Origin of the sequence: Flavobacterium zhairuonense, from assembly GCF_004352915.1 — a bacterium.
Lineage (GTDB): Bacteria > Bacteroidota > Bacteroidia > Flavobacteriales > Flavobacteriaceae > Flavobacterium > Flavobacterium zhairuonense.
The window spans coordinates 1-57,671 of record NZ_SJSY01000059.1 but is presented as its reverse complement, the minus strand read 5'-3'; the positions used below and the strand labels follow the sequence as shown (position 1 = coordinate 57,671).

The window sequence follows — 57,671 nt, the reverse complement described above, 5'->3', positions numbered from 1 at the left end:
AGTTACGGCAGAGCAAGAAGAACCATTAGAAACTGAAATATTTCTTAGAGCTAAAATCAGCCGTTCTGAATTTATTCCCGGAAAACAGATATTTGTAGTGTTGTAAATTCTGTCAGTAGTATTTCCATTTATAAAAGAACCTTCAAATTGCAATAAACCTTTTTCTAGTTTATTCCTTAAGATCTCAATTTGCTCTTGATCATTTTTCATTTCACTTAAAGCAATTTCGCTCGCTTTTCCTAAACCAATAATTCCCGGAACATTTAGCGTTCCACTTCGCAGTTTTTGCTGATGATTACCTCCGTGCAATTGTGGCATCAATTTAATTTTGGCTTTTGCCGAAACATAAAGCGCGCCAATTCCTTTTGGTCCATAAAATTTATGAGCAGAAAAAGGCAAAAGATCAATTCCAAGTGCTTTAACATCAATCGGGGTTTTTCCAACGGCCTGTGTTGCATCACACAAAAAAAGCGCATTTTTAGAATGAGCAAGTTCTGCAATTGCTTTAATGTTTTGCTGAACTCCCGTTTCATTATTCGTCATCATAATGCAGACTAACAAGGTTTTGTCTGTTATAGCTTGTTTTAAATTGGCAAGATCTAAAATGCCATTTGAAGCAGTAGCCAAATAAGTAACTTCAAAACCAATCGATTCCATAAACTCACAAGTCTTTAAAACCGCTTTATGTTCTGTTGAAACCGTCACAATATGTTTTCGGTCTTGATTTGCCAAACCTTTAATAGCCAGATTAATTGATTCTGTTGCGCCCGAAGTAAAAATGATTTCATCTTCCTGCGCTCCGATAAGTTCTGCAGTTTGCCAAGCAGCATTTTCAACAGCTTCATTCACTGTCAATCCTGCAATATGACTGCTTGAAGCATTCGCATAAAAATCATAAAAATAAGGAAGCATTGCATCCAAAACTCGTTCATCAACTCGTGTTGTGGCATTATTATCGAGATAGATGGTTTGCTGTTGAGACATAATTTTGAGTTGATCTTGTAAAAATAAAAAAATAAACCTGCTGTATCTTTTTTTTAACCGCAAAGCACGCAAAGTTTTTTTGATCTTCGTTATGTTAAATAAACGCAAAGAACGCAAAGCTATATAAATTCCAGCTTTGCGTTCTTTGCGTATGCTATACGCAACGAGGATAAAAAAGACCTTGCGTGCTTTGCGGTTAAAAAAAATAACGAGATTGTAATTATTCTAAATAAAGCTAATGTTTGAATTTTATAATTTTTTGTTCTTTAAGATTGTTAAATTTGTTAGAATAACCAAGGTGTTTTTGCTAATTTAAAAAATAGACTGAATGGCTTCTAAAAAAACAAATCAGGATAAAGTATCGAATGGGGATGCAAATTCTCGTCGGGACTTTATAAAAAAATCAGGACTTTTTACCGCTCTTGCCTTTACACCGCCTTCATTGGTAATGGCGTCGGAGAATAAATGGGATGAAAAAATTGCTGAATATTTAGAGACAGTGCCACTTTCTATTGAAGTAAATGGCAAAATGCACAATCTCAACATCGAACCAAGAACCACGCTTCTGGATTTGCTTAGAGAGCAGTTACAGCTTACTGGAACTAAAAAAGGCTGTGATCACGGACAATGCGGTGCGTGTACAGTGCATGTAAACGGAACCCGAATTTTGTCCTGCCTTACGCTTGCAACCATGCAACAAAACGCGCAGGTAACTACTATTGAAGGCCTTTCGAAAGGAAAAAAACTGCACCCAATGCAAGAAGCTTTCATTAAAAATGATGGTTTCCAATGTGGATATTGTACGCCAGGCCAAATCATGTCGGGAATTGCGTGCATAAAAGAAGGTCATGCCAACAGTAGAGAAGAAATTAGAGAATACATGAGCGGCAATATCTGCCGTTGTGGTGCTTATCATAATATAGTTGACGCCATTACTGAAGTTAAGGAAGGAGGGAAGGAAATATGAAAAACTTTCAGATTATTAGAGCATTGTCATCGGGTTCAGCGGTAACGAACATCAGCAAAGAAAAAGAAGCGATGTTTATTGCCGGCGGAACCAATCTGGTGGATTTAATGAAAAAGAATGTCGTAGCTCCAGATAAATTGGTTGATATTAATGGTTTGGATTTAAAGAAAATAGAATTTCTGAAAGGAAAGGTTTCTATTGGCGCTTTAGCAAAAAACAGCCAAGTAGCCGAAGATGCTTCGATAAAAGAAAAACATCCTTTACTGGCATTGGCACTAGCGGCTGGAGCATCACAGCAAATCCGACATATGGCTACTGTTGGTGGAAATATGCTACAGAAAACGCGTTGTTCTTATTTTTATAATACAGATATGCCTTGCAACAAGCGAGCACCTAAAAGCGGTTGCGGGGCAATTGGCGGTTCAAACAGAATGGCCGCTATTTTTGGCGCTTCAGAAAGTTGTATTGCAGTTCACCCAAGTGATATGTGTGTTGCTCTTGCTGCACTAGACGCAACAATTTTAGTGGAAGGCCCAAAAGGGAAAAGACAAATTAAATTTACTGATTTTCATCGTCTGCCTGGAAATACGCCAGAAAAAGACAATACACTTTTGGACAAAGAACTGATAACTTCAGTTGAGATTCCAGATAATAATTTTATCAAAAATGTTCATTATTTAAAAGTTCGTGACCGAAGCAGTTATGCGTTTGCATTAGTTTCTGTTGCGGTGGCTTTGGATATTCAAAACAATACAATTGTAAATGCACGTCTAGCAATGGGCGGTGTAGCGCACAAACCTTGGAGACTGACGGAATCTGAAGAATTTTTGAAAGGAAAAACCATTTCTGAAACGACTTTTAGGGAAGCGGCGAATTTGGCTATGAAAGGCGCTAAAAGTTATGGCGATAATGATTTTAAATTGACGTTGGCGCCAAATGCCATTGTTGAAGCATTAACTATAGCATCATCTAAATAAATTGAATTATGAGCAAGACAAGTAATATTAATAGAGTAGATGGATTTGCTAAAGTAACAGGTTCAGCAACTTATTCTGCCGAATATAAAACACCGGGCGTTGTTTATGCTTGCTTGGTGGGAAGTACAATTGCAAAAGGAAAAATTAAAACAATTGACACTAAAAAAGCGGAATGGGCACCGGGAGTTCTGGCTGTAATTACGCATTTGAATGTAGATAAACCGGTTGGCTATCAAAAAGAAAAGGACAAACATAATTTTGGTCAGCCTTTGCAGATTTTTAAGGATGATTCGGTTTTGTATTATGACCAGCCTATTGCGATGGTTATTGCCGATACTTTTGAACGTATGCAGTATGCGGCGAGCTTAATTAAAGCAGATTATATAAAAGAAGAACATTCAACTGAACTTCATAAAGCGGCCGAGAAAGAAAAGAAAGTTGAAACCGATAAAGGAAATGACTATCATCGAGGTGAACAAGATGGTTATAAAAATGCTGAGGTTGTTTTAGAAGCAGAATACACGATTCCAACCGAGGTTCATAACCCAATGGAATTGGCTAACATTATTGCAAAATGGGAGGGAAATAAACCAATTTTATATACTAAAAGTCAAGGTGTGGAAGGAACACGCCGAAGTGTTGCCGGAGTTTTTGGCGTACCTGCGGAAGATGTTGAAGTAACTTCAGAATATCTGGGAGGTGCATTTGGAATGGGATTGCATACTTGGCCTTACGAGATTGCGGCATTAATCGGTGCTAAAAAATTAAATCGTCCGGTTAAATTGGTGTTGCATCGTGAACAAATGTTTACGAATGTTGGTTTTAGACCTTACACTATTCAAAAAATGGGTTTAGGCGCCACTAAAGCTGGAAAATTGACAGGTTTAACGCATGAAGCAGTGGCAATGACTTCGAGTTATGAAGATTTCATGGAAGGAACTGTAAATATGTCCCGATTTATATATGATTGTGCCAATGTTTCAACACGATATAGAATTGTGCCTTTAGACACTTGCACACCAATCTGGATGCGCGGTCCGGGGGAAGCTACAGGATCTTTTGCCTTAGAATCTGCAATGGATGAAATGGCGTATAAATTAAATATGGATCCAATCGAATTCCGTAAAATAAATTATGCCGAAAAAGATTTGGAACAAAATAAACCTTGGAGTAGTAAATTCCTTTTAGAATGCTACGAAGGAGGTATGGAACGAATTGGTTGGAAAAACCGTAAAAATGAACCGGGTTCAGTCAAAGAAGGAAACTGGCTTGTGGGTTACGGAATGGGAACTGGAACTTTTGGTTGTTACCGAAGCCCAACTACTGTTAAAGCGAAGTTTTTAGCCGATGGAAATTTGGTACTTCAATGTAGTGTAAATGATATGGGACCGGGAACGGCAACTATGATGACAGCAATTGGAGCCGAAATTACGGGTTTGCCAGCAGAAAATGTGATTGTTGAAATGGGGAAAAGCGGTCTTCCAAAAGGCCCTACACAAGGAGGATCGGCGACGACTTCATCTGTGGGTTCTGCAGTGCATGATTCTTGCAATTTGTTGGTAAGCAAAATTCTTGGTTTGGCTAACGAAACACAAACTTTTAAAGGTACACCAATTACAGATTTGACTTTTGCAAATGGTGTGATTTCTTCAAAAAACAATTCTAAAACAGTTTCTTTGGCTTCATTAATGACAGCAAATAAATTGGAAGATTTTGCTGTAGAAAATCAATCTAAAGGTAATGAAGATGCAAGGAAATATTCTATTTATTCGTTTTCAGTTCATTTTGTAAAAGTATTGGTGAATCCGAATTTAGGGAAAATCAGATTGGCGCATGTGGTTTCTTGCGCTGATATTGGAACGGTTATCAACCAAAAAACTTCTGCAGGACAAATGTTTGGCGGAGCAGTAGGAGGAATCGGAATGGGATTAATGGAAGCTTTAGAAATCGATCATCGTTTTGGACGTCCAATCAACAACAATTTTGCCGATTATCATGTTCCCGTAAATGCGGATATTGAAAAACAGGAAGTTTTCTTTGTCAATAAAAAAGACCCAATAAGCAACCCAATGGGGACAAAAGGTTTGGGAGAAACCGCTTTAGTTGGAATGGCACCTGCAATTGCAAATGCTGTTTTTAATGCAACAGGAAAGCGTGTACGAGATTTGCCAATTACGTTGGATAAGATTATTGAGACCGTTAAGGTTTAGAACGTAAAAGAGACATTGAAAAATGTCTCTTTTTTTTCTGTATTTTTTAATGTAATTGGTGATTTCAACAATGAGGATTATGGCATGAGAAAACGATTTGTTTTCCGTGGTTTCAACCACGGGAAACATATGAAATTCATAAAGAAATATGTATTCGAATTTATTAGAACGATTTACAGTCATTTAATTACAACCTTTCAATTTTACAAATAAAACAACAAGCTTCTGAATTTCTGGCATGGAGATATTCAATATCATTTTTATTTTCAAAGATTTCAGAAATCAGTTGCTCAACATCATTGTCACCAACTAATTTTGTGTAAATCATTTTTTGTTCTTTGTTGTAACCAATTAACGATAGAGGAAAATTTTCTTTATCGGCTTTAATTTCGGGTGGAAAATTATAAATATCGGAATATTCGTCAACTTCATTTTTATTAATAAATATGGGGCCGGATTGATTAAACGCATTGTTTTTAGAAAACGGACTATAAGCGAAGACCAATCTAATATCTTTGCCAATATCAAATGGTTTTAGCGAAACTCTGCAAGGACCTTTTCCAGATGCTATTTGCTCGTAAACTTGGTTGCCGAAATTATCAATGTTTGTGTCACGAATTGTAGCAGCGAATTCTTTTGTTAACGGAACAATCTTAAAATTTCTCATATATTTTTGTGTTTTAAATTTGATCAAATTTCGATTTTGTCCGCTTTGTTTAAAACCTGTTTCTTGCTAAATGTTTAATCACTTATACATTTAAACCATAAAAAAAGAGACATTGAAAAATGTCTCTTTTTTGTTATCTGTAAAACGATTTAAATTATTTAATCGTAATAGGCAATTCAACCGTAGTTTTATCCCATCCAATAACTAAATTAGCCACATTGTCTTTAGTTGTAAAAGCAATTGACAAAGCTTCGATAACATCAGAAACTGGTTTAACTGGAACTGAAACTCTAACTACATCTTTGTTTTCATCATAAGCATAACCTCCCCATAAATCCAATTCTTTATTGATGATGATAGTCCATTTGTCTTTTTCTGGAATAGCAAATAAACTATAGTATCCAGCAGGAATTTTTTTACCGCCGATCGTTACGTCTTTGTAGAATTTGATTTCTGTATTTTCGTTAGCACCAACTCTCCAGACTTCGCCAAATTTCACAATATCGCCAAAAATAGTTCTTCCTTTTACAGAAGGTCTTGAGTAAAGAACTTTGACAACTGGGTTTGGAGTATCTGTTTTTTTGAATTTAACAGATCTGTTTGGAAAATAAGAAATATCAACCGGACTTGCATCAAGCGGAGCAAATTTCACCACATCTTGAGCCTGAACTGTAAAAGCAGCAAACAAGGTAACTGCTAATAAATAAAATTTTTTCATAGGATTACAATTTTTAGAATAACTACAAAGTAAGTTAATAAAGAAGAAAAATCATATAATTACACTTTGTTTTTTGTTAATGAATTGGTAATGATTTTTCTTCTTTTTTATTTTGATAGAAAACCTTTGCGGTTATATTTAATTAACAGGAATCTTTAAATATTCTCCTTTAAAGCTTTGATTTAAAGCCGTCATTTCAATTGGAGTATTTGAACCGTCAGGAATTACTTCGATCGAAGCTTTTCCGTTGGCCATTTTAATAGATTCGCTTCCTGTTGGAGTTCCTTGATTTCTCAATGTTTTTCCGCCTTTGATGCATTGGAAATAAACACTTTCTTCATAATCCAAACAGCGTAAATTATTGTTGTCTATTGCAATTGCAGTTACCAAATAATTGCCATTTTTTAATTTCTCAAATGACAATTGAAGAGAAGTTGCAGCTTCATTTTTCTTAAAACGATAATTTACTTTTAAAGTATCAGAAACTGTTTTTCCTTCTTTAGTCTTTCCAACGGCAACTAAAATATTTTCTCCTTTTGTAAAATTGACATCCCAAGTCAAGCCATTTGCTGGATAAAGCGCAAGATTGCGTTGTTTTTCGCCTAATGATTTACCGTTATGGAAAAACGTCACTTTTTCACAATTACTGAAAACGCTGATTGTTCTTGGCGTATTTTCAGGACCTTGACGTTCTGTCCAAGTATGTGATTCTATGTATGCAAAAGGTTCTTTTGCCCAGTAACTTTTGAAAACATAATAGGCGTCTTTCGGAATTCCGTTTCGATCTGTTAATCCTTTTTGATTCATATACGGAATATCATCTTCCGGACGTAACGGCGTTGCAAAATCCTTGAATGCCCATTGAATATTTCCCACAAAAGTTGGGTCATTCTCGGATATATGCAAATGCCAGTCAAACAAATCAACGATGTAATTTTCGCTCCAGTCGCCAATTTGAGCAATATTGGCAACCTTAGTTTGTACTATTGCTTCTTCCCAACCTTCGGCTTTTATTACATTTTCGCCTGTAATTGGGTTTTCACTATGACGCCCTACATGGCTGTCTCCACCATATTCAGCATGAATGAAATGGCTATATTCTTTTTTGTAAACGTCAATTGCTTTTTGATAACTTTTATAGCTTCCCGAATACCAACCCGACCAGATAGAAGGCGAGAAGACATCAACAATATGTGAACCTTCGTAATATTTTCTGATTGCCGTTTTTCTAGTTGGATCAAGTTTGTGCGCAAGATCATTTAATTCGGTTAAAAACGTATTCGTTTTTTCAGGATTATCTCCATCAGGAAAATCTGGAAGCCAGTTTATTTCATTTCCTAAAGACCAAATTATAATGCTCGGATGATTGTAATTTTGATTGATAATTTCTGTCAACATGTTTTTGGCATTCGTTTTCCAAACCTCATTACCAATACCTCCGCGACACCAAGGCAATTCGTCCCAAACCAATAATCCTAATTCGTCGCATGCTTTGTAAACTTCGGGATCTTGAGGATAATGTGCTAAGCGAACAAAATTTGCACCCATTTCTTTGATCGATTTCATGTCTGCCCAGTGTTGCGCATTTGTCATTGCCGCGCCAACGCCTGCTTGTTCTTCATGACGATGCGTACCACGAATAAGAAGTCGTTTTCCATTCAAATAAAATGGCCCATGATCTTTAAACTCAAACCATCTGAATCCTACTTTTTCAGCAATACTGTCTTTTACTTGATTTTTTTCAGATAAAAAAGCTGTCAATTTATACAAGTTTGGATTATCTGTATCCCAAAGTTCTGGATTTTTGATGTTTTCAAAAGTGATTGTCGAAGTTTTATCTGAAACTGGAATCGTTTTGCTGGCTACTTTTTTCCCTTTTGGAGTTTTTAAAGTCACAGTTAATGACAAATCTTTTGAATTGTCTGGATTTGCAATTGAAGAAACAATTTGTACAGATGCCTTTTTAGCCGAAACTTCAGGAGTCGTAATTTTTAAATTTTCGATGTGATTTTTGTATTTCGAAACCAACCAAACATCGCGAGTAATTCCGCCATAAATAAAGAAATCGCTTTTTTGAGATGGAATGATTTCGATATCATAACTATTGTCAACACGAACAAAAATATCATTATTTCCTTCTTTAATAAGGTTCGTAATGTCAATTGTAAAACCAATATAACCACCAATATGCGATCCAGCTTCTTTACCGTTTACATATACTTTTGTAGTGATATTTGAACCTTCAAAGTATAAAGAATAACGTTGGTTTTTATCAATCTGTGGAATGTTCAATTTCTTTTGATACCAGCTTGCATCGCGTCTGTAGCCAGGATATAAGTCGGTTGCGTCTTCGGCGTTCCACGTATGTGGCAAATTTAGTGCAACCCAGTTTTGATTTTTTTGAGCTTCGCTGAGGCTTGAAGTATGATTTTCTGAATAAAGCCAGTTGTCATTAATATTCAGCTTCGTCTGAGCAAAACTGCTGCTCAGACAAATCTGAAAAAAAACAAAAAGCGTAAAAAGTAAAAATGTATTGTTGTATTGTTTCATAAATTAAGAGGTTCAAAGGGTCAAAGGAACAAAGGGTCAAAGTCTCAAAACCAAAGGATAAAACCTTTGTCGCTTTGTTTCTCTGTGCCTTTGTACCTTAAATTATTTACTTTCTTCTAAGCAAAGCTTCCAGAAAATAATAATCGGCATAGATTATAGGTTCGTCAATTTCGTCGTGTTTTGGCCAGTTTCCTGTACTGTGGTCGAGTAGGAAAGGAGCTTTGATATTGGCATTTAAAATATATTTATCGGATTGTACGGAAGTCATTACTTTATCGGCGAAAGCCAAATAACTTTTGTTTTTTGTGTAACTGTACAATTCGTATAATCCAGATGCCATAACCATTGCTGCAGAAACATCTCGTGCTGCGTTTGGAATACTCGGGTCTTTAAAATCCCAATACGGAATTCCATCTTCTGGCAGATTTTTATTGGTCATAAAAAATTCCGCTGTAGCTTGGGCTTGCTTTAAATAAGCAGGATCTTTTGTGTATCTATAGCACATCGTAAATCCGTAAACCGCCCAGCCTTGACCACGTGCCCAAACTGAATCGTCACTATAACCTTGAAGCGTGGTTTTCTTTCTAACAGCGCCCGTTTTTGGATCATAATCAATAACATGATAACAGGAATTGTCTTCTCTAAATTGATTTTTTAAAGTCGTATTTGCATGTTTTATTGCGATATCACGGTATTTTGGATTTCCTGATAATTTTGAAGCTTCAAAAAGCAATTCCAAATTCATCATATTATCAATGATTACTGGAAAATCCCAAATTTCTTTATTGAAATCCCATGAACGAATTGAACCTACTGTCGAGTCAAATCTCGTGCACAGCGTTTCGGCACCTTTAATAATTACATCTGCATATTCTTTTTTGTTTTCGACTTTAAGTGCTTCTCCAAAACTGCAATACACTTTAAAACCTACATCATGCGAATTGCGGTTGACACTTTCTTTCTTGCTGAAAGGTGTCCATTTTTGGGCTTGTTCTTTGTATTTAGAATCGCCTGTAAGTCGGTACAATTGCCAAAGGTTTCCAGCTAAAAAACCGCTTGTCCAGTCTCTTGATGGCACTTTGTGAATCTCATTGGTTTTAATGTTCATGCTTCGAGGCATCGACAAAGAATCTATCGGATAATCGAGCAGCATTTTGTAGCGTGTTTCCAGCAGTTTTTCTGTCGCTGGAGAAACAGTTATTTTTTGAGAATTAATTCCGGATTTGCACCCTATTGTCAGCGATGCAAACCCTAGAATTAAAGAAATGAAACTAACTTTATTCATACTACTAATTAATCTTTTTTAAAAAACCAAAACTGCTTGGCTCTAAATTTGGGTTTGGAATCATTTCTGTTTTTTTATTAAATATAAGTAAACTATCTAAGCTCTTGTGTTTCTTTGCGTCAAAAAAACACATATCAAAAACACATCATTTAAAAGGTTTTTTGACTTTTTTGTTGGTAAATATTCATTTTTTGGTTTTAAGGTTAGTGTTAGATAAAATAGAAAAGCAACAAACTCATCCCGATTATAATTGCGGCAAATAAAAGTTGTAGCAACAAATAGTTTGGTTTTTTGATTTTCATATCGCAAATGTAGAAGCCGAGAACGATATAGAAATACAAAAAAGGGTATCTAAAAATACAGATACCCTTTTTTAAGCCTTTAAAACACTAGGATTGTTAAATTACCACCGAAGATTTGTAAAATTTGTCAGCATATTGTGATGGCGTTTCTCCATACTTTTTCTGGAAGCATTTGCTGAAATATTTTGGATTGTTGAAGCCAACCTTATAACTGATTTCAGATATTGTCAACTTATCTTGTTCTAATAATTGTGCTGCACGTTTTAATCGTATTTCATGAATAAATTCATTTGGTGTGCAATTTGTCCATGCTTTAATTTTTAAAAACAGCATGGTTCTGCTGACACCTAATTCGGTACAGAAAAATGGAATATCGAATTGTTCGTTCGAAATATTTTCTTCGACAATTTTGAATGCTTTTTTCAAAAGTTCTTCATCCAAAGAAGAAACCGTAATTTCTGACGGAATAAAACTGTCTTCGCTTGAAAATTTGATTCTTAGACGTTCAGTCGTATTTAAAAGATTTTTGACACGAAGCTTGAATTCCATTAAATTGAATGGTTTGCTGATGTAGTCGTCGGCACCGCTTTCCAATCCTTCAAATTTGTAAACCAATGAAGATCTTGAAGTCAATAAAATAACTGGAATATGGCTGGTTTTAATATTCTCTTTGATTTTTGAACATAATTCAGTTCCTACCATTTCAGGCATGATAACGTCGCTGATAATCAAATTCGGAACAAATTTTAATGCCTTTTCTAGAGCAATTTTGCCATTTTCGGCTTCAATAATATTATAATCTTTTTTGAGCAAGTTTTTCATGAACTTTCTCAAAACCTTATGATCTTCTACAATTAAAATTGTTTGCTTTTCTTCGTTTACAATTAAATCTTCAATGTCTTCATTTTCGATGATTTCCGAAGATTCTAGTTGAGCGTTATATTGCTCAATGTCATCACTGATTTTAAAATCTGAAATAATTTCGTTGTCCAAAAGATGTTCGCGTCCAAGTGGTAATGTTACTTTAAAAATTACACCGCCTGTTGGTTTGTTTGTAACATCTATTTTTCCTTTGTGAAGCTCGATAATGTTTTTTACAATTGAAAGTCCGATTCCGGTTCCTTTATTGTAGTTTTTTTGAACTTGATTATGTGTCGGAACTTCAAAAAACAAATCAAAAATCTTGTCGATATGTTCCTCTGAAATTCCAACTCCTGAATCTTCAACTGCTATAAAAAGATGTTGCTGATCTTGATTGATTTTAATGTTGATAGAACCGCCTTTTGGAGTATATCTAAAAGCATTCGAAATCAAATTATAGAAAACACGTTCAAGTTTGTATCGATCAAAATACACCAACATTTCTTCGTTTTCAGCTTCAAAAGTATAATCATAGCCTCCGTCTTTGGCGTATTCGATAAAAGAGAGAAAGATTTCTTTTGTGAATTTGACGATATTTCCGTTTGCCGATTCCAATGTGACTTGATGATTTTCCAGTTTTCTGAAATCCATTAAACGGTTAATCAAACTCAACAGATGATTGGCGCTTCCTTCTATAACCAAAAGCTTTTTGTACATTTCGTTGGTTCCGTTATAATCGGCTAGAATTTGTTGTAATGGCCCTAAAATCAAAGTCAACGGCGTTCTGAATTCATGCGAAATATTAGTGAAGAAATCCAGTTTTAATTTGTTGTTTTCTTCTATTCGCTGTGTTTCCAGATATTCCAGTTCGAGTTTTTGTTTCAATCTGGCTTTTGATTTCATAATCCATATCAAACCATATAATCCTAAACCAATTATAATTCCATATAATAAAAATGCCCAAATGCTGCGCCATGGAGCCGGATTTACAATGACAGTCAAGGTTGTTGGATTTTTGTTCCAAACCCCGTCATTGTTCGCGCCTCGAACCTCAAATGTATAAGTTCCCGGATTTTGAATAGCAAAATTAGCTTCGCTGTTTTTGGTAATTGTCCAGTTGTTTTCCAGTCCGGTTAAACGATAGCTGTACTGATTCTTTTTTGATCGAATGTAATTCGGAATCGCAAAACTGATCGAGAAATTAGCTTTATCATAATCCAAAGTGATGGTTTTGGTATACCCGATGCTTTTTTCTAAAATGCCTAAAGAATCATTTGGATTTGTTGTTTTATTTTTGATTTTCAAATCAGTTATCAAAACCTGGGGAGCGTATAGATTTTTAGAAATTTTTCGAGAGTCAAAATAAGTTGCTCCAAAAGGACTTCCAAAATAAAATGTATTGCCATTTAGTTTTAAAGCCGCATTATCATTAAATTCATTGTTTGCTATACCATCTTTTTGATCATAACTAACAACCGTTTTTCGGATTGTGCTGTATTTTATAATTCCCTGATTGCTACTAATCCAAAGGTTTTTATCAGCATCTTCCAAAATAGAATGGATTGAGGTAACAACCATATTTCCAATTTTCAGATTGATTCTGTTGAATTTTTTTCCATCAAAATAATGCAATCCTTTTGCTTTTGTTCCTACCCATATTTTATTATGAGAATCCTGAAACAATGTCAGAATATCATCTCCAGACAAAGAAACATCATCATAAAAATAATGTTTTACAGTATATTTATTAGATTGAAAATTTTTAAGTCCAATAAGATTCAGTCCACTCAGAGTTCCAACCCAAAGCCTTTTTTGTTTGTCGACCAATACTGTTCGAACGTAATTATTGGTTAGATAATTTGCTTTGGTGGTATCATTTCTAATAAATTGAAAATCTTTTGAAACAGTATTATAACGAACTAATCCTTTGCTAAAAGTTCCCATCCACAATACGCCGTTTCCTTCTGTTTTGATCGAATAAACTCCAACATCTTTTATTGAATCTTTCAATTTAGATGAAATTTTGTCGCTTTCAATTCTTTTAGTCAGCGTATTATAAGCTGAAATTCCTTTTGAGAAAGTCCCCATCCACAAAATATTATTCTCAGCAACACACATTGATTTAATATCATTTATAGGCGTTTGTCCAACTTGATTGTTAAGGTAGCTAGTAGCGTCTGTATTTTTATTGTAAATGGTAATGCCGCCGCCTTCGGTTCCAAAATAAATATTTTGATTTTTGTCGGCTACAATAGAACTTACCACATCATAACTCATCGGGATCTTTTTTGAATTCTGATCGTAATTATAGAAATTTACGCTCGAAATATCCCACATATTAACGCCTTTGTAATAACAGCCAATCCAAACTGAACCTTTTTTATCGATGAAAATTGATTTCACTTTCTCGATTCCACTGTTATGATTGCTACTGCTGTAACTATTGTTGTTGTTTATTTTTTGAATGCTCTTATCTTCTCCTAAGATATAAATTCCGTCATAGGCACCAATCCAGATCGAGCCTTTGCGATCAATAGCCAAAGCGCGAATTTCATTGTTGATTTCTCTACGTTTTTCCTCAGGTAAAAAGGAAACAAAGCTGTTTGTTGAGGGATTAAATTTTAAAAGCCCTTTGTTTTTTGTTCCAACCCATATATTGTTGAAACGGTCTTCAGCAATTGCTGACACATTCAATACATCAATATTATTTAGCGGATAATTTTTAAATGAAAATTTCCCGTTTTTTCTGCTTGTATATAAACACAGTCCTTTTGTCGTCCCAATCCAGACCTTGCCTTTTTTGGTTCTGAAAATACTCAGAATATTATTGCTTGGAATTGACGCATTATCAGTAGCAGAATGAACGGCAGAGGTGAACTGCCCGGTTTTTTTATTATAAACAGACAATCCTTTTGAAGTTCCAAACCACATTTCATCTCCAATTTTCTTTATACACCAAATGGTATTACTATTTATGGTATGAATGGTTTTGTCATTTAAATATCTCTTGAAAGTATTGCTAACAGGATCATAGCAATTCAGGCCATTATAAGTTCCAATCCATAATTTCCCTGAATTATCTTCTTCAATAGCTAAAATATCATTACTGATGGACATTTTATTAGCAACATCATTTCTAAAAACGGTGAAACGGCTTCCGTCGTATTTATTGAGACCGTCACGCGTACCAAACCACATCTGTCCAAATTTATCTTGATGTATGGCAATAACAGAGTTTTGCGAAAGGCCGTCTGTGGTTGAAAAATTTTTAAGGCGGTATTTATTTTGGGAAAACAAATTTCCTGAAATAAAAACTAAAACTAGAAAAACGCTCGTGTATTTCATAGTATTTATTTTTTGGTTAGTGTTAGAAAGGTTCAAAGGCACAAAGGTTTAACTCTTTGAGGCTTTGTGAGTTTAATTATAATGGTTCATTTTTAACACATAGAAACATAGATTTTTCTTTTGTAGAAGGCGATTTTTAGAAAAACTAGTTTTCACACATAGCTTTACTTAATATCTATGATTGTTTATGCAAGTGAAACGCCTTTTTTGCATTCCTAAAAGCTCTGTTTCTATGTGTTTAAATTATTTTTTCAATCGTTTTTGTAACTGATAATCGTACAAAGACGGAATTTTTTCAATCGATCTGTTCAAAAATTCAATATATGGATCTACGTCATATTTGATTTCAAATTTTGTATTTCCGTGAACACCGATAATTCTGGCAAAAGCGCCATCTTTCATCCCATACAATAAAACAGGTTTTGATGGATCTGGATTTTCGACTTGAACATTTAAATTCCAAAATGTGCTAAAAGGCGCATGCGATGGCTTCCAATAATCAGCGCCGCCACCGCCAAATATTGCGTAACTGTTGTTTTTGTCTGCTTTTAAATGAACTGTGATGTTGTCAAATAAATTTTGATGATTTGCTCCAGAATGTTGATCTAAAACTGGATCTTTAAAAATCTCGCAGTTTTGGTAAACATTTTTAGTAGCAAAAGTGTTGAAACTTAAAGGGTGAACTGCTGAATTGTAGATTTTTAAGTTTTTGACCAAAATGTTATGAACACCACCTAAAGTCACTGTATAATGCGCCAAATGCGTTCCATCGGTAATAATATCCTGAATAGTGGTATTGGCTACTTCTTCGGCCAAAATACCGCTGTCAGCATTTGTTATTTTGACATCTTTGACCCAGCTGTTGAAAAGGCGCGTCAAGAAAATTCCATTATTTCCCGGTTCAACATGATGCGCTACCCGTGGAATATCTGGAAAAGTAAAACGAAGATGCTCAATTCCAACTTCATTTAAATGTTTCCATTCTACCAACTGTGCCTGATAACTTGGTTTAATTGAAATGGTCAACGGCGTTTTTAAAGTAATTTTTGAGCCAGAAATTTTAGTGATTTCAACCTGTTGCCTCACAATTGGAAGTTTTGGATATTTCCAATGATGTGACCCCGGTTTTACATTTGCTCCTTGGTATAAATCTTTAATGATTTCGCCATTTTCACCATCTTTATTAAATAATTGCAATTCAACAACATCGCCAACTTTTAATCCTTTTATATCGGAAACAATAATCGTATGTTCACCCATTTTTCCCGAACTGACTTTCGCCAACGGATTAGGTTCAGGTTCATATTTATCCAAATACGATTTCACACGCTCACCCGGAACTTGCGTCCAGATAAAACCTCCAGACCAAGCATATTGAGAAAAAGGCAAATCAATATTGTTTTCGGGTTCGCGCTGTCTTTTGTCTAAAGTCGTAAGATATTCACGAAGTTCTGCCAAAGCCTCAGAATCTTTAAGATACATCATCGGTCTTGGGCAATAGAATTCAGTTCCGTTTTCAGCAGAACCGGCACCGCGAAGCACAAAATTGCTTCTTTCGACATAAAGTATTTCGCTAAGGATAATTCGTCCGGCAGGCAACTGCAAAATTACAGTTCCTTCAACAGCATTAGCGGCTTTGAAAGCTTTTAAAAGCGCTTTCGAATCGTCTAAATTATCGTTTGCTTTTACGCCAAAATCAACCGCATTAATTACTTTTCCATTAACCTCAGGAATTTGGCTTTCGCCGAAATGATACCCAGCGTAACTAAAATCTGGAAGATAATTTGTTTTTGGAGAAGTAATAATGTTCGGCAATTCCTGCGCCAATAGTGTGTTCATAAAGAGGCCACAGGATATAATAATGGCTTGGCGAATCATGGTTTTTGTGGTTTTGGTTAGTTAGTTTTTTGTTTTTTGCTCCGAAGAGGTTTTGGTTTTCAGTCTAGTTTGTCATTCCGAGGAACGAGGAATCTCCGCAAGTAGCTCTGCAAGCTAAATCGTCAATCTTTGTCGAGTTACTCGTGGAGATTGCTCCGCCAGTTCACTAACGTTCGTGTCCTCGTTCCTCGGAATGACAAACAGGATCTTTAAAATCTGTTTGAAATAAAAATTTCGCGTTGCAGCAAAACTTTTATATAGATCTTTTGATTCCCAATTCAAGTCCTCGCAACTCTGCAAGACCTCTCAAACGGCCAATTGCAGAATAACCCGGATTTGTTTTTTTCTTCAAATCATCCAACATTTGGTGTCCATGATCTGGACGCATTGGCAATTTGCTGTTGTTTCTTTTTTCGACTTCCAGAATTGCTTTTACGACTTCGTACATATCAACATCGCCTTCAAGATGATTTGCTTCGTAGAAACTTCCTTCTTCGTCACGTTGCGTGCTTCTTAAGTGAATAAAATTCATTTTATCGCCATGACGTCTTACAATTCCTGGCAAATCATTATCTGCACGAACACCGTAAGAACCCGTACACATTGTAAATCCGTTTGATTGAGATGGCGCCGCATTCATCAATTCGATCAAATCTTCTTCCGTGCTTACTACTCTTGGCAAGCCTAAAATCGGGTAGGGAGGATCATCAGGGTGAATGGCCATCAAAACGCCTTTGCTTTCGGCAACCGGAATAATTTCTTTTAGAAAATGAAAAAGATTATTCTTTAAAGCTTGTCTGTCAATATGATTATAAGCGCTTAACGTGACCAAGAAATCTTCTACCGAATAAGCTTCTTCAGCGCCCGGAAGTCCAGCCAGAATATTTTGTTGCAATTTGATTTTGTCTTCAGCAGTCATGGCTTCAAAGTAGCTTTTCGCTTTTTGAATTTGTTCTGATGAATATTCGTTTTCTGCGCCTGGTCTTTTCAAAATAAATAATTCAAAAGCAGCAAAAGCATTAATATCAAAGCGAAGTGCTTTTGAACCATCTTCAACAGTGTATGACAAATCAGTTCTTGACCAATCTAAAACAGGCATGAAATTATAACACACGCATTTGATGCCACATAAAGCTAAATTTCGGATACTTTCTTTATAGTTTTCAATGTATTCCAGATATTTTCCGGTTTGTTTTTTGATGTCTTCATGAACTGGAATACTTTCTACAACCGACCAAATCAAACCAGAAGCACCTTTTTTAGGGTCGCCATCCTCGTGTTCGATCTCCACTTTTCGTTTAATGATTTCTTCAATACTCCAAACTTGTCCATTTGGAATATGGTGTAATGCAGTTACAATTCCGGTTGCTCCGGTTTGTTTAATATCTTGTAAAGAAACAGGGTCATTTGGTCCGAACCAGCGTAATGTTTGTTCCATTTTTTTGTCTTTAAAATTAAATACTCGTAGCGGCAAAACCACCGTCTACTTTTAATACTGTTCCGGTTACGAATTTTGACATATCGCTACACAGGTATAAAAGTGCGCCGTCAATATCTTCAGGTGTTCCAAATCTTCCCATTGGAGTTTGTCCGATGATTTTTTCGCCTCTAGGCGTTAAATTTCCTTCTGGAGTCAACAATAAAGCACGGTTTTGTTCGCCAATGAAAAATCCTGGAGAAATCGCATTTACACGAATTCCCTCGCCATATTTTGATGCCAATTCAACCGCCATCCATTGCGTGAAATTATCAATAGCCGCTTTTGAAGCTGAATATCCAACAACTCTGGTCAAAGGTCTTTGAGCAGATGCCGATGAAATATTGATAATGTTTCCTGATTTCTGTTTTGCAAAAAGTTCCGAAAAAACCTGAGAAGGCAACATTGTTCCAATGATATTTAGGTCGATTACTTGCTGTAAATCCTCCGTTTTCATATCATAAACCGCTTGATCGGGTTGAATTGTTGCACCCGGCATATTTCCGCCGGCAGCGTTAATTAAAATATCTAGACGGCCGTATTTTTCAACAATAAAGTCTTTGATTTTTTCTACTTCTTCTTTATTCAAAACATTAGCTTGAACGGCAAAAGCTTGCCCACCGTTTTCTTCGATTGTTTTTACTGTATTTTCTGCTTTTTGAAGTGATTGAGAAACGATTCCAACAATTACGCCCTGTTTTGCCAAAACGTTTGCAAAGTTGCTTCCTAATACGCCAGCACCGCCTGTTATAAGTGCAATTTTCCCTTTTAAATTAAATATTGAATCCATATGGTTATTTATTGTTTTCTTAAAGTTTCGATGATGTCGAGGACTTTTTTAGTTTCATTTTCGATTGTTGCATAATCGCCTTCTTCCATGCGCTTTTTAGTAATGAGTTTGCTTCCCATTCCAACAGCTGATACGCCTGCAGAAAACCAACTCTCAATATTGGCATGCGTCGTATCAACGCCTCCGGTTACCATAAAAGTCAAATCAGGAAAAACATCTTTGATACTGCTCATGAATTCTGGACCAAGTACATTGCCCGGAAAAAGTTTGATGAAAGTGATACCGGTGTTTTCCGCAGCAATAATTTCTGTTGGCGTCATGCATCCTGGAGCGTAAAGTGAGTTTTTGCTTTTTAAGAAGTCAGCAACTTCAGGCACAAAACCGGGACTGATAAAAAAATCAGCGCCTGCTTCGTGAAAGTCTTTAGCTTGCGATTTATTTTTTATTGTTCCAATTCCTAACAGCATTTCGGGCATTTCTGCATTTCTGATTTGGACCATTTTCTTGAAATTCACCAAAGCTTCCGAGCCTCGGTTCGTATATTCGACCGCTCTTATTCCTGAGTTGTATAAAGCACGAAGAACCTCAATACTGATTGTTGCATCGGTATTGAAATACAAAGGAAGCATGCCTTGTTTTGCAACAGTTTCTATTGAATTTTGAATGGAGCTCATCACTAAATTTTTACTTTGAAAACAAGTTTTTTCAGTGATTCTTCGCCAATCATTGCAGCATGGACATCTTCTGGATATAAAATCGCAAACTGTTTTTCTTGCAATTCAAAAAACATATCTGGTTTGTCATTAAAAAAACGAACGTCTTTCTCGTTGCTATAATCGCCATTCGGACTTACACATTTTTCTCTAGGTTTCCATGCATAAGTTTCTGGACCTTTCAACACAATTTGAATGTCGATGTTTTTGTCATGGCATTCAAAACCTTTGATGCTTTGTTCTTTGGTTGTTCCTTCGCCTGCAATTACAATCAGTTTTAGTCCTTCTGTAATTTCCAAAACTCCTTCTTCAAGTTTGCTGATGTCGTTTTGATTCACATAATCAAAAGCCGTTTTGAAATTGGGATGAAGACCGAAGTATTTTGATGCGTTATTTAATGAATCTACTATCATTTTTTATTTGGTTGTTTTGATAATTAGTGTTTAATCTTTTTATTCAGGTTAATTGTTTTAATTCGCTGGTTATTAGTTTTTTATTTGTCATGTGTCATGTTTTTGACAAGGAATACATTTCCTGCTTATTTAAACATTTGAAACAGTATTCGTTATGATTTGATTAGACTTAAAGTTTTACTTTTAATGTTAGATATAAGTAATTTGAATATTAATAAGTTGATTTTTTATATTTTTAATTATTTGACTGTGAGTTTTTCAACAATTAAATCTTAAAAAAATAAACAAATTGTATTGTTGTTTTTATGGTTTGTGTATTTTTGCGTGTACGCACACGGTGTTTTGCAAATGTATATAAAAAGAGATGTAAAACAACTTATATTTGATAAAAAAAATAATAATTTTACGTGGCTAATCTATTTTTTTAACCTAAATATCAGAAATATCATAACAATTAAAAAAATTGCAGAACTCGCTAACGTGTCACCTGGAACAGTTGACAGGATTATTCATAATCGCGGGCAGGTTGCGCAGGAAAACGTAGATAGAGTCAATGCCATTATTGAAGAATATGGTTATAAACGAAATATTTTAGCAAGTAATCTGGCATTGAATAAGAAGTTTCGAATAGCGGTTTTTTTGCCTAAATATGAAAATCTGGAATATTGGAAAAGCCAGATTTCTGGTGTGGAAAAAGCTGCCGCCGAATTCATGAAATTTGGAGTTGTATTGGATTATTTTTTCTATGATTTCAATAAAGAATCTTTTCAGAAAGAGATTAAGAAAGTAATCGATTTTGAATGTGACGGATTGCTTTTTGCACCGATTTTTTATGAGGATTCTGTTCAGTTTCTAAAAGCATATGAAGACAAAGATATTCCTGTTGTGATGATTGATTCTAATATTTCAGAGGAAAATCAGCATGCTTATGTGGGACAGGATGCTTTTCAGAGTGGTTATTTGGCGGGAAGACTGATTAGTTTTGCGGTAAAAAACGAAAGACAGGTCTTGATTTTTAAAATAGCGAGAGAAATTGAAAGCACATCAGTTTATTTGCAAAGAATTGACGGATTTTATTCGTATTTTAAAGATCATGACGAACTTACAAATTTTAAGTTTTCTGAAATTACTATTAAAGATTCTGGAATCGATCAGCTGTGTCTAGAAATGTTCAAAGGTATCAACAGCGTTTTTGTACCTAATTCGAGAGCCTATATCGTGGCTCGATTTTTAGAAGAAAATGATGTAAAAGGCGTTAGAATTATTGGTTTCGATTTATTGAATGAAAATATTGAATATCTGAATAAAGGAATAATCGATTTCTTGATTAATCAAAGACCCGAAGAACAGGGATATTTAGGAATCAATTATTTGTATAAGAAATTGGTTCTTCAGGAAGAAACGGAACGAATTCAATATATTCCTTTGGAAATTATTTTGAAGGAGAATTATTTTCCTGCGAAAACAAGATAAAATACAATCTTGTCATTTCGACCGAAGGGAGAAATCACACTAGTAAATCGACAAAGATTGGCGACTTTCTTTGCAGAGTTTCTAGTGTGATTTCTCCCTTCGGTCGAAATGACAAAAAAATGAGAAGATTATTTTTTCACTTTAACAATAAGAGGATTGTTGATTTTTTCAGCAAAAGAAGCCAAATAAGTTTCCCATTCCTGTTTGGTTTGAAACGGACTTCCTTTTTTCCATCCAAAACCAGCGTAATAAATAGCTTTTCCGTTTTTAACAGTGATATTTCCGTAAAGATTGCTTAATTCTTTTTCGTTTGTAACGTGATTGTCAAAGCTCGTCATCGTATTTTTTGGAGCGACTAAACCCATTCCAATTTCAGAATCGTCGATTGGTTCCCAATAACACAACCATCCTTTTTTCAAATCGGTTCCGATAGTTCCTTTTTTGTCATGAAGCGTCAATCCAACTGAAATGCTTTTAGTTCCTGTAATTGTTGTTTCATAACGCGAAAGAAAGCTTCCGTAATCCAAGCTGATCAATTTTGATTCGGTTATTTTTTTGCCTTTTGCATCCCAATCGGCATAAGTCAAAATAAAACTAGTTCTGATTGGTCCGGTTGTAATCGTTTTCCAGCTTACAAAATTCTTCGAAAAATAATATTTACCATCAATATTTACAGCAATTCCGCCAATTCCTCGGCTGTCACCCACCTGAAAATTATCCAAACCTTCACCTGTATCTTTGTGATAAGTTCCTTTTCCTGTAGTCATTTTGTCGTACCATTTGTTAATAATTGGATAATCGACTCTTTTTAGCCATGCATCAATTCCGCTTGTTAATGTGCCTCCAGGAATTTTGTCTTCCACCATTTTTTGCGCCACAGGGCCATAGGTTCTAAAAGCAACTTTATTATTTTCCCACGCATAGTCATCTGTTCTTTCAGGCACAAAACGAGAATAACAGCTCGCTATTTGCGAAGCCGAAGGATTAGTTCCAACTAAAACTTCAAAATCCTGTTTAGATTTTGCTTTGATTTTTGGCTGAAATAAAAGAAGATCCATTGTTCCATCTCCGTCATTATCTACGGTTTGGGTTTCTAAGAATGAATTTGTGTTACGATCTTTTACCGCATAATTTTCAAGTTTTGCAGTATTTGGCAATCCGAGTGTTTTTTTAGTTAATTCGACAGTTTCAAATTCTCTGTCAGTTGCTAAAGTATTGGTTATTGTAATGGTTTTGTTTTGAGAATAAATGGCAAAATTGCTTGTCAGAATTACGCTCAGTAAAAGATTTTTTTTCACAATTTGTATTTTTTATAGGTTCGATAGGATTTATAAAATTACAAATCAAAAGGCACATACAAATACAGAAGAGGAGTAATTTTGTCCAAAAGCATTGAATATCTGGTAGGGTTTATTTTGCAATGAATTTGACGTAAAATATTTTTCGTAAATTTCAATGCTTGTATTTTGAGCAAGAATGAATTCTAATTAAATGAAAATCAATAAAATGGTTAAGTGTATAATTTTCGATTGTGACGGAGTTTTAGTAGATACAGAAAAAATCGGTAACGGAATATTGCTTGAAATGGCAGCTGAACATGGTTTTGAAATGCATATTGAAGATGTCTACCGAAATTTCAACGGACGAAATTTAAAAGATTGTTTTCGTCATATCGAAGAAGCAATCGATCAAAAACTTCCCGATTCTTTTGAAGCAGAATACCGCCAAAAAAGCTTTGAAGCATTTAAAACTCAGGTAAAACCAATGAAAGGTGTTATTAAATTTATCGAAAATATCGAAAAATTTAAAATTCAGTATTGTGTTGCTTCTAGCGGTCCGGTTGAAAAAATAAAGCTAAATCTTGAAGTGGCAGGTTTATTGGATAAATTCGAAAGTAAAATATTTAGTTCCTATCAAATAAACAGTTGGAAACCAGAACCCGGAATATTTTTGCACGCCGCTAAAGAAATGAGTTTTGATGTGAAAGACTGCATTGTTCTGGAAGATAGCAAAGCTGGAGTAAAAGCTGGAATTAGTGGAGGATTTAAGGTGTACGGTTTTGCAAATGGGTATAATAATGAAGATTTAGAAGAAGAAGGAGCAATTATTTTTCATCGTTATGAAGAGTTGAGCGAGTTGCTGGGATTTTAGATTTTAGATTTCGTTTCAGGTTAAACAAGTAGAGAACTTTGTCAAAGTTTAAAACTTTGACAAAGTTGACAATTCTCGATATTGGAATTTGAATTTTCAAAATTTGAAATTTTTACCTTACAATTACAAAATTGTTTGATTAAAATGTAATTTGTTGCACTAAAATAAATTTTTATATATTTGAATTTCGACATTCTCTTTTTTAGTTCAATAATAATCAATAATTGTTATTTGTACATTTAATATTGAATGTTTTTTGCCTAAAGAAAAATGACTTCTCCCAAAGAGTTATTTTGAAATTGTGATGTTCAAAAATCACAAAATAACCTACAGACAGAAACAAAAATGACGAAATTTATAAGAATTTTAATTTTATCGACATTATTCATTTCTCCAGTTTTAAATGCACAGATTAAAAAAATTGGAGTTCCTTTTATAATTAATTATAATCCGAAAACGTATAAAGCCGCTTCTGAAAACTGGGATGTCTTGCAAGATTCTAAAGGAATGATGTTTTTTGCCAATCATTTTGGAATTATGCAGTTTGACGGCGTTCGTTGGAGCATCGTTACACAACCGGAAAATAGGAGTATGGTTCGCTCGCTTGCTATCGATAAAAAAGATAAAATGTATGTTGGCGCTCAGGGCGATTTTGGTTACGCGATTCAATTGCCAAATGGGCAATATCAATATACATCTTTAGTAAAATTACTTCCGGAATCGGCTCGGAATTTTGGTGATGTTATACACACCATTATTCGAAATAGTGAAGTGATTTTTTTCTCTTATGAAGAAATTTTTATTTACAAAAACAATAAAATCAAGGTTTTAAAGTCTAAAGAAAAATTTGATGATTTTTTTGAAGTCAATAAAGAAATCTATATTTCTCATAGTACTAAAGGTTTATTGAAATTAAAAGATGATAAATTAATTTCGATTACAAATGGAGAGAAGTTTGCCGGAATGAAAATCAGGAAAATCTTTGAAACTCAAAAAGGTCTTTTGCTTTTTACGCAAAAAAATGGACTTTTAATTTTTAAAGACAATCAGTTAAAGCCTTTTGTGACAGAAGCAGACCATGTTTTGAAACAAAATCAAATTTCTACAGGCATTCAGCTTTCTGATGGATATTTCGGAATTGGAACTCGACAATCAGGGTTGATAGTCATAGATGGTTCGGGACGTTTGATTCAGCATATCAACAAACAAATGGGGTTACAGAATGATTATGTAACCAATTTAAAGATTGATAAAGAAGGCAATTTGTGGGTTACGCTTAAGGAAGGAATTTCGCTGATTCAGATTTCTTCGCCATTGTCTAGAATTTTAGATGCTTCAAATGCAGAAACTAAAATATACTGTAGCCAGATTTATCAGGACAAATTGTATATCGCAACAGACAACGGCTTGTTTTGGATGAATTGGCAGTCTTATAAAAACGGAAAACACGAAAACGCGAACTTTCAGCACGTTTCTGGAATGTCTGAAAATGTTTGGAATATTGGTGTTTTTGGAAACTCTCTTTTGGCTTTTGAGAAAAATGGAATCTTTGAAGTTTCCGGTAATGCAGCAAAATTATTGGCAAAAGTGGATGGCGCGTGGAAAGGAATTTTAGTTCCTAATCAACCTGATTTATTGCTTGTTGGCGGTTATAACGGAATGTATCTTCTCAAAAAAATAAATAATTCGTGGATTTATCAAAATAAAATAAAAGGTTTTGAAGAAAGTAGCCGAGTTATAGAAACGGATAAAAACGGCGATTTTTGGATTGCCCACGGATACAAAGGAATCTATAAAATTCACTTTAATAAGACATTCGATACGGTTTCAAAAGTTGAGTTTTACAATGATAAAAATGGATTTCCATCAAGTTTGTTTTTGAATACATTTAAAATCAATAACCAGATTCTTTTTGGAACAACCAAAGGAGTGTACAAGCAAGATTCACATTCGAAGAAAATGATTCCCGAGCCCGTTTTTAAGAAATATCTCGGGCTTGAAAGTCATATACGTCTTCTAAAGTCTGATAATCAGAATAATATATGGTACATTTCTGGGGAAAATACCGGGAAAATGACAAAAAAGCCAAACGGAAGTTTTGAGGTTGAAGAACTTCCTTTTAGAAAACTTCGTTATTCATATGTTCCGGGTTTTGAGAATATTCAAACGACAACGAGCGGTGATGTATTTTTTGGAACACAAGATGGTTTAATTCATTACAATGCCATTAAAACCAAGAAATACAAAACGAAATATAAAGCGGTAATTTCAGAAGTGAAATGTATTTTTCCGAAAGACAGTTTGATATTTTCAAGTCGTTACGATGTGCTTCCGAATAAAACAAAAGAAGCAGGAGAAAAGATTTCGCATGTTTTATCACATTCCAATAATGCTTTACACTTTTCTTTTTCATCACTTTTTTACGATGAAGCCGATGCAACAAAATACGAATACTGGCTGGAAGGTTTTGAACCCAAATGGTCAGATTACAGTTTACAAACCGAAAAAGAATATACAAATTTGCCTGAAAAAGAATATGTTTTTCACGTAAGGGCAAAAAATATATATGATGTCGTCAGCGAAGAAGCAGTTTTCCGTTTTGAAGTTTTACCGCCTTGGTACAGAACGATCTGGGCTTATATTTTGTATTTTATACTTTATTGTGTTGTCATTTATTTGATTATTAAATATCAAAAATCTGTAGCAGAGCATGATCGTCAACAATTGATTCTGAATCAGGAAAAAGAATTATTGCGCGCCCGTGCGGAACTTAACGAACAGCGATTGAATTTGGAACAGGAAAACATGGCCATTGTTCGGGAAAATCTCGAAGCAACGATCAATCTTAAAAATGCCAAAGTTGCTTCTAATACTGTGAATCTTATTCATTTAAATGAAATTTTGCTTTCGATAAAAGAATTAATCGGGCAAATGGATAAGAAAAACGATCCAAATGTGAATTTTAGTTTATTGACCAAAATAAATAAACTAATCGATCACGAATTGCAGGGAGACAAGCACTGGAACGAATTTGAAGAAATCTTCAATCAGTTGCATGATAATTTTATGCAGAGGATGAAAACAACTTATCCGGAACTGACTCCTCGCGATATGCGATTGTGTGCTTACTTGCGAATGAACTTCAATACAAAAGAAATTGCCCCGCTTTTAGGAATTTCTGTTCGTGGAGTTGAAGATACTCGATACAGAATTCGAAAAAAACTACAGCTTCCTTCGGATGCAAATATCACAGAATTCATTCTAAATTTCTAGAAAATCATTTAAACACATAGAGACATAGTTTTACTTTATCTACAGAAAAGGCGTTTTACTAGTTAAATACACATAGCTATGTGTGAAAGCGAGCTTTTTTTTATAATCTCAGATAAGAAGCAAGAAGAAAATCTATGTTTCTATGTGTTTAAAATTTTTCACGGCTTTAAAATCTGTGGAAGATATTTTACAAGCATTGCGATTAAGAATAACTTCTAAAAAACGGGATTTCAACCCGTAAGTAATATCCTAAGTAGTTTTACGCGTTTTTTCTTCATTTTTTTTAAATCACCGTAGTCAAACCGTACTCAAAAATGTAAGTCTAGCCTGATTTATTTGGTAATATTGTCGGATTATTATTAAGATAATGACCTGTTTACTGCAAAACGGGTTTTTATTACGGTAATACGCTTTACTAACAAAAAACTAAAAAAATGAAACAAAATGACTCTTTTTTCGGCCGACCACCGAAAGACAATTTCTATTATTTTAAGCAATTTTTGGCTGTAGCACTATTTGTGTTGCTGCCATTTTTAAAAGTTCAGGCACAATGTAAAACATTGGTTTGGTCTGATGAATTTAATGGCACTACTGTCGATTTAACTAAATGGCAGAGTATTTCAGGAAACGGTTGCCCTTCGCTTTGCGGATTCGGAAATGCTGAAGCGCAGCGTTACGATCCAAATCAGGCGACAATTGTAAAAGAAGGTGCAAACAGTTACTTAAACATCGAGGCTAAATACCAGCCAAACGGATCATTTCCAGATCAGCCTTACGCTTCTTCAAAATTAACTACAGAAGGAAAGTATTCGCTTAAATACGGTAGAGTAGAAGCGCGTATGAAGTTATCAAACGGACAAGGCGCATGGCCGGCATTTTGGATGCTTCCGGTTAACGGAAACTGGCCATATACTGGTGAAATTGATATTATGGAAGCCAAACACAGAAATCCACAATCTGTAGATGGAACCATTCATTACGACGGAAACGGATATCATTTTACAGGAAGAAGCTACAGTTCTCCAACAGATTTATCTTCTGATTTTCACGTTTATGCAGTGGAATGGGGACCAAATTTTATTAAATGGTATGTTGATGATGTTTTATTTCACACGGCAACTCCAAATACCACAGTAAACGGAGGATGGCCTTTTAACGATAGTCAGTTTTATATTATTTTGAATCTGGCTGTTGGTAGCGCTGGAACGCCTTATACAAGTGTAAATGGTGCAGGAGTGGCACCAATTCCAACTGATTTCCCTGCAAAATTACAAGTGGATTACGTTCGTGTTTATGACGGAAGTTATAAATATGCAGTTGCAGGTGATGCAAAAGTGTATCAAAACGAAACTAACAAAACGTATTCGATAAATGCTATTGCAGGCGCAACTTATAATTGGACAGTTCCTTCGGGAGCTACAATTACGGCTGGGCAAGGAACAAATGCTGTAACAGTAAATTGGGGAACTACAGGCGGAGATGTTTCGGTAACGACAACAACTTCTGGTTGTACTGCTAATATCTATAAATTGGCTGTAACGACTGAAGCTGCAATTCCGGTAGAGAAAATTCAGGAAGATTTTCAAACGAACCGAAATGTTGTTTACGGAAACAAAACGGGAGTTTTAACAGAAGCGATTGCTAATCCATCTGCAACCGGAATTAATACTTCGACTTTGGTTGGAAGATACGTTCGTAATTCTTCTGAATTATACGATGTTTTCAATATCAAAAATATCGTAATCAGCAATGCAAATGATTATGTGTCAGGAAGAAAAAGAATCTCTTTTGATTTGTATACTTCGGCACCGGTTGGAACAAAAATTTCTATGCAGTTAGAAAATAGTAATGTTACAACGGCTACTAATTATCCGTCAGGAAGACATAGCGGTTACAAAGCGATAACTACAGTTCAGAATAAATGGGAAACGATAGAATTTGAATTTGAGAAGATAATCGACCCAAATACAAGTGCTTTGACGATTAATAATGTGGCTTTACTTTTTGAATCGAATTCAAATTCGGGGGCGACGTATTATTATGATAATCTGTTGACAAGAGCTACTCCAGAAAAGCCAATTGTTGCCACAGATGTATTGCAGAACTACGACGGCATCAACAAAATTATAAAAGGAACTACTACGGGAACTTATACTGTTGTAGCAAATCCGGGTTCAAATTCGGTTAACTCTTCTGCAAATGTGGCGAAATATGTTAGAAATGTTACGGAACAATACGATGTACTTTTCTTTAATACCCAAACTTCAATCGAAGATGCCGGTTTATTCAAAAATCAAACTAATAAAATCATGATTGATGTTTATACAACGGCTCCTGTTGGAACAGTTGTTAGCATGAATTTTGAAAACAGTGCGACTTCGCTTCCGGCAAATTATCCAACGGGAAGAAATAGTAATTATGTAGCGATTACAACGAAACAAAATCAATGGGAAACGCTGACTTTCTACTACAATTCAAGTCCAGATGCAGGAACTTCGAATTTGGCAATTAACCAAATGGTTTTATTATTCAATTCAGGTTCTTACACAAGCGATACGTATTATATTGATAATATCAGAATTGGAGCAACAAAACTTCCAGATACTTACACGCCTGGAGTTGTTTACGAAGATTATCAAACGGTTCACAATATTACATTTAGAGACGCTATCGGAACTTATACTGCGAACGTTGCAAATCCAAGCGCAACGGGAATCAACACTTCATCAAACGTTGGAAGATACGTTCGTAAGTCAACAGAATTGTATGATAATTTCTCATTCAATACGACTTTAACCAATATTGGAGATTTTAAAGCCGGAACTAAAAAATTCGCTATGGATGTTTATACATCTGCTCCGGTTGGATCCATTATTTCGTGGCAGGCAGAAAGCAGCGCTTCGGTTCCGTCAAATTATCCTGTTGGAAGACATAGTATTTATCAGGGAGTTGTAAAACAAACGAATACTTGGCATACCGTAACTTTTACCTATGTAAGTACGCCAGACGCTTCGACTGCAGATAACGAAGTAAACCGTTTTGTTTTCTTATACGAGCCGGGAACAAATTCTGGAAACACATATTATTTTGATAATCTTAGAGCTTTGAATTTAGTTTCTACAGAAACTCCAGCAGGATTACCTTCGCCATGGGTTAGCACCGATTTGGGTGCGGTAACGCCAGCAGGTGAAGCGACACATTCTAGCGGAACTTTCACTATTAAAGGTTCAGGAACTGATATTTGGGATACAAGCGATCAATTTCAATTTGTTAACCAATCCATTACTGGCGATGCTGAAATTATTGCTAAAGTTAATTCACTAACTAATACAAATACTTATGCAAAAGCTGGAGTAATGTTCCGTGAAACGCTTACACCAACTTCCAAACATGCGATGACGGATGTTACGCCAGCTGCAGGAGTTGAATTTTTATCAAGAAATGCTACGTCAGGAGTAACAGTAGCCGATGTTGCTGCAGGAACAGCTCCAAAATGGGTTCGTATGGTACGTTCAGGAGATGTATTTACTTCTTATACTTCTGATAACGGTACGACATGGACACAGCTTGGAACTCCAAAAACAATTACAATGGCCAACACTATTTACGTTGGAATGGCGGTTACGTCTCACGCAAACGGAACCTTAGGAACGGGTGTTTTCAGCGACGTTATCGTTCGAAATATTACACCAAATCCGAATGTGAATTTAGCTTTATCAAAAACTGCAACGGCTTCCACAGAAGAAAATCCGACTTTATCAGCTAGTAAAGCAACTGATGGAGACGGAACAGTTTCAAGATGGGCGAGTTCTTTTGCCAATGCTACAGAATGGATTTATGTTGATTTGGGAAGTAATTATAACTTGAATCGCGTGGTTTTAAAATGGGAAGCAGCTTATGCAACGCAATATAAAGTTCAGCTTTCTACAGATAATGTTTTCACAGAAAATGAAACTATCAATACACAAACAGCCAGCGACGGAGGAACAGATGATTTAACTGTAAGTGGAACTGGTAGATACCTAAGAATTTTATGTACTGCAAAAGCTTTAACTCCTTACGGATATTCATTGTATGAAATCGAAGCTTACGGATCTGCTTCTGCCGCTAAAAAAGCGAATGTTACAGTTGAAGGAAGTGCGCCGGAAAATGTTGTTTTTGCCATTTATCCAAATCCGGCAGACGACTATATTCAAGTTGCAATTCCTGAAAATTTAGACAACAAAATCATCACGATTTATGACAATTCAGGAGCGCTGATTCTTCAGAATAATTTAGAAAAAGAAGCTAATGGAAGCGTAATTGATTTGAGCCGACTGAGAGAAGGAATTTATATTCTGAATTTCAAATCAGATCAAAAAAGTTGGACTAAAAAGCTAATTAAGAAATAATTAAAAACAAGTTGGGTGTGATGATCCTAAATAGTTACACCCAATTTTTTACACATTTTATTTTCTCATTCTTACTAATTAGAAACAAATTTTTATTAATCAAAAAATCTAAACAATGAGAAATTTTAAGTTACAAAAGAAGTATTTTTTAGCAGTAATGCTGACATTCCTATCTGTTTTAATGTACGGACAAGGCGCTATTCCTTTTACTATTAGTAATAATTCGACTTTCGCCGACAGCGATTTGTATGTAGCAATTGTTGGAATTGATTATACAACTGGAAACCATGTTTGGGTAAATGCCAAAACAAGCCAGGTTTTGCCAATGAGCGCTTCTTATAACACAGTTACAGGACCAACTTACGGCGGAAATACCGGACCGGGACAAAACTCAAAATATGCGGCGTGTTTTACAAAGCTGAGCGAAATTCCGAATAAAACCTTCACATTGCCTTTAATTGCAGGTTGCAGGGTTTTTATTTCTAAAGGCTCACAATTGTATTTCTACTTTTTTGGTGCAAATGGAGCGCCGTCAGGATATGCTTCTCCAAATCCGCAGAATGCAACTGATCCGAATCAGGGAATTTTATATGAAATGATCGAATTGACTAATAATCAATATGGTTTCTTCGGAAATCCAACACGTGTAGATTCCTATAAATATCCAATGGGATTGGAATTATTTGGTGCAAACGGTTACCAAAAGAAAGTTGGAGATTTAAAAAAACATGCCGATATCGTTGCGGCTTTTAAAGCGAATGTTCCAGCAGAATTTCAAGGCTGTGTAAACGATGCAACAGGAGAAATTACAGCTCCGTCTAAAACACCAGCTTATGCACCAGGAGGACCATACGAAAACTACTTAAAATCGTATATCGATGCGATTTGGAATAAATACAAAAATGAAGATTTGATTTTTTATGCCGGAGATGCCGGAGTTTTTAAAGGAAGAGTTATTGGTGAACAACTTGAAATGGTTGGACAATCGGGAGGATTTGTAGGTCGTACTGGAAGAGTTCAATACAGACCAAGTACGCAGGAAGCTCTTGAAGGAAAAGGTGTTTTGGACAGAAGATTGGTCGATGGAGATTTAGATCTTGTTATTCAGGCTCAATTAACAGCGGCAATTAACCGACATGTTGTAAATACGACAACAGCAAATCCGGGGCAGCAAAACTGGTACGACGCTTCTAAATATTATCAGGTAAACCCAACAAACCATTATTCTAAATTCTGGCATCTACCGGGAATTAATGTTGATAATCTGGCTTACGGTTTTGCTTATGATGATGTTGCTGATCAGTCGCCATCGCTTCATTCGCCACAGCCAACCAAAGTTATTGCTACTTTTGGAGGTTACTACGGACTTACGACGCCTTCAGTGCCGGCTTCGACAGATGTTATTACAGTTTATAAAGATTGTAACTACACAGGTTTTTCAGGTGGATTAACTATTGGAGATTATAATTTAGCTCGCTTAAATTCTTTAGGAGTTTTAAATGATGATATTTCTTCATTAAAAATCACTCAAGGATATCAGGCAATTTTATACCAAGATGATAATTTTGGCGGCGCTTCAACCGTAATCAATTCTGATAATTCTTGTTTAAACGCAACATGGAATGATAAAGTTAGTTCGATTAGAGTTATTGCAAACGGAACAACAACTTTAGGAAATCAGACTTTCTTCCTTCAAAACAGAAACAGCGGTTTGTATATGGATGTTTGGAACTCCAGCATGTCAAACGGTGCAGGAATCAATCAAGGTGCTTTGAATTCTGGAAACAACCAAAAATTTACTTTCACGCATTTAAGTGACGGAATGTATAAAATCATTGCTAACCACAGCGGTATGTCAATGGATATTAATAATTTCAATAAAGCCAATGGCGCAAGAGTAGAGCAGTATCCATACAATGCTACAACAAATCAACAGTTTATTTTAGTTTCTACAGGAGATGGTTATTACAAAATTGTAGCGCGTCATAGCGGCAGAATTGTTGAAGTTGCCGGAGCAAGTACAGCTTCTGGAGCCATTGTTCAGCAATGGGATAACAACAACCAAACTTGTGGACAATGGAAATTAATTCCGGCTATAAGTGCTCAAACTTCAGTTTTAATTCAGGCCGAAGATTATTCGGCAATGAGCGGAATCCAGGTTGAAGCTACTACAGATACTGGAGGCGGATCAAATGTTGGTTATACCGAAACTGGCGATTGGTTAGCCTATAACAGCATCAATTTCCCAACAACAGGTTCATATTTAATTGAATACCGAGTGGCAAGTGCTGTTAACGGCGGGCGATTGTCTTCTGACTTAAATGCAGGAGCAATTCTTTTAGGAAATGTTGATATTCCAAATACTGGAGGATGGCAAAACTGGCAAACAGTTTCGCAAACAGTAAATGTAAATGCAGGAACGTACAATTTCGGAATCTACATTCAGAATACCGGAATGAACATCAACTGGATAAAAATTACAAAAACAGGTTCAACAGCTAAAACTGCTTTAGCAAAAGCTCCAGAAGAAGAAGCTCCAGTAGAAACAGTTTTAAATATTTATCCAAGTCCGGTTGAAAATACGCTTTATGTAACTACAGATCTTTCTGGAGGAAGTGCAAAAATTGTCGATTCACAAACGGGATCTACTGTTGCATCTCAAAAAATCAGTAATAATAGTTTTGATGTTTCGCATTTGCGACAAGGAATCTATTTTATTGTTTTTGAAAAAGGTGGAAAACAGACGATCAAGCGTTTCATAAAAAAATAGTTTTAAAAACTGATTTCAGGCTTTGGATTTTTAGATATAATGGAGTAGTGTTAGTTCTGCGAAATTAGATTGGATAGCAAATAAATCGGATCTAAAGTTTAAAGTCTGAAATCTAAAAAAATAACTCAATAACCGTCCCAACATTTATGAGTTTATTAATCTATTAAAACAATTATTATGAAAAACAATTACCGAAGAATGCTGCAGAAATGCATGATTATTTTATTGTTGAGTGCTTTTAATTTAGTGACAGCTCAGCAGAAAAAAGTTATAGCCTACATTCCAAACTGGATAGATTTGAACGCCTTTTCAAGTACAATTCAGTACAGTAAATTAACGCACATTAATATTGCGTTCGAAAATCCTGATGCGAATGGATATCTAACTTTTAATTCCGGAAGCAATGCTATTATTAATGCCGCACATGCGCAAAACATTAAAGTTTTTGTTTCACTTGGAGGAGGTTCTGTTTCTGAAGGCGGAGCAATTCGTGACAATTATTTTAATTTAATTACCCCAGCCAACAGAACGGCTTTTATTCAAAAACTCTATGATTATGTTGTGGCTCACAACTTTGATGGAATCGATGTAGATTTAGAAGGTCCGGCAATCAATGGCGATTACGGCGGATTTGTTATTGCCTTGGCTAATAAATTGCATGCCAATGGTAAATTGATCTCAGCAGCGCTTTCAGAAGGATATGGTGGTGCAAATGTACCTTCATCTACTTTTGCGGCTTATGACTGGATCAATATCATGGCTTATGATGCAACAGGACCTTGGGCACCAAATAATCCGGGTCAGCATTCTCCATATAGTATGGCTGTAAATCAGTTTAATTATTGGACAGGAAGAGGATTGCCTGCAAGTAAAGCTATCATCGGATTGCCTTTTTATGGATATGGTTTTGGAGCATCTGCAAATCAAGGAATTTCTTATGCTAATATCGTAGCGCAATATCCGGGAGCAGAAAATCAGGATCAGGTTGGAAACACAATTTATTATAACGGAATTCCAACCATTAAAGCAAAAACAACTTTTGCAATTCAAAACGCAGGTGGCGTTATGATTTGGGAATTATCTCAGGACGCAACAGGTTCTAAATCATTACTAACCGCAATCAATCAAGTAATTACCGGAAGCAATCCTCCGGGAACAGGAACTTTAATTCAGGCTGAGAGTTACAATACAATGAGCGGTGTTCAAACAGAAGCAACTACTGATACTGGTGGCGGATTAAACGTTGGATATTGCGATACAGGAGACTGGATGGCGTATTACAACGTAAACTTCCCAACTTCAGGAAACTATGTTATTGAATATAGAGTGGCAAGTGCTGTAAACGGTGCCAGAATTTCATCTGATTTAAATGCTGGAAGTATTCAGCTTGGAGCGGTGAATGTACCAAATACAGGAGGATGGCAAAACTGGCAGACCATTTCTCAAACTGTAAATGTAAATGCAGGAACATATAACTTCGGAATCTATATTCAAGCTTCAGGAGCCAATATCAACTGGTTTAGAATTACGAAATCGGCATCAGCTTTAGCTGCAAAATCTGCTGCACCAACGGCTGAAACTCCTACAGATATTGCGAGCGTAACTATTTACCCAAATCCAACAGCAGATACACTTTTCTTTAGTTCAGAAGTTTCCGGAGCAAATGTAAGTGTTATCAATTCTGAAGGTGGTGCAACAGTTTCTTCTCAAACTGTAAATAATAACAGCATCAATGTTGCTAATTTAAAAAGCGGAATTTACTTGATTTCATTGGAGAAAGATGGAATCAAAACAGTAAGACGTTTTATTAAAAAATAATAATCCATTCGCCATAATGGTTTTATATACATTAAATTTTAGGTTTTAATGTTAAAGGCTGTCAGAAATGACAGCCTTTTTTATAATGAAGATTTAACCGCAAAGTCCACAAAGATTTACGCAAAGCACGCTAAGATTTTATAACATTCTGAACACAGCTGAACTAAAGTTCGCAAAGTTTTGTGAACTTTAGTTTTATTTAAAACTTACTTTGAAAAACTTAGCGTGCTTTGCGTAAATCTTTGTGTGCTTTGCGTTAAAAAAATAATCTCAATAAAAACATTATCATTCGATAACAATAACATAAACTCATTTCATCATTAAATTGATAAAATTGCTGCTTCTTACTTTTAATAAATCCCCATTTTGCAAAAGCTTAAAACCTATGAATTTAAAATTTACTTCCTCAATAATTATACTCTTTATAATATTCTTCAATAATGCAATTTCGGCTCAAAATCAAAAGAATTTAGAAGGTGTTCAGGTTGCATTTTTATCTGATGTTCACTTGCAAGATTTGTTTGGGACATTCTCTGATAATGATTTTAAAGGCGTTTTGAATACCAAAACAAAAAAATACACGTTAATAAGAACGATGGCCTCGCAGTTACACTCGACGAGAATTTTCAATGAAAATTATTTTGCCTTCATTGCCGCTCTTGAAGATATTGCAAAAAGAAAGATAAGATATGTTGCACTTCCGGGCGATTACACTGATGACGGTCAGCCAATTCACGTGAGAGGATTACAGAAAATTTTAGACCAATACCAAAAAAAATATGGCATTGAGTTTTTTATAACCACCGGAAATCATGATCCGGTTGGACCATTTGCTCAGGAATCGGGTAAAGAAGATTTTTTAGGAAAAGAAGGAAAAAGCCAACCCATTTTTAGCAAAGACGGCATGTATAAGCCAAACATGAATATCGAACAGCCAGTTGTCATAACAGCCGATATTGCTAAAATGGGTTATTTTGGCATTACAGAAGATCTTAAAAACTTCGGATTTTATCCGAATAAAAAATACAAATTCTGGTCAACTCCTTTCGCCAATTACACTTCTCAGAATTACGATTTCAAAAAAGCTGTAGAAGCTTCAAAACTTACTAATAGAGTGTATAATGTTGCACCCGGATTTGAAGTTCCAGATGTAAGTTATGTCGTTGAACCAATCGACGGACTTTGGTTAATGGCTATTGACGGAAATGTTTATATTCCGAAGAAAACCGATGGTGATCCTAAAGATTCTAAAAATTATTCGGAAGCCAGTACAGGTTATAATAATGTGCTTTCGAATAAAAAACATCTTATAAAATGGGTTCAGGATATTTCGGCGGAAGCCAAACTTCGTGGTAAAACTTTAATCGCTTTCAGCCATTTTCCGATGATTGATTTTAATGATGACGCTTCCGCGGAAATTAAAGAATTATTAGGTCCGAATAAATGGCAGTTGAACCGCGTGCCAGTTGAGGAAGTAGCACAAGTTTTTGCTGATGCCGGATTGAAAATTCATTTTGGTGGTCATATGCATATCAATGATACGGGAATGCGCACGACTGCAAAAGGCAATACTTTAGTAAATATTCAAACGCCTTCACTTGCGGCTTATATTCCAGCTTATAAATTATTGACAATTCAGAAAGATGATCTTGTAGATATTCAAACCATCACGATTGATGATGTTCCGAGATTTGATGAACTTTTTGATTTGTACAAAATGGAATATCAGTTTTTAGAAAGTCAGAATACAAAAGATATTTGGAATAGTGATATTCTGAAAACTAAAAATTACCACGATTTTACCGATTTTCATTTGAAAGAATTAGTGCGTCTTCGTTTTTTAAAAGACGATTGGCCTGTTGATTTCGCTTCTTTTATTTTGAATGTTTCGGCTCGTGATTTATTGGTTTTAGCAAATATTGAATCTGATAAAGATTTTGATGTTATTCTGAAAAATAAACCACAATTTCAAAAAGAATGGAACGAAGCCGAATTGAAATCGGAACAAATTCTGACTCAAAATAATCTAAAAAAGGAAGATTTCAAATGGACAGGAAATGATCTTTTGATTGATTTTTACCGTTTTAGAAGTGCCGATGAATTAGCTCTTACCGATGTTGGTTTGGAAAGAGCAAAACAATATAAAATGGTATCAAAATTGTTTTTGGAAAATAATGCTACTTCAAATGATACAACTCTTCAAAAACAAATGAAATTGTTCCTGATTATCTTCAATAAATTCATGCATGAAGTTCCTGCAGATCATTTTACAGTTGATTTGAAAACGGGCGAACTTAACCGCAAGGAGCGCTAAGATTTACGCAAAGCACGATAAGTTTTTTTTAATCTCGCAAAGACGCAGAGTCGCAAAGTTTTTATAATCTTGGCGACTCTGCGTCTTTGCGAGCAGATTTAAGCAGCAAAGTCCGCAAAGCTTTATCCATAGCTTTGCGAACTTTGCGTTTATATAAGCAATCTTTGATAAAAAACCTTGCGTGCCTTGCGGTTAAATTTCATTTCACACTTTATATAGAAATATTGTCCCGTAGGGACTAAATTAAAAATCCGGATTTCAAGAAGTATTAATTTATTTTAACCGCAATCCCGATAGCTATCGGGAGCTAAGGTTTACGCAAAGCACGCAAAAAGTTTTTTTAATCTCGCAAAGACGCAGAGTCGCAAAGTTTTTATAATCTTGGCGACTCTGCGTCTTTGCGAGCAGATTTAAGCAGCAAAGTCCGCAAAGCTTTATCCATAGCTTTGCGAACTTTGCGTTTATATAAGCAATCTTTGATAAAAAACCTTGCGTGCTTTGCGGTTAAAAAAATTAAGGCACATTTACAGGATTCGTTCTCACATAAGTTCCGTCATCATATTTAATTTGGTACGGAGAATCAAAGAAAGTACTTGGCAAATAATAATCGGTGCTGATGATTTGAGCTCCTGATTTTTTCGCTGCTTCAAAATGTGAATAATCATTTTTGCGTGCTTCTTTAGTATCAGAATCGGCGCGGGTTCTTATTAAGTAACCTTTTTTAACCAAATCAGTAATTGATGGATCTTCAGAATTATTTCTGAATAACCAAGCCGCTTCTGGTTTTCCCGGTTCAGCATTAATAAAAACGGCGCGTCCCTTAAGGGACGGATGATTCAATGCGTACAAATCTCTTTTTGCGCCGTTATTATCTAAAAGGAATAAAAATTTTCCTTTTGCTTCTTTCAAAGTTGGCCAATTATTGTTTAAGACCGCTTCTTCAAGTGTTTTGTATTTTCCGCGAACCATATCGGGCGTAATTAGTTTATTTCCTAAACCTTTACGAAGTTCTTTGTCTAAAGCATCAAAAAGTTCAGATGTAAATTTCTCTGCTTTTGTACCTAAGTAACTATCATCGTCTTTAGGTTCTAGCGTAATAAAAACCGGAACGTGATCAGGATTTGCGTCAGACCATTTTTTTAGTTCAGCAAGACAGCTTTTAAGCGTGTAGCAAGAGGTTTTAAAATCGATATCAATCATATGAAAAACTTTGAACCCTGGTTTTTTCATTTCTCCATTTGGGTCATAAGCTTCTTGTGATTTTGCAATATCAAGACCTTTCGGGTGTGCAAATTTTCCGCCTTTCGAATCGGGTTGAACATCAATTTCTAAGTTTCGCAAACCTTTATTTAATTGCTCTGTAAGACTGATATGTGTGTACTGAAGTCCTTTTAAAGAACGCGAAGTGTCCTTTGCCTGAATGGTATTGTATAAATCAGTTTCAATAGCGTGTCGATAACTATTGTGTGAACCGATGACTTGAATTTGGTTGATTTTTAAATTGTCATTTTGTGCGTGACTCAATTGAAAAGCTCCAGCAAATAATGCTGCAAACAAAATTTGTTTCATGATTTTGAAGAAATTAGGATTGTGGAATTAAGAGGACGCAGCAACAGAGAATTGCTTTTTTTAGAGATTACTAAAGTAAAATTGGTAATTGTTTTTGGTGTTAGCTAAACGAAAAGAAATCGCAAACCAAATATCATTTTTGCCCGAAAATAGTAGTATTATTAAAACAAATCGATTTGAAATTTAATTTAAAGATAACTTTCAGGCAAAAAGTATTGGTGTCGTATTTCATTATTTTACATCACCAAATACTACCAGAAATCACCATGAAGAATCCTGAAATTTTTGAAAAAACGTATACGCAATACTGGAAAAAGCTCAATGCTTTTTCGTATACGATGACTCAGGATAAAGACTTGGCGCAGAATATCGTGCAGGATGTTTTTATTGATTTGTGGGAACGAAAAGACGATTTGAACATCAATGCGATAGAACCTTATTTATTTCGTGCTGTCAAAAATCAGGTTTTCAAACATTATCAAAATAATAGGTTTGATAAGACAATTTTGGAAGATCAGTTCGAAGATTATATAATTGACAATTTTGCTTCGATTGATCCCGAAATAATGGATTTACTTTATGCCGCATTAGATCAACTTCCGGAGAAGAGAAAAGAAGTTTTATTAATGTATAAATTTCAGGATATGTCAATCGATCAGATTGCAGACGAGCTTGGAATTTCGAAACAAACGGTGAAAAACCAAATTTCATCGGCATTAAAACAATTGCGCGAAGGCTTGAAAGACTTGGCTTGGCTGGCGCCTTTTATTATTTTTCATAAAAACTTTTAAGATAACTTTCAGTTGATGTTTTCATAATATTTGCGGATAGTACGATTTCGAGATTCTGGTACTTACTTGTAATAACAAACCTTTTTAATTGAATCGTTTTTTTTTAACACATAGAAACATAGGTATTTCTTTTTGAAAAAGGAGATTTAGAAAAACTAGTTTTTACACATAGCAAAATGCTATGATTATTAATGCAAAGTGAAACGCCTTTAATAAGTAAGTAAAACTATGTTTCTATGTGTTGAAAAAATCACACAAAGTAGTATGATAAAAAGAATCAAGCATAGTTTAGAACATCTTATCGATAAAAGTTCAAGAAATAAAACTTCAATTGCAGAAGAAAATCTGCTAAATGATTTTGCCTTCAATCAATATCAAAAATCAAAATGGGATGAACTTTCGATGGGAAATTCTGAGGAAGTTTCTCAAGATATATATGACAATATTCAGCTTCGAATAGGAAAAAAGAAAACCTTTTATCCTTATTTAAAATATATGGCCGCTGCCAGTATTCTTATTCTTGCCGGTTTAGGCTTTTGGCTTAAACCAAAAATTGCTGTTGAAAAGCAATTATCGTTTAAAACGTCATCGATTCCCAAATCTATCCAATTAAGTGACGGCTCGAAAATTTATCTGGCAGCAAACTCATTATTTCAATATCCCGAAAAATTTGAAGGAGATGAAAGAAAAGTGACTCTTTTAAAAGGAAATGCATTTTTTGAAATCGCCAAAGACAAAAAACATCCTTTTATAATTACTTCCCGCGAAATTCGAACCAGAGTAGTCGGAACATCATTTCACATTCAGCTTTCGAAATCAAAATGTGAAGTGATTGTGGTAACTGGAAAAGTAAACGTGAGTTCAAAAGGGCAGAGCGTTGATTTGGTTCCAAATGAAGAAGCTTTATTCGAATCAAACAAATTGACGAAGCAATTAGCGGACAAATCATTTTTAGTGAATTGGTATTCAACCGATGTAACACTAAATGAAACCACACTTAAACAAGTCATTACGATTTTACAATATAAATACGGAGTTTCATTTCAATATGATAATGAGCGCGTGTTAGCAACGCCGTTAACGGTATTCATCAAAAAAGACGCAACATTAGAGAATGTTTTAGAACAAATAAATTATATCACAAACCTAAAATTCAGAGTTTATGGCGAAATAGTAAAAGTGGATTAAAACAAAAAAGCAGCTGCTGGAACAACTGCCTTTGAATAAATTAAGTATCGTAAAAAAACCAATAACTTAAATCATGTATTTTAAAACTTCTTATTTAAATCTAAAGAGTCTTTTCTTTTTAGTTCTGGCTTTACTGACCTTACAGACAGGTTTTAGTAAAACTTTAGTAAAAAAATCAAATTTAGAAAATAAAATAGAAAAAGCAACTCTAGTTTCTATATTTTCAAAATTGAGCCAACAAACAGATTACAAATTCAGTTACGGACAAGCTGTAATTGCTGATAACACAACTTACACGGTAAATTTTGCTGGCGAAACAATTTCGGCAATTTTGAATGACCTTTCAAAAAAAGCAAATTTCAATTACAATATCAACGGAAAATTAGTTTTGATTCAGAAAACTGCAGCTCCAAAAATTACAACTGTAAAAGCAGCAGACAGAGTTAAAGTAAAAGGAAAAGTAGTTGATGAAAATAATGTGCCAATTCCAGGTGCGACGATTATGGAAACAAGTTCGTCAAACAGTGCAGTTTCTAATTTTGATGGTGAATTTGAAATTACGGTTGGTGACGGAAAAACAATTGAAGTTTCGTATTTAGGTTATAAAACGAAAGTTGTTGCTGCACAAAAAACTTTTATGACAATTCAGTTAGAACCAAATACTTCTGAATTGAGCGAAGTTTTAGTTGTAGGTTACGGAAAACAATCTAAAAAAGATGTAACTGGTGCGGTTACGCAGCTTGAAGCAGCAAATTTTAAGCAAGGTGTAAATATTTCTGTAGATAATTTAATGCAAGGGAAAATTGCCGGAGTTCGTGTTGTAAATACAAGCGGTGAGCCTGGAGCTGCTGTAAATGTAACGATAAGAGGTGTAGGATCTATCAGAAGCGGAAGTACGCCTTTGTTTGTTGTGGATGGAGTGCCTTTGTCAAATGATGATGTGAGTCCGTCAGGAAGTAATGTTGGTTTCGGAAATTCATCGGCTAAAAATCCTTTAAACTTTTTGAACACAAGTGATATCGAATCGATTACCGTTTTGAAAGATGCTTCAGCAGCAGCGATTTACGGTGCAAGAGGATCAAACGGAGTTGTTTTGGTTACAACTAAAAAAGGCTCAAAAGGCGAAGGAACGTTGACTTTTGATTCTTATACAGGAATTTCGAATGTGGCTCATAAACTTGATGTTTTAAGCGCTGATGAATACAGAAAAGCGATTAAAGATCCAGCTTTTGATCACGGTGGAAATACAGATTGGCAAGATGTGATTTTTAGAACTGCTATTACAACAAATAATTCATTGGCTTTTTCAAAACAAACAGAGTCTGGAAATTACTATGCTTCGATTGCGCAAATGAATCAGGAAGGAATTATCAATAAGAGTAATTTCAAACGTATGTCGGGAAGAATTAACGCTGCTGAGTCGTTTTTGGATAACAAACGTCTGAAAGTAAAAATGAATCTTACAGCGAGTGAAACTAAAGATAACGGAGTTCCTACAAGTGATGACGGAGGTTCAAACGGACAGTTGATCGTTCATACTTTGATGGCAAACCCAACAAGATCTGTTTTTGATTCAAAAGGAAACTATACAAACTTCAACATGAATGCGCATTATAACCCAGCTTATTTATTAAGCATTTATGATGATGTAACGCGTACAATGAGAGTTTTAGGAAATTTAGAAGCTTCTTTAAGAATTGTTGACGGATTGGAGTACAAATTAAACATTGGTTTTGACCGTTCTATGTCAGAAAGAAACACGACTATTTTTCCAAACTTAACCGATTTGAATCCGAAAGGGAAATATGTTCAGAGTAATTTAGATTCAAGAAACTCTTTAGTAGAGCACTACTTGACTTACAATTTGAATTTGGATAAACATAAAATCGAAGCTTTAGGCGGATTTTCATACCAAAAATTCGAAAGATCTGGAACCTCTTTCAGTGTTGACGGAATTTCGAACCAAGGTGTTGGGGTGCCTCCAGCAATCAATCCTGGTTTTGCAGGAACACAATCTGGAGTTTCTGGATATGCGCAAGAAAACGAGCTTCAGTCTTATTTTGGAAGAGTAAATTACACTTTCAATGACAAATATCTTTTGACAGCTTCGATGAGAGCTGACGGTTCGACTCGTTTTGGGAAAAACAATAAATACGGTTATTTTCCATCAGCAGCTTTAGGATGGAATATTTCTAAAGAAAAATTCTTAGAAGATGTAACTGCAGTAAGCAACTTGAAATTAAGAGCAAGCTGGGGACAAACAGGAAATCAGGAAGTTGAAAATAAAATTACGCAGGCAAGTTATTCACTTTCAGGTGCTGATGGATATTATTTATACAGCGATTTGAATCTGGTAAATGGAGTTTCGGTAAACAGAACACCAAATCCTGATTTGAAATGGGAAGTAGTAACACAATACAATTTAGGTTTAGATTTCAGTTTCTGGAACGACAAATTGTATGGAACTTTCGATTATTTCAACAAAACTACAACAGATGCAATTCTAAATGTTCCGTCACAAGCGTTAAGCCCAACGACTACAATCTGGACAAATATCGACGGAAAAATCATCAATAAAGGTTTTGAATTTATGTTAGGTTCAAAATTGATTGACAAAAAAGATTTTTCTTGGAACATTGATATGAACGGTGCGACTTTAAACAATAAAATTCAAGATTTGCCAGTTTCAGAAATTTTGACAGGAACTATTTCAGGACCAGGACAATCTGGGGTAAATGCAAACATTTACAAAAGCGGTTATGCAGCGGGATCTTTCTATTTATTGCAACACATTGGTTTTGATGCCAACGGAGCAAATATTTTTAAAGATCAAAATGGAGACGGAAAAATTGACAACAGCGACAGAATTATTATTGAAGGTGCATTGCCAACATTCTATTACGGTTTCAACAGTGATATGAGATACAAAAACTTCACATTCTCATTCTCAATCATTGGACAAACAGGTGGTTATTTATTGAATAACACTGGACTGAATGCTTTAAATATTAACAACTTAGCTTCTGATAGAAACGTGGCAACAGGTTATTATGAATCTGGTGCAAACCCAACAAACTCTCCAATTTTATCGACACTTTTCTTAGAGAAATCTGATTTTATCCGATTAAATACAGCTCGTATTGGTTACAATTTCGATTTAAAAGGAATCAACTGGATCAATGGTTTAACGCTTTATGTTACAGGACAAAACTTGGTAACAATTACAAATTACACAGGCTTTGACCCATTAATCAACAGCCCAAAATCAAATGGAGGAAACCAGTCAATTGGTATTGATTATGCTGCTTACCCAACTTCTAGAACGTTCAGTTTTGGAGCAACTTTAAAACTATAATTTATTATGAAGACAAATACATTTTTTAGTATAAAATTAATTGCCTTGTTCTCATTTATCTGGCTGTTTGCCAGCTGTACAGATCTTGATGAAGTGGTTTTGGACGAGGTTTTAGGCGATAATGCTTCTAATCCAGCAGGTGCACTTGCGGCAGCTTATGATCGATTAGGAGATGGAACTTTTGTAGATCACGGAGGTGTTTTCTCTTTGCAAGAATATACGACAGATGAAGCCATTTTGCCAACACGTGGAAGCGACTGGGGAGATGGAGGAAAATGGAGAGACATGCATGAGTTTACATGGAAATCGGATAATGCTATTGTAGGGGACAACTGGAATAAATTGACTAACGGAATTACTCGTTCGCTGACCGCAATTCAATCGGTTGAAGAAAGCTCAATTCCAGAAAAGAAATTGTTTTTGGCAGAAGCTAAAGGGCTTTTAGATTATTATTTATACACGACTTTAGATTTGTACGGACAAGCGCCATATAGAGATCCAATGAACCCAAACGCGCCTTTGCAAATTTTAAAAGCCGATACTCAAATTGATAAATTAATTACCGATGTTGAAGCTTTAATTCCAGATTTAGCAAGCATGGGCGAACAGCAAACGCACCACGGACGTTTTACAAAAGAAGCGGCTTACGGATTTTTGGCAACAATGTATTTGAATCGTGCTGTATTTAAAGATCGTTTCAATGCAACTTCAAACTTTAACTTCAGTGAAGCGTCAGTTTCAGGTGGAGGAACCGATATGGATCGTGTAATTTATTATACTTCTTTATTGATCAATTCTGGAAAATATTCTTTAGAAAGCGATTATTTCAAAAACTTTGCAAGAGATAATGATAAAGGAAAAGAGCTTATTTTTGCAATTTCTCAAAAAATAGATTACATCCGCAACGGTTCAAACAGTTTTGCTTATGTATGTATGGAGCGTAACCAAAGAACTTCTGCAGCAAACAGAGGAACTAACGCAGCATGTACGACTCCAGAATTTTTTGCAACTTGGGATGGAAATCATGATGATCCAAGATTTCAGCAAAAATATCAATATTCAGATGGAACTTGGTTCAAAAATGACGGAACAGACGTAAGTGTTCCTGCAACAGATATCGTTCCGAAAAGCGCTAATTTGCCTTGGTTCCACTTTAACAGAGGAATTGAGTATGGACCACAATACGGACCAATTTTATTGTCTTCAGGTTCTTTAGAAATGATCAACGGACGTATTAAAGTTTCTCCATTATATATGGAAAAAAGTACAACAACTAGAATGGATTTTACACCATCATTGACTTTCAAAAATCCAGCTCAGGCCGTTTTTGCTCAAAATGAAATCAATAAGGGAGCAAGAGTATTTAAATATGAATTTGATCCAGAAGGAGGAAACGGAAACAGTAATGTTGATATTCCATTGTTCCGTTTAGGTGGAATTTATACGATGAGAGCTGAAGCTTATTTCAGAAAAGGAAGCGTAGGTTTGGCAATGGATGATTTAAACAAATTGCGTACAAGCAGAAAGAGAGAAGCTTTGTTTGGAAGTGTTCCAGGAAAAGCGCTTACATCGCTTGATGCGACTCAATTATACAATGAAATTGGTTTCGAATTGTATTGGGAATTATACAGAAGACCACAAATGATTCGTTTCGGGAAATTTGATTTGCCAGGAACTGCTAAATCGGCTTCACAACCGTTTAGAAGAGTATTCCCAATTCCACAATCTACGATTGACGTAACGAAACAATTTACACAGAATCAAGGTTATAACTAAGTTGTGTTAGTTAGTTTATTTTTTATTTATTTTTTTATTAGAAAAGCCCGTCTTGAAAAAGACGGGCTTCTATTTTTTTTAGAAGTTTCAGGTTTCAAGTTGAAATGTGACTTGGGCTGATTTTTTAACGCAAAGTTCGCAAGGTTTTTTTTATCTTAGTTTGTCTACAATAAACGCGAAGTTCGCAAAGCTTTATCAATAAGGCTTTGCGAACTTTTTCATTCTATGAAACTTACTAAAAAACTTTGCGTTCTTTTGCGTAAACCTTAGCGAACTTTGCGTTAAAAAATCAGCCCAATCCGAGTCGCATTTCAACTTGAAACTTGAAACAAATCAAACATTAAAAAAACTCTGTTCATATAAATCCCAGAGGCTTGCGCCGCTGACTGCTTCTTTCATTTGTGCCATAATGATATTGTCTCCATCGCAACGCATATTGATCATTCCGTATTTGATTCTGGTACTTCCTTCGGCAGTAGAACGCGCCAATTCTGTTGAGAAAACTAGTGGTCTTTTTGATTTTGTATATTTTCCGGCACAGCCAATAGCATCGGCGCGCGGGTGCGAGTAGGTTTCATTATCTCCAGAAGAAATTACAGTGGCATACGGATTCACTTTTGCCATAAAATCAGTTGTAAATTCAGATGCTCCGTGATGGCACGATTTTGCTACATCAACCTCAAACGGATTCGAAGTGCCATAATGTTCCAATAAATGATCTTCGGCAGGAATATTCAAATCTCCACCATATAAAAAAGAACGATTTCCGTAAGTTATTTTCAAAACAATACTATGGCCATTTATTGTATGTGCTTCATCGTCAAAATATTTGTAAACTACTTTGTTGTCGATTTTTGAAGTTACAGGACCCAAAACTTCTATAGCGAAATTTTTATTGTTGATTGTTTTTGAAGGAATCGTACTTGTATGATCCAAACGAACAAAATCTCCAAGACGACCTTGACTCGTAGCCGTATTGACTGCATTCAGAAATTTTTCCTGCAAATCAAGCATGCCACCTTTTGCTTTTAAAGCATTAAATTCAGCCAGAGTACTAAATGAAGTTTCAAGATAATATTCGCCATTGTGTTTCGATTTTTTCCCTAATTCGGTATTGTATTCTTGTTTAGGGAAATTCGTTTTTGTGTCATTGAATTTGGCAATTCCGTTATGGTAAATTGTTCCAATGGTATAATGGTCATCATTAATAATATCGATCAGACCTTGATAATGATCTTTATCAAAATGGCTAATGAAAATATAATCAAGATGTACTTTTTTGTTTTTGTCAAAATAATATTTGTACTGCCATTTGCTCAAATAATGACTTAAGTTATCATTTGGTCCTCCGTCAATAATTATTTTGAGTCCGTTTTCATCATTTCCAACTTCAAGAAGCGCTCCGTCGCCTTGTCCCACATCTACATAAAAACATTTTAAAGCAGCAGAAAGACCTAAACAAGTTTTATCAATCCAACCTTCTTTTCCAAAGGCCAGAATTTTTTGCCAGTTATTATTTTCTTCGGGCAAAAGCTTTACAAACGATCCCATAAGGATGGTATTATTCTTTCCCTTTGGCTTTCCATCAGCCCCAATATTTTTGTAAACATCAGCATAAAGGCTAATGATTACTTTGTAAATGTCTGCCATAATAATTTCGGATTAAGTTTTAGTTGTTTTACTTTATTAAATAATAGCTTACTAATTTTTTTTTTTTTTTTGATAAAATTATTGTAAATATATGGAAATCAATAAAGTAAATGTTTTTTGTTAAGAAAAAACTGGTAGCGTTTTTTAGGTTTTTGCTATTTTATTGGTTTCAAATTATAATTTGAAACCAATATGAGCTCTTAATTAACAGGTACCGGTTATCAATTTGGATAATTTTGATCTCAATCAAAAAAATAATAATTCTATGCTGATAGTAAATTAAGAAAAGTGAATGGTTGAAGAAAAAAGCAAACTCAATTTTTCTTATTTATTGTAAGAAATTAGAAAGAAACCGAATTAACAAACTAATTTAAAAAATCAAAGTCATGAAAAAGTATCATTTATTATTGGTTGTTTTTTTATTTACGCTGACGATGTCGGCGCAAGGTCAAGGATCATTTTTGCTTAATTTGTACGGAGGTTATACCTTTTCAGACAAAGTAGAATTCGATTCATCATACGCTCGTGTGGAAGATGGATTTGAATATGGGGCGGGATTTGAATATTTTATAATGGATAATGCATCTATTGAATTAAAATATAACAGACTAGATACACATATGCCTTTATATACTAAAGTTCCAATACCTGGTTATGGTATTCCTGCTGGCGGGCAAGTTAATGCTGGAGACGATAAAGGTGCTATGAACTACATTTTAGCAGATTATACGTATTATTTTGGGTCAAGTTCTCAAAAGGCACTTCCATATCTTGGTGCAGGCGCGGGTGTCGCAATTCTTGAATCACCAAAAAGTGGCAGCGGAACTTATTTTGCATGGGAAATCAAAGCGGGTGTAAAAGTTAAAACAGATTCAGCATTTTCAGTTAATTTCAATGCTTATTTGCAATCCATGTCGGCTGCTGTTGGATATGACTACTATTGGGATTACTACTGGGGTCCAGTAGCAGTTACTGATTATGCATCAACATTCCAATTTGGTTTAGGAGCTGTTTTAAGTTATGATTTTAAAAAATAAAACCACGATAAAGCATCTTTAATATTAAAAATTCAATTATGAAAAAAGTAGTTTTATTAGCGCTTCTTGTTTTCTCTGCAAATTCATTTGCTCAATCGAGCTTAAAAGAAGATGTAGAAGTTATACAATCTATTTATGGAAAGTCTAAAGCAGATTTAGTGAGACAGTATATGAATTTGTCTGAGCCACAAGCTTCTGCGTTTCAAAAAATTTATGACGAATATGAAGTTTCTCGAAAAGCTTTGGGACAACAAAAAGTTCAAATCATAAATGATTACGGAAATAATTATGCTACGCTTGATGATGCTAAAGCTGCTCAGCTTACAGAGGCAAGTTTGAAAAATGTTGGCGATTATGACAAATTGCTATCTAAAACTTATGGAAAGCTTAAAAAAGCAGTTGGCGGACTTAATGCGGCGAAATTTGTTCAAATTGAGCAATATCTTCAAGTGACAATAAGAGCAGCAATCCAAGATCAGATTCCTTTTATTGACGAAATAGATAAAACAAAAATTAGTAAAGCATAAAAAAGAAAGCGATAATAGAATTTATTATCGCTTTCTTTTTTTTAATAAATAGCTTATTTGTAAAATGCAGATTCAAAGCAATATAACATCGTTATTTTATAAAATTCCAAAGAGATGTTATAATACTTAAAAGTGGTTCAAGAAGTATTTTTGATTGGAGTTTTATGCATGCATTTTATTGGTATAATCTCAACATTAAATAACATTCAAAATTTAATACTATCATGATACATCAAATTGACACTACAGATAATATTGTTGCATTTCGAGCATTGGCAGAAGTAACAAAAGATGATTTTTTAAGCGTTGTTGTTCCAGCGGTAGAACATTTGGTAAAACAAACTAATGAAATTAATTTTTTGTTGGTTCTAGATACTGATATCGAAAATTTTACTGCCGGAGCATGGCTTCAAGATGCATTGCTAGGATTGAAACATTTAGGAAAATGGAATAGAGCTGCAATTATTTCTGATTCAGAAGATATTATTTCATTTACAAACGGATTCAATTTTGTAGTTCCAGGAGAATTCCACGGATTCAAAAAGGAGAATTTCAACAAAGCCTTGAATTGGGTTGAAGGAAATATTAATCTTTCTTGATTATGAGTTATGAGTTGTAAGTTATGAGTTATTCGGCAAAGATTGAATAAAAAAACAGCTTAAATTTTATTAAAATTTAAGCTGTTTTTTTATGACAAAATCTAAAATCTAAAATCTAAAATCTAAAATCTAAAATCTAAAATCTAAAATCTAAAATCTAAAATATTAGTGATTATATTCAATTCCGCTGCTATCTGTAAGTTCTTTTTTTGCTTTGTATGATTTTGAGATTTGTTTGTAGCATGCTGTCGACAAAAGAGGCAATGCTAAACTTCCTACCACTGCAGCTGTTTTATTGTGCCCTGTTTTTTTCAATACGGCACCAGCTAAAAGCGCCCCAAGTCCCGCTAAAACTAAATTCTTTGTTGATAATTTTGAAGCCGGAGCAGGCGTTATTCCGTGTAATAAAGGATCTATAAAATTCAAATTTTCCATGCGTATAATTATATTTAGTTAAACTTTATTTCTATTTAATTGGACAGCTTTTCATTTTCTGCCTCGTTCTCAATTTTTTCTATTTCTACTTTTTCTTTTTTTATTGCTTGTCTTAATAAAGCAAAAAGGCTCATATAAACATTTGCCATAAAAACCAGCGAGAATCCTGCCAAAATGTAACCGCGCCAGTCATTTAACAAAAGTTTATAATCGCAAAGCACTAAAAAGGCAATTGTGACATAATGACTGAAACAATATTCGCAAGTAAAAAGATAAAATGCTTTTCTTGACAAAATTGTCTTGTCATTTTTCGAATGTCTGACACACCATTCTCTCGGTTCTTTAAAGATTTCTTCATGCGTCACAGTCCAACTGATACAAGCAATTGGAACAGCTAAAGCAAAAAGCCAGATAATTTGAGTGGTCAGCTCCATGATCATTTAATTATGCTCTCGGATGATTTTCAGGATAATGCTCGGCATCAAAATCATCCATATCTTTTGTGTCGTCGTCATCTAAGTCGCTGTCCTTTTCTAAATCTAAATCGGGATCATAATCGTCATCAAAATCATTTTTTCGATCATCATTTGTAATCGCATCATCTTCATTTACAATTCGTTCTTGATTCGGAATATTTTCAGATCGAATATTGGTGTTTTTTTCAAAACCTGTCGGAAGATGTTTCATATCTTCTATAAATTCTTCCTGATATTGATACGGATCTTCATCTCGTGCATAATTATCATGGTCAACCAAAGTGTTTTGATCAATATAGTCAGGATCACTTTCGCTAAATTCATGAGTATTTTGTTCTCTTAAATCTTGTCTGAATTCATCTTCATTAAAAGAGCCATTCACGATAATATTTTGTTCGATAAAATCAGGATCGTGCTGATTGTAATCGGGGTTGTGATACTTTTCCATAACGTTTCCTTTTAAAGTTAAAAGTTGTGTTTTTACAAATTTACCAACGAAACAAGAGGAAGCTCTTACATAAAATGTATTTAGAGCTGCATAATTAACAGTTGGCAACAGTTTCTAAAAAATGGAAAAGCCGTAAAAATTTCAAAAACCAAAAATCACTATTTATAGTGATGTGTAAAATTGATCCGAATTATAGTTTTGCCCTTTATGAAAAGAGGTAAAACATATAGCAGGAGAATGAAAAATCACACAATTGTTTTCAATAAAACACTAAAGTTTTTTAGCATAATTTTCTTTTCGGGAATATTGTTTTCTTATGGTCAGAATGGCTGTCCGCAAATTCCCAAATCAAGTTTAAACGGATTTAATGGTTTCTCTGCAGAAGGAAAAGCTGGAGCAGATGATTTTGGTAAAAGCGTAAAAAGCGCTGGAGATATCAATAACGATGGAATTGAGGATTTAATGATTGGTGCTCCAAATGTAGATTTTGGCGGAAATGCGAACGTTGGGGAAATCTACATTATTTTTGGAAAAGCTGGACTTTCCATCAGCACTTTTGATGTAACAACGCTTAATGGTACAAACGGATTTGTAATAAGAGGCGTTGTGGCAAATGAGCGATTAGGTGCTGTAATAAGTGATGCAGGCGATTTAAATAATGACGGAATTGATGATGTTATTATTGGAAGTGAATTTGGAAATCAGGCTACAGCATTTGTTTTTTACGGATCTTCTTCGCCATTTTTACCGGTTTATAATAGAACTGATTTAAATACTTCAAATAGCGCCGCATTTTTTGTTGATTCTTCTACATACACAGATATTGTTGATCTAAGCAATGCTGGCGATTTAAATCATGATGGAATCAACGATGTGCTTTTGACTATTGATGGCGGATTTTATGTTCACTATGTAATCGTTTTTGGAAAAAGCGGACTCACAAATTTGAATACAATGGCCTTAAATGGGGCTAATGGATTTATTATTAATGGTTATCATATTACTTTTTTAGGCCCGAATGTTGTCGGACGTAACGCTGGCGATATTAATAACGATGGAATAGACGACTTGGTTTTTGGACTTCCTAGTTTTAGCGATGGCGGTTTTACAAATAATGGAAGAGCGGTAGTCTGGTTTGGGAAAAGTACACCTTATGCCGCTTTATATAGTTTGGATACAATGGGCGCTACCGAAGGTTTTGTAATTACTGGAACAGGAAATTATAATTATTTAGGAGCTTCGGTTGCAGGCGTTAAAGATTTTAATTCTGATGGTATTGATGATGTATTGATAGGTGGATATGGCAAAACCGTGAATGGAATTTCGCAAGCAGGGGAGGCTTTTGTGCTTTTTGGAAAAAATACTCCGTTTGCATCTACTTTTTCTAACAGTTCGTTAAATGCATCTAATGCAGTAATTTTTCAAGGAAAAGTAGCTAATGAGAATTTTGGATACAAAGTAAATTCAGTTAGAGATATAAATAAGGATGGAAAAAATGATATTATAATAACCGCCAAAAAAGGCGGAAGAGCGAATAATGGTGCCGCATATGTTGTTTTTGGGGGAACAACCGCGGCAGGCATTATTGGCGATAATGAAATTGTAGACGCAAAAGGCTATCAGGTTTTTAATGACGAGAACTATTACTCCTTTTATGTTTTTGGTGCCGATGCCAGCGGTCTAGGCGATTTCAATGCCGATGGAACGAATGATTTTGTTATAGGTTCCATCGGAATGAGTGCTACTTTCAACATCAAAGGAAACGCATATGTTTTTTATGGAGAAAAATTTGATCGTAAAGATGCCGTTCTGCCTGTAATAAATTGCCCTACCGGAATGGAATTGTATGCAAATGCTACATTGCCAAATTATGTTCATTTTTTAGGTACTATTTCAGATAATTGTACAGATGTAAATGATTTGGTATTTACTCAAAATCCTCCCGAAGGAACACTTTTTACGGCAAATACGAATGTAACGATTACGGTTAAAGATGAATCAGGAAATGTAAGTTCCTGTACTTTCTTAGTAAAGCTTAAAACCAATACTCCCGTATTTGATTGTAAAACGGCTTATTTGAGTACAGCAGATTTAAATGGTACATTAGGCTTTTCTGTTTATGGAGAAAAATCCTCAGGACTTGCAGGCGCAAGCGTAAATACAGCTGGTGATGTAAATGGCGATGGAATCACCGATTTTATAATTGGCGCTCCTGGCGAATATCAGTCGGCAAGTGGTCCATATAATAATATTTACAGAACAATAAACGGCGCAGGTTATGTAGTTTATGGAACAGCTTCTGGTTTTCCGCCAAACATTGATTTGGCTTTGTTGAATGGAACAAATGGCTTTAAAATCACCAACGATTTGCCACAAACTAATTTTCCTGTTACGGGTTATGATGTTGGTGCCGCAGGAGATATCAATGGCGACGGAATTGGTGATTTTATGATTAGTGATCCGTACAGGCATACTACATACGGAAATGAAATTGGACATGTTTACGTTGTTTTTGGAAAAGCATCTGGTTTTCCTTCAGAAATTCTTTTGTCATCATTAAATGGAACAAACGGTTTTGCGTTAATTGGTGTAAACGGTTATTCGGCAATTGGGATTGATGTCACAAATGTAGGAGACATTAACGGCGATGGTATTGATGACCTGGCAACAATTGACAACGGCTACGGAACAACTACCGGAAATGTTTTTGTAGTTTACGGCTCACATTCGCCTTTCCCAGCTGTATTACGAACCAATCAAATTAACGGAACTAACGGATTTATAATTCAAGGAGATATTGTTCAAGGGAAAGTAGGACGAATGATTTCGGGTCTTGGCGATGTAAATGGCGACGGAATTCAGGATATCGGAATTGGAACCGGAGATGATTCGGCCGAAATTAGAAAGTTTGTAGTTTTTGGACGTTCGTCTAATTTTCCTGCAGTTTTAAATACACTGAGTTTAAACGGGACAAATGGTTTTGCAATCGAAAATTCGGTTTCGCCTTTGTCTGAAAGCATCGGAATTAAAAAAGCAGGCGATATCAATGGCGACGGATTAAACGATATGGCAATCAATGGAGATTATATATTGTTTGGCAAAAATTCTTTTCCGGCTTTAATTGATTTAAAAGATCTTAACGGAACAAACGGATTTAAATTCCTGAATACTAGTGCTAGTGATGTTTTTTCTGGTGGAGGCGATTTCAATAACGATGGTTTCGATGATTATTTGGTACGATCAAATAACAGTGTTGCCATTTATTATGGAAAAAGCACTTGGACTGCGACTGTTAACGTAAGTGCTTTTACAACAAAAGATTATATAAGAATGTACGTGCCGTATTCATATCCTGACGATATGAATTATGCCGGAGATGTGAATCACGACGGAATTGATGATGTAATTGTTGGAACTAAATTGGCGCGATATACTATTGTACCAAATAATCTGCCGGGCTTCGCCTATGTACTTTTTGGGAAAAAAATCGAGGATAATGAAAAACCAATAATTACAAATTGTCCAATAAATCAAAATTTAAATATTGGCGATGCAATTCCGGATTACAAAACTGCAATAACCGTAACGGATAATTGCGATACAAATCCTTTAATTGAACAAACGCCGCTTCCGGGAACTATTTATACAGGAGGACTACAAACGATAACTTTAAAAGCAACTGACGCCAAAACAAATTTTCAAACCTGCACTTTTACTATTTCTGCTGGTACCGACATTTTGCCACCGAGCATAACTTGTCCTGGAGATCAACAATTGGCTTGTGGTTCTATGGTTCCAAATTATTTGAATCAGCTTATTGTTTCAGATGATACTGATACAAGTATTGATGTTACTCAATTTCCGGGCGCAGGTTCGACTTTCTTCGACGGAATGCAAATCAATTTTACTGCAAAAGATGATGCCGGAAACGAAAGCCATTGCAGTATTACATTAACCGCTTCTGGTGCAGACAATCAACCGCCAACATTTATTTGTCCAACAAACGTGACTTTAAATTGCGGAGATGTAACACCAAATTATGCAATTGATCCAATGATGAATCTTGCCGACAATTGCAGTGAAACGGTTCACTATGAAATGACACCGGCTGACGGAACGCCTTTTTATGACGGAATGCCAGTTCACATCAAATATACAGACGAATCTGGAAATTCATCTTTTTGTGATTTTATTATTCATAACGCGACGCCAGATGTTACAAAACCGGTAATTACTTGTACAGGAAATAAAACTTTGGCTTGCGGAAGTGTTTTGCCAGATTACAGAAGTTCCGTAACGGCGACTGATAACTGTTCAGGAACAATTGTTTATACACAAAATCCTGCACCGGGAACGGCTTTTACGTCAGGAATGACAGTTACAATTAGAGCAACAGACGTTTCAGGAAATTATGCCGATTGCAGTTTTATAATTAATGCTTCCGCAGATGTTACAAAACCGGTAATCACTTGCATCGGAAACCAAATGTTAGCATGCAACAGCACAATTCCAGATTATAGAAACCTAATTTCAGTTACAGATAATTGTGATACTTCGCCAGTTTTAGCTCAAAATCCAGTTGCAGGAACCGCCTTTGTTGATGGCATGTCGATAAAAATTACAGCAACAGACGCCTCAGGAAATTATTCGGATTGCAGTTTTATAGTCAACGCTTCCGCAGATGTTACAAAACCGGTAATTACTTGCATTGGAAACCAAACCTTGGCTTGCAACGTTATAATTCCAGATTATAGAAATTTAATTTCAGTTACAGATAATTGCGATGCTTCGCCAACTCTGACTCAAAATCCAGTTGCAGGAACCGCCTTTGTTGATGGAATGTCAATAACAATTACAGCAACAGACGTTTCAGGAAATTATGCAGATTGCAGTTTTATAATTAGTGCTTCCGCGGATGTTACAAAACCAGTAATGACTTGTATTGGAAACCAAACCTTGGCTTGCAACGCTACAATTCCAGATTATAGAAATTTAGTTTCAGTTACAGATAATTGCGATGCTTCGCCAATTCTGACTCAAAATCCAGTTGCAGGAACTGCTTTTGTTGACGGAATGTCAATAACAATTACAGCAACAGATGCCTCAGGAAATTATTCGGATTGCAGTTTTATAATCAACGCTTCCGCGGATGTTACAAAACCAGTAATGACTTGTATTGGAAATCAGACTTTGGCTTGCAACGCTACAATTCCAGATTATAGAAATTTAATTTCAGTTACAGATAATTGTGACGCTTCTCCAATTTTAGTTCAAAATCCAGTTGCAGGAACCGCCTTTGTTGATGGAATGTCAATAACAATTACAGCAACAGATGCCTCAGGAAATTATTCGGATTGCAGTTTTATAGTCAACGCTTCCGCGGATGTTACAAAGCCAATAATTACTTGTATTGGAAATCAAACTTTGGCTTGCAACAGCACAATTCCAGATTATAGAAACCTAATTTCAGTTACAGATAATTGTGACGCTTCG

General features: G+C 35.1%; 35 protein-coding genes (1 of these 35 running past the window's edge). 18 read left to right on the top strand and 17 right to left on the bottom strand.

Annotation, left to right across the window (positions count from 1 at the left end; genetic code table 11):
* Positions 1–984, bottom strand: the 5' portion of a protein-coding gene (locus EYY60_RS01490; RefSeq protein ID WP_132987641.1) for a cysteine desulfurase family protein. Its footprint begins 150 nt before the window's first position; only the first 984 of its 1,134 coding nucleotides appear in the window; the start codon lies at positions 982–984; its stop codon lies off the left edge, out of view.
* Between the two features lie 328 nt (positions 985–1,312).
* Here EYY60_RS01490 and EYY60_RS01485 point away from each other — a divergent pair, with 328 nt between their 5' ends.
* The 3 genes from EYY60_RS01485 to EYY60_RS01475 are packed head-to-tail and all read left to right on the top strand — an operon-like array spanning position 1,313 to position 5,138.
* Complete coding sequence (locus EYY60_RS01485) at positions 1,313–1,951, top strand: (2Fe-2S)-binding protein (RefSeq protein WP_132987640.1); 639 nt, start codon at positions 1,313–1,315, stop codon at positions 1,949–1,951.
* Entirely contained in the window at positions 1,948–2,928 is a 981-nt protein-coding gene (locus tag EYY60_RS01480) for an FAD binding domain-containing protein (protein ID WP_132987639.1), read from the top strand. Before EYY60_RS01485 ends, EYY60_RS01480 begins: the two co-directional genes overlap by 4 nt.
* 8 nt (positions 2,929–2,936) lie before the next feature.
* Positions 2,937–5,138 (top strand): xanthine dehydrogenase family protein molybdopterin-binding subunit, encoded by a 2,202-nt coding sequence (locus EYY60_RS01475; RefSeq protein ID WP_132987638.1) that lies wholly within the window; start codon positions 2,937–2,939, stop codon positions 5,136–5,138.
* A gap of 187 nt (positions 5,139–5,325) precedes the next feature.
* Here the strand turns inward: EYY60_RS01475 and EYY60_RS01470 are convergent, their stop codons facing one another.
* From EYY60_RS01470 to EYY60_RS01425, 10 genes are all read right to left on the bottom strand, one after another.
* Positions 5,326–5,805 (bottom strand): DUF1203 domain-containing protein, encoded by a 480-nt coding sequence (locus EYY60_RS01470; RefSeq protein ID WP_132987637.1) that lies wholly within the window; start codon positions 5,803–5,805, stop codon positions 5,326–5,328.
* A gap of 154 nt (positions 5,806–5,959) precedes the next feature.
* Complete coding sequence (locus tag EYY60_RS01465; RefSeq protein ID WP_132987636.1) at positions 5,960–6,523, bottom strand: DUF2911 domain-containing protein; 564 nt, start codon at positions 6,521–6,523, stop codon at positions 5,960–5,962.
* A 138-nt stretch (positions 6,524–6,661) separates the two neighbouring features.
* Complete coding sequence (locus EYY60_RS01460) at positions 6,662–9,073, bottom strand: glycoside hydrolase family 2 protein (protein ID WP_132987635.1); 2,412 nt, start codon at positions 9,071–9,073, stop codon at positions 6,662–6,664.
* 106 nt (positions 9,074–9,179) lie between these two features.
* Positions 9,180–10,358: a glycoside hydrolase family 88 protein gene (locus EYY60_RS01455; protein ID WP_132987634.1), complete on the bottom strand. Its 1,179-nt coding sequence runs from the start codon at positions 10,356–10,358 to the stop codon at positions 9,180–9,182.
* Between the two features lie 398 nt (positions 10,359–10,756).
* Complete coding sequence (locus EYY60_RS01450) at positions 10,757–14,866, bottom strand: two-component regulator propeller domain-containing protein (protein ID WP_132987633.1); 4,110 nt, start codon at positions 14,864–14,866, stop codon at positions 10,757–10,759.
* A 243-nt stretch (positions 14,867–15,109) separates the two neighbouring features.
* Positions 15,110–16,705: a hypothetical protein gene (locus EYY60_RS01445; protein ID WP_235832266.1), complete on the bottom strand. Its 1,596-nt coding sequence runs from the start codon at positions 16,703–16,705 to the stop codon at positions 15,110–15,112.
* A gap of 292 nt (positions 16,706–16,997) precedes the next feature.
* Positions 16,998–18,182 carry a mannonate dehydratase gene (gene uxuA / locus EYY60_RS01440; RefSeq protein WP_132987631.1) on the bottom strand — a complete coding sequence of 395 codons (1,185 nt, stop codon included), beginning with the start codon at positions 18,180–18,182 and terminating at the stop codon, positions 16,998–17,000.
* A 16-nt stretch (positions 18,183–18,198) separates the two neighbouring features.
* The gene (locus tag EYY60_RS01435; protein WP_132987630.1) at positions 18,199–19,011 is read right to left on the bottom strand and encodes an SDR family oxidoreductase; all 813 of its coding nucleotides are present in this window, start codon (positions 19,009–19,011) and stop codon (positions 18,199–18,201) included.
* Between the two features lie 8 nt (positions 19,012–19,019).
* Positions 19,020–19,685, bottom strand: coding sequence for a bifunctional 4-hydroxy-2-oxoglutarate aldolase/2-dehydro-3-deoxy-phosphogluconate aldolase (locus tag EYY60_RS01430; protein ID WP_132987629.1), 666 nt, complete (start codon positions 19,683–19,685; stop codon positions 19,020–19,022).
* Positions 19,686–19,687: 2 nt separating this feature from the next.
* Positions 19,688–20,137: a YhcH/YjgK/YiaL family protein gene (locus EYY60_RS01425; RefSeq protein WP_132987628.1), complete on the bottom strand. Its 450-nt coding sequence runs from the start codon at positions 20,135–20,137 to the stop codon at positions 19,688–19,690.
* A gap of 348 nt (positions 20,138–20,485) precedes the next feature.
* Between EYY60_RS01425 and EYY60_RS01420 the strand changes: the two genes are divergently transcribed.
* The gene (locus tag EYY60_RS01420) at positions 20,486–21,610 is read left to right on the top strand and encodes a LacI family DNA-binding transcriptional regulator (protein WP_132987627.1); all 1,125 of its coding nucleotides are present in this window, start codon (positions 20,486–20,488) and stop codon (positions 21,608–21,610) included.
* A 128-nt stretch (positions 21,611–21,738) separates the two neighbouring features.
* Here EYY60_RS01420 and EYY60_RS01415 read toward each other — a convergent pair whose 3' ends face one another.
* Positions 21,739–22,908, bottom strand: coding sequence for a DUF4861 family protein (locus EYY60_RS01415; protein WP_132987626.1), 1,170 nt, complete (start codon positions 22,906–22,908; stop codon positions 21,739–21,741).
* 208 nt (positions 22,909–23,116) lie between these two features.
* Here EYY60_RS01415 and EYY60_RS01410 point away from each other — a divergent pair, with 208 nt between their 5' ends.
* The 6 genes from EYY60_RS01410 to EYY60_RS01385 all read left to right on the top strand — a co-directional run bounded on the left by EYY60_RS01410 (position 23,117) and on the right by EYY60_RS01385 (position 38,327).
* Complete coding sequence (locus EYY60_RS01410; RefSeq protein ID WP_132987625.1) at positions 23,117–23,761, top strand: HAD family hydrolase; 645 nt, start codon at positions 23,117–23,119, stop codon at positions 23,759–23,761.
* Between the two features lie 345 nt (positions 23,762–24,106).
* Positions 24,107–27,034 carry a triple tyrosine motif-containing protein gene (locus EYY60_RS01405; protein ID WP_132987624.1) on the top strand — a complete coding sequence of 976 codons (2,928 nt, stop codon included), beginning with the start codon at positions 24,107–24,109 and terminating at the stop codon, positions 27,032–27,034.
* Between the two features lie 434 nt (positions 27,035–27,468).
* Complete coding sequence (locus EYY60_RS01400) at positions 27,469–31,425, top strand: family 16 glycosylhydrolase (protein WP_132987623.1); 3,957 nt, start codon at positions 27,469–27,471, stop codon at positions 31,423–31,425.
* A gap of 115 nt (positions 31,426–31,540) precedes the next feature.
* Positions 31,541–34,195: a beta-1,3-glucanase family protein gene (locus EYY60_RS01395; protein ID WP_235832264.1), complete on the top strand. Its 2,655-nt coding sequence runs from the start codon at positions 31,541–31,543 to the stop codon at positions 34,193–34,195.
* A 177-nt stretch (positions 34,196–34,372) separates the two neighbouring features.
* Positions 34,373–36,013 (top strand): glycosyl hydrolase family 18 protein, encoded by a 1,641-nt coding sequence (locus EYY60_RS01390; RefSeq protein WP_132987622.1) that lies wholly within the window; start codon positions 34,373–34,375, stop codon positions 36,011–36,013.
* A gap of 385 nt (positions 36,014–36,398) precedes the next feature.
* A complete protein-coding gene (locus EYY60_RS01385; RefSeq protein ID WP_132987621.1) occupies positions 36,399–38,327 on the top strand; it encodes a metallophosphoesterase family protein in 1,929 nt (642 codons plus the stop codon).
* A 513-nt stretch (positions 38,328–38,840) separates the two neighbouring features.
* Here EYY60_RS01385 and EYY60_RS01380 read toward each other — a convergent pair.
* Positions 38,841–39,896, bottom strand: a complete 1,056-nt coding sequence (locus EYY60_RS01380; RefSeq protein ID WP_132987620.1) for a phosphatidylinositol-specific phospholipase C1-like protein — start codon at positions 39,894–39,896, stop codon at positions 38,841–38,843.
* Between the two features lie 176 nt (positions 39,897–40,072).
* Here EYY60_RS01380 and EYY60_RS01375 point away from each other — a divergent pair, with 176 nt between their 5' ends.
* From EYY60_RS01375 to EYY60_RS01360, 4 genes are all read left to right on the top strand, one after another.
* Positions 40,073–40,687 (top strand): RNA polymerase sigma-70 factor, encoded by a 615-nt coding sequence (locus EYY60_RS01375; protein ID WP_317128844.1) that lies wholly within the window; start codon positions 40,073–40,075, stop codon positions 40,685–40,687.
* 264 nt (positions 40,688–40,951) lie between these two features.
* Complete coding sequence (locus tag EYY60_RS01370; RefSeq protein ID WP_132987619.1) at positions 40,952–41,875, top strand: FecR family protein; 924 nt, start codon at positions 40,952–40,954, stop codon at positions 41,873–41,875.
* A 73-nt stretch (positions 41,876–41,948) separates the two neighbouring features.
* The gene (locus EYY60_RS01365) at positions 41,949–45,230 is read left to right on the top strand and encodes a SusC/RagA family TonB-linked outer membrane protein (RefSeq protein WP_132987618.1); all 3,282 of its coding nucleotides are present in this window, start codon (positions 41,949–41,951) and stop codon (positions 45,228–45,230) included.
* A gap of 6 nt (positions 45,231–45,236) precedes the next feature.
* Positions 45,237–47,006 carry a RagB/SusD family nutrient uptake outer membrane protein gene (locus EYY60_RS01360; RefSeq protein ID WP_132987617.1) on the top strand — a complete coding sequence of 590 codons (1,770 nt, stop codon included), beginning with the start codon at positions 45,237–45,239 and terminating at the stop codon, positions 47,004–47,006.
* Between the two features lie 333 nt (positions 47,007–47,339).
* Here EYY60_RS01360 and EYY60_RS01355 read toward each other — a convergent pair whose 3' ends face one another.
* Positions 47,340–48,656, bottom strand: a complete 1,317-nt coding sequence (locus tag EYY60_RS01355; RefSeq protein ID WP_132987616.1) for a ComEC/Rec2 family competence protein — start codon at positions 48,654–48,656, stop codon at positions 47,340–47,342.
* A gap of 386 nt (positions 48,657–49,042) precedes the next feature.
* Here EYY60_RS01355 and EYY60_RS01350 point away from each other — a divergent pair, with 386 nt between their 5' ends.
* The 3 genes from EYY60_RS01350 to EYY60_RS01340 all read left to right on the top strand — a co-directional run bounded on the left by EYY60_RS01350 (position 49,043) and on the right by EYY60_RS01340 (position 50,819).
* Complete coding sequence (locus EYY60_RS01350; protein WP_132987615.1) at positions 49,043–49,693, top strand: outer membrane beta-barrel protein; 651 nt, start codon at positions 49,043–49,045, stop codon at positions 49,691–49,693.
* A 38-nt stretch (positions 49,694–49,731) separates the two neighbouring features.
* Positions 49,732–50,220 (top strand): hypothetical protein, encoded by a 489-nt coding sequence (locus tag EYY60_RS01345; RefSeq protein ID WP_132987614.1) that lies wholly within the window; start codon positions 49,732–49,734, stop codon positions 50,218–50,220.
* Positions 50,221–50,444: 224 nt separating this feature from the next.
* The gene (locus EYY60_RS01340; protein WP_132987613.1) at positions 50,445–50,819 is read left to right on the top strand and encodes a SpoIIAA family protein; all 375 of its coding nucleotides are present in this window, start codon (positions 50,445–50,447) and stop codon (positions 50,817–50,819) included.
* A gap of 165 nt (positions 50,820–50,984) precedes the next feature.
* Here the strand turns inward: EYY60_RS01340 and EYY60_RS01335 are convergent, their stop codons facing one another.
* From EYY60_RS01335 to EYY60_RS01325, 3 genes are read right to left on the bottom strand one after another with little or no spacing between them, the layout of a single operon-like run.
* Complete coding sequence (locus tag EYY60_RS01335; RefSeq protein ID WP_132987612.1) at positions 50,985–51,254, bottom strand: PrgI family protein; 270 nt, start codon at positions 51,252–51,254, stop codon at positions 50,985–50,987.
* 35 nt (positions 51,255–51,289) lie between these two features.
* Positions 51,290–51,688 (bottom strand): hypothetical protein, encoded by a 399-nt coding sequence (locus EYY60_RS01330; RefSeq protein ID WP_132987611.1) that lies wholly within the window; start codon positions 51,686–51,688, stop codon positions 51,290–51,292.
* A 10-nt stretch (positions 51,689–51,698) separates the two neighbouring features.
* On the bottom strand, positions 51,699–52,178 hold the full coding sequence (locus EYY60_RS01325; RefSeq protein WP_132987610.1) for a hypothetical protein: 480 nt from the start codon (positions 52,176–52,178) through the stop codon (positions 51,699–51,701).
* Positions 52,179–52,415: 237 nt separating this feature from the next.
* On the opposite strand from EYY60_RS01325, the gene EYY60_RS01320 reads away from it, so the two are divergent.
* A partial coding sequence (locus EYY60_RS01320; RefSeq protein ID WP_162847832.1) for an HYR domain-containing protein occupies positions 52,416–57,671 on the top strand: 5,256 nt, incomplete at its 3' end.

Coding starts and splice junctions, on each gene's coding strand:
- EYY60_RS01380 (WP_132987620.1), bottom strand. CDS start 39,896: ATGAAACAAATTTTGTTTGCAGCATTATTTGCTGGAGCTTTTCAATTG.
- EYY60_RS01365 (WP_132987618.1), top strand. CDS start 41,949: ATGTATTTTAAAACTTCTTATTTAAATCTAAAGAGTCTTTTCTTTTTA.
- EYY60_RS01395 (WP_235832264.1), top strand. CDS start 31,541: ATGAGAAATTTTAAGTTACAAAAGAAGTATTTTTTAGCAGTAATGCTG.
- uxuA (WP_132987631.1), bottom strand. CDS start 18,182: ATGGAACAAACATTACGCTGGTTCGGACCAAATGACCCTGTTTCTTTA.
- EYY60_RS01345 (WP_132987614.1), top strand. CDS start 49,732: ATGAAAAAAGTAGTTTTATTAGCGCTTCTTGTTTTCTCTGCAAATTCA.
- EYY60_RS01460 (WP_132987635.1), bottom strand. CDS start 9,073: ATGAAACAATACAACAATACATTTTTACTTTTTACGCTTTTTGTTTTT.
- EYY60_RS01410 (WP_132987625.1), top strand. CDS start 23,117: ATGGTTAAGTGTATAATTTTCGATTGTGACGGAGTTTTAGTAGATACA.
- EYY60_RS01355 (WP_132987616.1), bottom strand. CDS start 48,656: ATGGCAGACATTTACAAAGTAATCATTAGCCTTTATGCTGATGTTTAC.
- EYY60_RS01435 (WP_132987630.1), bottom strand. CDS start 19,011: ATGGATTCAATATTTAATTTAAAAGGGAAAATTGCACTTATAACAGGC.
- EYY60_RS01455 (WP_132987634.1), bottom strand. CDS start 10,358: ATGAATAAAGTTAGTTTCATTTCTTTAATTCTAGGGTTTGCATCGCTG.
- EYY60_RS01400 (WP_132987623.1), top strand. CDS start 27,469: ATGAAACAAAATGACTCTTTTTTCGGCCGACCACCGAAAGACAATTTC.
- EYY60_RS01425 (WP_132987628.1), bottom strand. CDS start 20,137: ATGATAGTAGATTCATTAAATAACGCATCAAAATACTTCGGTCTTCAT.
- EYY60_RS01450 (WP_132987633.1), bottom strand. CDS start 14,866: ATGAAATACACGAGCGTTTTTCTAGTTTTAGTTTTTATTTCAGGAAAT.
- EYY60_RS01350 (WP_132987615.1), top strand. CDS start 49,043: ATGAAAAAGTATCATTTATTATTGGTTGTTTTTTTATTTACGCTGACG.
- EYY60_RS01340 (WP_132987613.1), top strand. CDS start 50,445: ATGATACATCAAATTGACACTACAGATAATATTGTTGCATTTCGAGCA.
- EYY60_RS01465 (WP_132987636.1), bottom strand. CDS start 6,523: ATGAAAAAATTTTATTTATTAGCAGTTACCTTGTTTGCTGCTTTTACA.
- EYY60_RS01330 (WP_132987611.1), bottom strand. CDS start 51,688: ATGGAGCTGACCACTCAAATTATCTGGCTTTTTGCTTTAGCTGTTCCA.
- EYY60_RS01470 (WP_132987637.1), bottom strand. CDS start 5,805: ATGAGAAATTTTAAGATTGTTCCGTTAACAAAAGAATTCGCTGCTACA.
- EYY60_RS01360 (WP_132987617.1), top strand. CDS start 45,237: ATGAAGACAAATACATTTTTTAGTATAAAATTAATTGCCTTGTTCTCA.
- EYY60_RS01385 (WP_132987621.1), top strand. CDS start 36,399: ATGAATTTAAAATTTACTTCCTCAATAATTATACTCTTTATAATATTC.
- EYY60_RS01325 (WP_132987610.1), bottom strand. CDS start 52,178: ATGGAAAAGTATCACAACCCCGATTACAATCAGCACGATCCTGATTTT.
- EYY60_RS01485 (WP_132987640.1), top strand. CDS start 1,313: ATGGCTTCTAAAAAAACAAATCAGGATAAAGTATCGAATGGGGATGCA.
- EYY60_RS01370 (WP_132987619.1), top strand. CDS start 40,952: ATGATAAAAAGAATCAAGCATAGTTTAGAACATCTTATCGATAAAAGT.
- EYY60_RS01420 (WP_132987627.1), top strand. CDS start 20,486: ATGTATATAAAAAGAGATGTAAAACAACTTATATTTGATAAAAAAAAT.
- EYY60_RS01480 (WP_132987639.1), top strand. CDS start 1,948: ATGAAAAACTTTCAGATTATTAGAGCATTGTCATCGGGTTCAGCGGTA.
- EYY60_RS01475 (WP_132987638.1), top strand. CDS start 2,937: ATGAGCAAGACAAGTAATATTAATAGAGTAGATGGATTTGCTAAAGTA.
- EYY60_RS01430 (WP_132987629.1), bottom strand. CDS start 19,685: ATGAGCTCCATTCAAAATTCAATAGAAACTGTTGCAAAACAAGGCATG.
- EYY60_RS01335 (WP_132987612.1), bottom strand. CDS start 51,254: ATGGAAAATTTGAATTTTATAGATCCTTTATTACACGGAATAACGCCT.
- EYY60_RS01405 (WP_132987624.1), top strand. CDS start 24,107: ATGACGAAATTTATAAGAATTTTAATTTTATCGACATTATTCATTTCT.
- EYY60_RS01390 (WP_132987622.1), top strand. CDS start 34,373: ATGAAAAACAATTACCGAAGAATGCTGCAGAAATGCATGATTATTTTA.
- EYY60_RS01445 (WP_235832266.1), bottom strand. CDS start 16,705: ATGAACACACTATTGGCGCAGGAATTGCCGAACATTATTACTTCTCCA.